We start from the raw sequence: 54,039 nt of genomic DNA, 5'->3' as shown, positions 1-54,039 counted from the left end.
CAGCCTCGTTCAATGACCTGCTCAAACTCTATGTTGTTACTTGTCCTAGCCATGCCTTCTTTTATTCACTAAGTTCCGAATTCCCACCAATAATCATCCCCCTGTGTGTCAAATTTACTTGCCATGGATGTTTCATATGTATATATTTTGTTTTTTATTGCCACTACTTGTCCCGATTTATCGGGATGGAACTCACCAAAATTAATCATGCTTCTGGGCGAGAAGCTATTCTCATGACTCGTTTCATATGGATAGAGTTTTTATTGAAGATATTTAACTAACAATGATCAACTTATATTGTTTTACACAAATGGCTTAACACTAATAACAAATAGCCCTTTATAGATTTGAATATATTCGAGCGAGAAATGATAAATAAAACCTGATAGCATATTTATATCGTTATCTACAAATTAAAGAACCTCAATATCTTTTCAATAAAAATACAGTCGCAAACAGCAACTCGTATAGTATGGGGTATTTGCTTTCAACCTAATAGAATGGGGGGTAATAATTAATTATGTAGCCTTGGCTCTTTGTAGTATGCCTAAAGGTCTACCCCCACCCATTCGTGTGAGAGAATTATATTCCCGTTTGAAGATTTACGATTGGATAAGACTTGATTTTTTACTGATGCAATTTTATAAACACGGTGACTAATTTCCAGCACACCTTCATTCATTTAAAAAGCGGTATCGACCTTACAGTCAGTACCGCTTTTTGAATATCATATCAACTAAGCCAGTTAACAGGTATGGAAATCACTTCAAATATTAAAGAACTCTATTTTTAAATAAAAAGCCTCTGCTTACTCCTTTACAAACTGTGCCATACCACTTTTGCAGTATAAAAAATACAGTCCGCCAGGTAAATCAGACACCAATAGCTCGCCTTTGAACTGGTCTATTTCACGCAGCAGATGTCCATTAACATCAAACAAACTAAGCTTTTCTCCCAGGCAGGCGTCCAAATAAATTTTATCTTTTGCTGGGTTGGGATACACCTGTAATTTTACTTTGGTGATATCGACAATAGAGGATGCGGCATTTTTTAAGCCGAACACCTCCAGCTCATAAATCGAATAGCCCCATTCTGTGGCACGTCTTGTTCCTGTTAAACGCACATAACGAGCCGTGATAACTGGCTCCTGTTGATGCACATCTTTACCACCATTACTGTTGCTTTCATTAGCAAAGGGCGTCCAGGTAGTTCCATCAACCGACATTTCAATTTTATAGGCCAAAGCATGGGCTGTTTCCCAATTAATAACAACAGTGCTTACATCGTAAAGCCCCTGTAAGTCAACGGTAAGTGTTTGCGGATCCATGAAAGCTGAAGACCAACGGGTATTTAAACTACCATCTACCGCTTTATCCCCCCCTAAGTCGGACGCTTCGCTGGATGATGCCACACATGGTTTTTTATAGGCCAGGTTAACATTTGATTCCCACTCAGCTTTATCCAGTACATTAAAAACATGGCTCTGGGTATTGTTCGACGCATCCAACTCTGCCACAGACTGATTGATACTTACACTCACGTTCATCTCCACATTGCCCGACTCATTGGCTTGCCAAGGAACGGCTAAAGGCACCAAGCTCATGCCACCAACCGGTATGGGACCTATATTTTGACTTGAGGAGTGGGTTTGTCCATCAATTGTATATTCAATTGTACTTGCTTCAGAAGGGTCAAACACTGCCGTTCCCGTATTTTGGATGAGGGCATAGAGATAAACCTGATCACCTTGCAAAGGATAACGGGGGTATTGATACATACGGCTCAAACTCAAATCGGGCTTTGAATTATTAGCATTAAGTTGTAAGGATGCCGAAAGTGGCAAGTTATCTGATGCTCCGCCAATATGTATGGTATAGGCACCATCGTATAACTCATAAGCCTGATTGGTGGTATTCCAATAATAAAAATCTTCGGCTGCCAGTTCAAATTTCAACTCACGACTCTCACCAGCACCAAGTGACACACGCTTAAACCCTTTTAGTTGTTTTACAGGCATCCAAATATCATCATTGTTGGCCGACACATATAACTGGGGCACCTCATCACCATCTCGTGTGCCAGTATTGCTTATGGTACATGTTACCTGTATAGGCTCGCCACTGGTTTGGTTGGCCGAGAGCTGAATATTTGAATAAGCAAAAGTGGTATAGCTTAAGCCGTGGCCAAAGGCAAACTCGGGTGTTAGCTGTTGTTCATCGTACCAGCGATAACCACATCCATAGTCATCGTTAAAATTATCATTCTGTGGCTGTATTTGTCCATCATTTTTAGGCATGGTTACCGGCAAGCGACCTGCAGGATTGTAATTACCAAACAGTACATCGGCCATGGCGGTGCCCCCCTCTTGCCCAGGGTAAAAGGCATAAACCAATCCTTTAATATTGTTGATGCTTTGGTTGATGGCACAAATACCTCCACTGTTAATCATCACCACCATATTGGCATTGGCTGCCGCCAAGTGATTAATCAGCTCTTGCTGCACACCAGGCAAATCAACCGATCCTGATTTACGGTCGCCACCGTAATCGTAGCCTTCCCCTTCTTGAGTATCATCCAGACCGCCAATAAAAATCACATAATCGGCTTGCGAGGCAGCTGTTACCGCATTTGCAAAACCACTCTTATCAGTACTGTTTATATCGCAGCCTTTGGCATAGATGACTTTTGATGCACCCACTTCGTTTTGGATACCTTGCAATGGAGAAACACTTTCAATAACATCCACCCATGAGCTGCCAAAACCATCTAACTGCATTTCATTGGCATTGGGTCCCACAACAGCTATTTTGGTGATATTGTTTTTATTAAGAGGCAGTATCTGATCTTTATTTTTTAGCAATATCAGACTCTCGCGCCCAGCCTGCAAGCATAAGGCACGGTGTTCATCACTATTGATTAATCCATCGGGAGTACGCGGATATTGATCCATCATGCCACTAAGCATTTTTGTTTTTAGCACCCTACGAACAGCATTATCGATATGCTCCTGGGTGATAAGGCCAGCATTTAAGAGTTTTGCCAGGTCGTTGACGTAATGATCAGAAGCCATGCAAACATCGGTACCTGCCTCAATGGCTCTTTCGGCATTATGCACAGCTCCCCAGTCTGACACCACGTAAAAAGGATATCCCCAACGTTCGCGCAATATGGTACTTAGCAACAGTTTGTTTTCCGAGCTGTGCAAACCATTAATTAGGTTGTAGGAGTTCATCACACTTAAAGCACCTCCCTCTTGTATGGTGCGCTTAAAGTTTTCGCCATAATGCTCGTGTAACCAACGATCATTGATGGTAACATTACTGCTATGGCGATAGTCTTGCTTATTAACCAGGTTAAGGTGCTTTACGGTGGCAATCACCGGGGTTTCTTGAATGCCCCGCACATAGGCTGCTCCCACCTTGCCCGAAAGGTAAGGATCTTCACCAGCTGTTTCGGCACTTCGTCCGTTACGCGGGTCGCGACATAAATCGATGCAGGGGCCCAATTGCTGGTGCTTGCCATAGGCCCAGAATTCTTCACCCATGGCCTTACCAACATCTTGTATTAAATGAGTATTAAAAGATGATGCCATGGCAATGCCCACTGGGAAAGAGCAAGCGCCTCCAAAGCGCACGCCATGCGGACCATCGGACATAATAAAGCCAGGGATACCATGTTTTTCATCATCACCAGTAGTGAAGAATGTGTTATGGGTTAATTGGTGTATTTTTTCATCCAAGGTCATGCTAGCAAGCAAGGTTGCAATGCGCTGATCAGCACTTTGAGAGTAAGGCTGCTGGATAGCTACAAACAACAGTAGTGATATTAATAGTTTTTTCATGGATATAGGCCTTAGGCATTCGGATATTAAAGGTCAATCTATTTTGCAAAAAAAAATAGGAGTTGCACCGAAGTCAACTCCCATCTTTTTTAGGGAATTAGTTTAAAAACATGAGGGTGCTTCCTGCAGAAAACTACCCTCATAGTTCAGACTAAAGGTTATTTTTTAATAATTTTTGAAGTAGCACCGTTAGCCGATACAAAGTATACACCTCGCGGTAAATCAGCTACATTAATAGTACCATTGGCTACTTGAACCTTCTTTGCAAGTGTACCTGTTGCACCATAAATTTCCACAACAGTCCCTTCATCCAATCCTTTAATGTTTAATATATCAGATACTGGGTTAGGGTAAATCGTTAAACCTTCAACTTTAGTATCACCAATAGCTGTTGCAGATTTTTGCACGAAATTATCTAATAAATAAGTATCTCCCTGAGTAAAATTATCATCAAAGCCACAAAAGATTGTAATGACTTGGTAAGGTCCTTGACCACCAACCGTTGCTTCCGCCATATCAAACTCCAGTGTTTCCCATTCATTTGCCTTAGTCGTTGTCTTATCTAACTCAAGAGCGTTTTCATTATCAGAAATATTCTCTAATTTAAGTTTGATTGTATTACCTGCCGCTGGTGAGAATATATCTATAGTAAAAATAGAACTAACAGAAAGATCAATTACTTTATCTAAAGCGATCCATGTTCCCGACCAATTAACATCTCCCTTAACGAATTGTGCTACTTTTCCATCGCCTTGCGGATTATCTATAACTGTCGTCGATGAGCTTCCAAAATCATTAAACATATATGACATTGGTCCAGTGAAACTTATTGGAAAGAATAAATCAACGGTAGTGGACGTTGTTAATTCCTGTGGATTATTTGCAGCTGTATTCCCTGCTTCATCTTTAGCTATTACAGAAAATGTATATGAAGTACTTGGTGCTAAATCACTAATCATATATGTAGTAACCTCTCCAGAAACTCCAGATTTACTAACGGTTTGACCATCATATGTTATGTCATAAGTCACAAAACCTGAATTGTCACTTCCACTTAGTAATAATTCAACTTTTGTTCCTGTTTTCTTACCCTCAGCGATGGTAAAGTCAGTTGGCCCATCTGTATCATTTTCAATAACTTTAACAAACTCAAAGCGCCACCAATTGGAACCATTTGCACCATAATTAAGGTCTAAGGTCATATTTGAGGCTGTTAATCTATTAACGGTATAAGTTATATCATCTGGAGCATCTAGAGGATCACTCAATTCAGCTAAATTATATGGTTTAGGAATCCCCATGTAAGCACCTTTGCCAGTTATAGTTATTGTATTAGCATTAGCATCATAGGCCCAAGTCGCAGAATTCGAAGCATCATGAGGTGCAACAGGTGTACCACAACTACCATCCTGACTTCCTCCTTGCCACTCTTCTATCCATGTTGAACCATCTTGTACATTCTGAAATGATGCATCAGCATTAAAAACATAGGTATCATCAAAAAGGCAAGCTCTGCTCGTCACATCACTTTCACTATTACTCCACCAAGTTAAATTATCCAAACTAGGTCCTACTTTAAGCGCACCTGCTTGTGGTGCCAATTTCCATGTTCCTTCAGGTGTTTGCGCGAAAATTAATGTACTCATCACAAATACCATTGTTAATAGTGTAAAGATTTTTTTCATGTTTTCGTTTTTAGTTAGTAATTATTAAAAAGGCAGAGTATTTATTAAACTACCTGTATTATGTGCTCACTCGGTTATTATTTTAACAACTCTTATCAATATTAGACACCCTTTATTACTAAAACTAAAAAGCTAACTTTATTAAAACTGTACAGTTGATTAAACACACTCTTAATTCACTAGACAAAGCAACTCTAAGCGCTCTACATCAAGCAGATACAAACATGCAAAACATAAGGCAAGCAGGTCGTTTCTAGCCGTTAAAATCAACTAATTATCAAAGAATTAAGGCTCTAATTTCAAAGCCAATAGCTAAGCACTAAAATTATTGGAAAAAGGAGTCATCATTTTAAGGTAAGAGTTCTCAAGGCAAGACTCCTGTTTATGCTTTCAGACAGATTATGAGAGACTTACTATTAATTCAGCACGTTATTAATAGAAATAAAACCTGATTGTATCATTACAGGCATCGGAAAAGCATTAATAAATGCTACTTAAGCAGTCCTTCTATTGATTTTTGCTTGCAATGGCATGCCGGTTTTATATTCAAAGTTGGCGAAAGAAACGCCCATTACCTGAGATGAAACAACTATTTATCAAGGTCATAATATTACAGAAATGTAACTAATATTATACTTCACAATAAAAAAGCGCTTCATACTTTTACTCTGCACAAAAAAAATCCCCATGGCTATAACCCTGGGGACTTATAAATTAAAGCACAATGTTAATTAAATCATCGATATTGATTATACCTATTTGTCATTATCTAAAAGCGTTGGTCCAACTGCCATTTTCAGTTGCGTTAATCATAACAACCTCGCTACCTACCTGAACCTTAAACTCTCCTTGCTCAAGCACCCAATCACCTTTTAAATTCACAAAAGCAAGATCGGAAGCTTTAACTTTTAATTGTACTGTTTTAGTTTCATTGGCTTGTAGTTCTATTTTATCAAAGCCTTTTAAACGACGGTTGTCAGGGCTAATAGAGGCATACAAATCCGATGAAAAGAGCAATACTGTTTCTTTACCAGTTCTTTCTCCTGTATTGGTTACATCCACTGAAAAAGTAAGCACATCGGCAGCTGTAAAATTGGCCTTATCAACTTTTAAATTGCTGTACGTAAAAGTTGTATAGCTCAACCCATGTCCAAAACCATATTGCAAATCCTGCACAGCACCGTAATTATAAGCGCCTTCCATCTCTGTTCTGTTCTCCGCTGGCTTATAATCGTAAGTCATTAATGAGTTGGGGTGTTTAGGATAAGTATAAGGTAACTTACCCGATGGGTTTGTCTTACCAAATAATATGTCAGCAGTTACTTCGCCTCCAAACGTTCCAGGCAAATAAGTTTGTACAATTGCCTGAGCAAGTGGCTCAATATGAGGGATCGTACGCGGACGACCTTCGTTCAACACCAACACCACTGGTTTACCTGTTTTGGCCAATGCTTTTACCAGGTCTTGTTGATTTTGCGAAAGAGAAAGGTCGTTCAAATCACCTGGTTTTTCTGTATAGGTGTTCTCACCAACACAAGCCACAATTACATCTACATTTTGCGCTGCTTTTACTGCCTCAGCGATATTAATATCCTTTTCTTCCCAATATGGGCCATCCATTTTATACGATACACCTGGCACATACACCACGTTTTTAGCATGTTGCTTTATGGATGTGAGGAATGTATTTTTGTTTTCGATAAATTGCTCAACTTTCTCACCTTGCCACGACAAGGTCCATCCACCCTGTAACGTACGCATTGAGTGCGCATTAGGTCCTGTAACCAATACTTTTTGATTGGCCGAAAGAGGCAGAATGTTGTTGTTATTTTTTAATAAGGTAATGGACTCTTCAGCTGTTAAGCGTGCATCGGCTTTGTGCTCAGATCCAGCAAATTTATCGTAGGCTTTATAGTCAAATACAGGGTTTTCAAACAACCCTAAACGGTATTTCAATCGTAATATACGACGTACGGCATCATCCAACCTCGACATTGGTATCTCACCCTCATTTACTAGCTCAATAAAATAGTCGGTATAATCAATGTCATAAGGTACCATGGCCATATCAATACCAGCATTGATGGCAATTTTTATCGCCTCTTTATCGCTTTTAGCAATCCTATCGCGTGCATAAAGGTTATTTATATCTTGCCAGTCGGTCACTATTACGCCATCGAAATTTAAGTCCTGCTTTAGCATTTTTGTAAGCAGCTTATAACTGGCGTGCACCGATTCTCCATTGACAATACCCGAGTTAGCCATAACGGTTAATGCACCTGCTTCTACAGCTCTCACAAAAGGTTCGTAATGCTTTTCAATTAGTTCTTGCAAAGGAATATTAGCAGGTGTTCTGTCTTTTCCATTCACCGGAGTACCGTAGCCCATATAGTGCTTTAAACAAGCAGCCACATGCTGTTTATCAAGCTCATCTTTATTAGTCCCCTGGTAACCTCGTATCACTTCCTCGCCCAACTCAGATATTAAATACACATCTTCGCCAAAGGTTTCCCAAATACGTGGCCATGCCGCATTGCGTCCTAAATCAAGTACAGGAGAGAAGTTCCATGGAAGATTGGATGCCCTTGTTTCATAGGCTGTATTTTCAGCACCTTTGCGCACCAATTCACGGTTAAAGGTAGCAGCCTGTCCAATCTGCTGAGGCAAAAATGTTGCCTTTTGAGTATAGGTTGTTCCGTGTATGGCATCAATACCGTAAATCACGGGTATTCCGGTAGCTTCAATCGCCACCTCTTGTATACGGCTAACTACAGCATGCCACTCTTCCAACGAAAGAGGTGTATTGGTGGCTGTATTAAGTATCGATCCTGTTTTGCGATTAACCAAAACATCATTCAACATCACTTCGTCTAACTTAAAAGGGAAATGACTTGAATAGACATTTTCTCCTTCGCCCACCACATCGAGTGTGAATTGTGCAGTTTGACCTACTTTTTCTTCAATTGTCATTTTCGCCAATAACGTCTCTATTTGCTCCTCATAAGGAGATGTTGCTTCCTCCTGTTGGCAAGAGAAAAAAGAGGTAGTTAAGGATATGACAGCAACAATGATTAGTGCTTTTTTCATTTCGTAATATTCTTAATGCACTTGACTGAAATAAAGTAGGACAAGCTACCTTTTACTATCATATCAACCCAAGTGGCTTTGTTTGACTTTTATCCAGGTGTATTTTTACAATGTTAGATGAACTTGGTTCATCGCTATTATATGTATAGTTTAAACTTATTTTCTAATTAATCGAGATGGTAATGACAGAGCTACGCGATGTTTGTCCTCTGCTATCTTGGGCTTCGGCATACCAACTGAGGCTGCCTGCCGTAATGTTACTGGTATGCGATGTTCCATCTATGCCGCCTTCAAGCAAAGTGAACTCTGTTGCAGCTCCATGCTTAACATATAGGTCATAAGTGATGGTACCAACTCCATTTATTGACGCATTCCATGTAAATGTAATATCTCCTGCTCCTACATCATTTTTAGGTGCTATAATCAACGGTTTAGATGGAAGAACGCCACTTTCGCCCTCTCCTTTTGTTCCAAATGAAACAATTTCACTTTTTGTACTTTCTGAACCATCATGCGCCTCTACTTGCCAAAAGTATTTAGTGCTTGTAAGCAAGTTCTCCGCAGGTGTAAACCGTGTATTCTGAAGCCCATCGCTTACCACTAGTAAATTATTCTCATCGGTTCCCATCCACACGGTATAGCTCAGCTCATCCTCTTCAGGATCGCTTGCTTCCCATGTTAATGCTGGCCTTAACGATTCACATGTTTCCCCATCGGCTGGTGTTAAAATAACAGGTTGATTGGGTGCCAGATTGGTATCTTCTGATTTACTACAAGCAAAAAGTACCAGTATTAAACTAAAAAGTATAAGTTGTGTTCGCATTAGAATTTTGTTTTAAAGAGTTTTATGGCACTATAAAGCTGATCGATTCTGCAAAGTCCTTACCTGCTACTTTCAAGAAGTACATACCACTTCTTAAATGACTCACATTCATCGTTATTTGACTATTGATGGTTGTTTGGTTGTGGCCTGATAATCGTTGCCCATTTATGGAATAAATCTCTAAAGAATACATTTGCTCTTCTACTGAAATCGGGCATTTAATGTGCAACACACCTCCATTTACCGGATTAGGATAAAGCTCCACCGCACCAATTGTGAATGACAATTGCGCATCTTCAGAACACTGATTGCTATCCATAATTGTAGCAGAATAATTACCCTTTGACAAATTCTTTAACGTTAAAGTAGAAGTTTGACTTGTATGACTTTGTCCGTTTACATTGATTGTGTAGGGAGCTTCGCCCCCCTCAATAACAAAAGACACCTGACTACCCTCCACCAGAGCTTTACTATACAATGCTTCCGCTTCGTTTAATATCACTTGGTGATAACTGTCGTAGTTATTAATTGAAGTAGCCAACAAATCGTATTCCCCAGCTGCCAGGTCAGATATCTTGTATTCTATATTTTGACTGATAGGGTGAGCACTCCCGTTATTGAGAAAAACATTAATTGGAGCACGTTTACTAATAATCGTGATGCTCCCATCAGCTAATTGATAGCATGATGGAGAAACATACGATATTATAAAGTTTTCTGCTGAATAGATTTCATCCGGATCGTCGGAGATAGATTCACCGACCTGCTTAAACTCAAACCAGTTTAGGTTATGTTCTTGTTGTTCTACTTTAAAGCGCAGTTGGTATTCGCCCTTATTTAATAACAAAGAAGCAGCATTTTGTGTTTGCCAGGTACTCCAGCCGCCTGTACTACTTAATGTAATATTAGCAACTGACTCAAATGTTTCACCACCATCTTTGCTTAACCACATCGAAATTTTAGGTGCATTATTCTCCGAAGCAACACGCATTGTTAAATCGTAATACGCAGTATTTTGCACCGAAATAAGGTAATCGAGGTAATATCCTTCGCGGGCGTATGATGAATTTTTACCACCTCCCACATCTGAGGTATTCTCAAATGCAAAGCCATTGTTAACATGAAAATCTTCTGCTTCAATTTTACCTGCAACAGCATGCCTCTGAGGTAGGTTATTGCTTATTGGCAAATTTGAAAAATGAGCCAATGCCTCGCTGCCTGACTTTACACTGCTACCGCTATAGCTTAGTAGTAATTCATCGAAATAGGTGAATGTTTTACTTGTAGTTAGCTCAATAACTTTAGCATTTTCAGAGCTGACATTCAAACTATTAAGCTCCACCGGCGCACCGGTTTGATCGCTTAAACCAAACTCACTTAACAACATACCAGTTACAGAGCTAACCTCCTTATTAAGGGTTAAATACACCTGATTACCAAGTTTATTTGACTCTGCTGAAAAAGCTTTAAACTCAACCGAGCTAATAGGTTGCGGATCTATAAATTCGAAATAATTAAGGTTTGCTCCACCTTGTTCGAAATAAAACACCACTTTTACTTGGCCTGCCGGTAATATAATCCCCTCATAACTTGTATTTGTCCACGTTTCATAATTTGCTGTCGATGGCAATTCCAAGCTTGATGTTACATCTATGCCATTGGCCATCAGCCTTATTTTAGCGGCTCCACCTGCATGGCGTATATTCAATGTGTATGATTGTTCCGTGGTATTGTTAATGGTGTATTGCAACCATTCATTATCAGCGGTCCACCCCACATTATAAGGCGCTTCAACAAAAGAACCATCTTGTAATTTATCGCTACAGTGCTGTATGTCTACACCATCACTACGATAAGCCCAACCGGTATTCCAATCGGTATAATCAGTAACCTGACTAAGGTTAGCTGTATCAGTATCCCAGTAAGCATAACCATTGCGACCCAAATCATAATTGGCAAACCATGTTTTGTCGCCTACATCATGCTTTTTATATGGCTTTGTTTCATAGGTTTGTGGTTGACGTATCATAGCATCAATTACATCGTGCATCACCACTACATTTTCGATTTTATGATTATTGGCCCATTCGGTAACCGCGTCAATAGCAGCCTGCCCAGTTAAATCGTCTGATGTTCCACTGGTTCTCCAACCATCAATCAGTTTTTTGTAGGCTTGTGGCTCTTCCAAATACATGATGTTGTTAATGCCATTCTTTTTAACAGGCCACCACGACCAGCCAATGTCTTTACATTCGCAAAGTTCAATCAGGTGAGTATACCAAACATTAGAGTTTTCGCCACTTTCGCCCAACCATAATGGCACATTGTATTTGTCACTTTTTTCAATTATCCAATCCAATGAGTTATCATCCACATTGTTCCAATACTTATGAAAGCTTATTACCAAGTTATCATCCCATAAAGGATCTGGCAATCCATCATAGTTATTAGCCCAATCGTTTCCTTCTAAAAAGACGATGTGCTTATCGCCGGTTGCACGAATAGCATCTGTGCATTCCTCAAGCAAACTCCACAACATTTGGTTAGAGTCATCTTTCAACTCACTCCAATTGGTTTCATTTATTAAGTCGTATCCACCTATCCATGCTTCATCTTTATACCGTTCGGCTAACTTCCTCCAAAGGGCAACCGTTTTATGCCTGTTGTTAACATCTTCCCATAAGGACGGTTTACTATCGTCGTAATCACAAATATCTGCATTACGCCCTTGACCACCAGGTGCTGCATGTAAATCTAATATCAGATACATATTATTGGCTTCACACCAACTCAACACATCATCAACACGATCGAAACCACTCTGGTGCCAAGTGTAATTTTTAGAGCTTAAATCCTCAGCACTTTCTTCCTCAATGGGCAGTGTAAATTGATTATAGTGCATTGCTAAACGTAAGCTATTAAAACCCCATTTAGCCATTGAATCCACATCTGCTTTTGTCATGTGGTTGTTCCACCATAGTTCAAAAAACTCGTCTGTAGCTGTTTCGCCAATTGCCTCAGTTAGCTTATCGCGAAACTCGTGCTGAGTACCTGCAACACCAGCTGTTTTCATCATGTAACCTTCCATAAGCACCCAGTTACCTGTGCCAATGCCACGCAAGATAACCTTCTGCCCCTGATCATCTTTAATCAGCTTCCCATCGGTAGTAAGCGTTTGTGCATTTGTAACACTAATACTTAATACTATTACAATTAAAGAGAGTATATACTTCATCTTATTTTGCTGGTTTTAGTTCTATAGCGGAAACAGAAAGGTGAAATCCATAACACCTTTCTGTTTATAACTATACAAATAACTATTGTTTTTTAATACCTGGATATGCTTTCTTTAATACGATATCATCCACATATATTACACCACTAGTACCTTTACCATGGCTAAACATAACCCATAGATAACTGATGTTATCAGGATCTATTTTTCCATGCGAGAAGTCCTTATCTGAAAAATCAAATGATATATCAATCCATGAATCTGTTCCTGTTATGGTGTGCTCTACCTCAACACGACCATCATAGTCGTTAAGCGTTGAAAGACCAATTTTTAGCAAACGCTCATTTTCTGGCATATTAAAATTGTAGTCTGTTCCTCCAATATTAACAGTATTGCCCTCTAAGTATACACGCAGGCCTACTTCAGTGTATTCGCTTGAGAAATTTAGGGTTCCTTCCGTAATACCATAATTCCCCTCGGTCCACCAACCACCTGTTTTACCCATCAACAGTACATTACTTCCATCAAATTGATAAGGATTTGTATCTGGATTGTATTCATTTAATAACTTGGTATCACCATTGGCTGGTCCCCATGCTCCAGTATATGCAGGCGCATCATCAAAGTTATTAAAAACAACACTTTCCTTCTTTATATCACCACTTTGGATTGTAACAATTGCTTCTGCACTTAGTAAAGCATCTTGTACTGAGGCTTCAAACTTCACTTTAAACTCACCTGCATCTAAATAACGTACAGTTGTGTCAGTTGTAGCTGTGCTAATCCAGTTTCCGTCACCAAAATCCCAACGAGCACTACTAAAAACAGTTGATGCGTCGGCATTTATTTGCAGTTGTATAAGATTCTCCTCACCTGCAACTCCAGGCTTGGATACATCCGTAGCAATAATCAATTCATCGGCAGAAACGTTTATTTCGGTAAAGGTTTCTACATTTACCCTATTGCCATATACAGCTGTTACTTTTGGCGTATATGTCCCATCCACCGTGTAAATAAATACACCAGACTCCTGACGCACCGTGGTTCCGTTACCAAAATCCCATTCAATATAGCTTAAGTCAGGTGTATTATTCTTAAACTCGTAACTATTGGCAATTCCTATTTGATCGGAAACATCTGTAAAAGTAACATCTAGATCTATAAGATTCTCACTCCAATCTTTCGGATTACTTTCATCCTCGCAAGCAATTGTTAATGTTAACAAAGCAATTGCGATAGTATATAATATTTTTTTCATATGATTATAATATATTTTCAAAGTCCATATGGAACTCCCAAATAAATTTTATCATCCTTCTGTGTGAAAATTTGGATGCTAAATCTACATGGTCGTTTCATGTGTTTATATTTTGCTGTTTATTGCCACATGGAACTCGCCAAAATCAATCATACTCCTATGTGAGAAACTGTTCTCATGGCTCGTTTCATGTTTAAATTTTAAGTATGCATTGCTTATTCCAGACAGCCAGGAACTTTTTGTACTAATTCAATGTCATCAACCATTATAACACCAGTGCCATCGCGACCTGCACCTCTGTCGTTGTCCCATGCATGTGTAAACATTACCCAAATACTTTCAACTTTTGTTGGGTCAATGTCATTAAATGCATTATCAGTAAAATCAAACTCCACATCAATCCACTGATCTAGTTCGCTAAGCTTTATCTTGCGTTCAATTTCTTGACGACCAGAACCATCGTTCAAACCGATTTTAAGGTTTAAATAACTCTCCGGAATATTAAAATCAAAATTTCCTTCGGGCACTTCGAAAGTACTTGGAATATAAAAACGCATAGCTACTTTTCGCCACATACCTGCATATGAGAAGTCAAAAACTTCGGTATCGAAATCATAAGCGACTTCAGTCCACCAGCCTCCTGCTTTACCTATCAGTAATACATTGTTATCCTCTGGGAATTGATATGGCGCATCGCCATCAACATGATAATCCTTAAAAAGAACAACATCATTCGGATGTTTCTGCACCCATGAGCCAGCATATTCTGCATCATCATCAAAATTATCGAACATAACACGCTTACCAATCGCACACTCAAGAAGTTCATCGGCAGTTACTGTTTCTGCTTCTTTAGATAGCTCGCCATCGTATGTATAGGCGTTAAATACAATGGTGTATTCGCCCGGATTGATAAAGTACACTGTATCCTTATCTTGCTTGCTCGTTTCGCCGTTACCAAAATCCCAAGTTATAAATTGAATTGCATTGTCAGCTTCACCACCAGCTCCACGAACATATTCCACTTCGTAAATTTGAGCCGCAATTTCGGTCACATTAATCTCAATCTGTTCGGCTAACTTATTCAAGCTTTCCGGATTCTGTTTCTTATAGTCGTCTACTACCCCAACTTCGGTTGGTTCACATTTCCATAAAGCAATAGCTAACAAGAACATTAGTAGTTGTGATGTATATTTCATAGTATTATTTTTTTAGTTGCTTAATAACCTTGATTTTGTTTTAATGGCTTTGAACTAGAGCTCGACAGTTGAATTTGCACATCGGCAATTGGCCAAACACCACGTGTTGCTCTATCAAATGTTACATCAAACGGACTTTCGTAATTGTTTGTTATTGCCGCATCTGCAACATCAATGCCACGTCTTAACAAATCCCAGTAACGCAAACCTTCACCAAAAAATTCTTTTCGACGCTCTTCAAATACTCTATCGAAGCTAACTGGGGCATGAGAAGTAAATCCGGCACGCACGCGCACTTCTTCGTAATAACTCTGTGCTTCTCTGGTAAGTGCTCCACCTTGTAACGAAAGCTCAGCAGCCATCAACAATACATCGGCATAACGCACCACTGTTCTACCATCAGGATGTCCACTAAAAGCAGGATCGTCGACATATTTACTCAAGGGAGTATACTTTTTAAAATAGTATCCAGTACCCTGATAGCTGTTGGTATAGTCATTTTCGCCTACTTCTGTATTAGCATCTAATATGGTTGCATTTCGTCTTTCATCTTCAGGTGCAAAAATATTATAAACATCAGGATGAATGGTTCCAAAACCCCAGCCTGCAGCATAAGTTGCAGTGTTTGAAATATCCCTCAAACCATAAAACTGCACATCTGAACGACTAGCTCCTTTGCCATTATATGAGTAAGGAATTTGATAAATATGCTCTTTACTGTAATATGTTTTGTCAGAACCAGACACCAACCACAGATCGGCAAAGTTATCGACTAAACCATGTCCACTTTCTTCAATAATATTATCTACTAATGTGCTAATACTATTAAGAGTGACACCACCAGGCATTTCTGTTTGAGCATAAAAACCTGTGTAAAATAGGTACATGCGAGCTAATAGTGCCTGTGCTGCATATTTAGTTACACGCCCCTCTTCACCTTCTACTGTTGCCGGTAAATCTTCAATCGCTGCCAAAAAATCGCTTGCTATCTGTTCGTATACCTCATCAGGGTGTGCTTGCCCTACATCAGCATCGGCCAAAGTTATTGGTCGAGTAATTAAAGGAATATTTTCGTACATACGTACCAGGTTAGAGTACAAGTAAGCACGGATAAATTTAAACTCCGCAATAATTCGTGCTTTTTCATCCTCATCGGCAAAGGCTATTTGTGGTATTTTTTCAAGCCCAACGTTCACACGGTAAATTCCTACATAGGCTCTCCACCAAAATTGATCGTGCTGCCAGTCGGTTGCCAACATTTTATGCTTTTCAAAACGTCTGATATCTGTTCCATCAGATGAACTACCTCCACCTGTAAACATATCATCAGAACACATATTCAAGAAAAATTCGAACTCATTCGTTCCTCCTTTATCTTCAGTTGTTACATTGTATGCTGCATAAAGAGCAGCATAAGCATCCTCTTCAGTTTGATAGAAGTTATCTTCGGTTGTAGCCGTGTGATTATCCACTTCCAGATAATCGTCACAAGCAGTAGCTCCTAAGACCAACAGAGCCATTGTTATGTATAAAAAATATCTTTTCATCTTGTATAGACTATTTGTAACTATTAAAAAAAATGATTCACGCATCAAATACGATTAAAATCTCAAGTTCATACCTACAGTAAATGTTCGTGCTTGAGGGTATGTACCTGTGTCAACACCAGAATTGATAGTTCCTGAACCAAATTCAACATCAACACCCGGATAATCTGTAAATGTGTATAGATTTTGTGCAGCCACATACAGCTTTAAATGCTCGATTTTTAAGCGCGAAAGTGTCTTTTTATTAAAGGTATAACCTAACTGAACATTTTTAATGCGTAAATAATCTCCATCTACAACATATCTATCTGAGAATCGGCTATAGTTTTTATTTGGATCTTCAATGGATGCACGTGGCTCACTGTTTGTAGAGTTTTCACCGGTCCATCTATTAAGCATGGTTGCAGGCAAGTTGGTAAGACCTGCATCCAAACGACGCGAAAGATTAGCAATTTGATGACCTCCTGCGCCTTGCATAAATACTGATACATCAAAACCTTTCCAGTCGGCAAATAACGATAAACCGTAGAAATATACAGGGTTTGAATTCCCCAGATTAATTTTATCATTATCATCTAAAATGCCATCACCATTCTGGTCTACAAATCGTACATCACCAGGTTGAGCATGAGGTAACATCTTAACAATATCGCCATTCTCATTAACTGAAACAGGTTGATTATCTACATCTGTTTGATTCTGAAATAAACCATCTGTTTCATATCCCCAAAAGTAACCCAGTGGCTCACCTTCTTCAGCTCTGGTTACCAACCCGTATGTTTGTACTGTAGCACCTGCTAATACCTTTTCATCATTACCAATATAAGTTACTTCATTCTCGTTAAACGAAATATTGGCATTGGCACCCCACGAGAACTCACCTGCATTGTCGTTATAGGCAAATTCAAATTCATACCCTCGGTTACGCACTTCAGCGGCATTGTCTATTGGCGAGTTACTACCATAATGACCTGGTATCTTAACGGCTAAAAGTAAATCTTTGGTCAACTTGTTGTAATAATCGAATGTAAAAGTGAATTTACTATCTAAAAAATGAGCATCTAATCCAATATCTGTTTGTTCAGACGTTTCCCAACGTATATCAGGTGTAGGAATGGTATTAGGCGCTAAGCCCTGATTAGAAATTCCGCTTGTAAGTGGATTACCAATTACATAGCTGCCGGCATCTGAAATATTCGATACATACACAAAATTACCAATGTGGTTGCTTCCATTTTGCCCCCAACTGGCTCTTAATTTAACAAAATTGGCAATAGTCTTAAGTGAAGAAGCAAAATCTTCATTTGTAAGCACCCATCCACCTGAGAATGATGGGAAGTAACCATACTTATTATCTGGTCCAAATCGTGATGAACCATCTGCTCTAAATGTGGCAGAAAAAAAGTATTTTTCGTTATAATCGTAATTCACGCGCGAAAAGAAAGATACCAGGCGATTTGGTACGCCCATGCCTCCACTAGAGTTACGTGTTTCTTTATCACTTAAAGTATTATCAATATAAGCATAGTCTGGACCTTTGGGTGTTTTAACAATATCAACACCACTTCCCCACAGGCTATGAGAGGTTTCTTCTAAAATAGTACTACCAGCTACAACATTAAAGCTGTGCCTATCAAGTTCTAGATCATAGGTAATAACATTCTCCCAGTTATGATTAAAATAACGGGTCATACTCTTTTGTACATCATCTACTAAATTGTAATCCGATGGACTTAATTTATATACTGGATTGTAATTTTCCCATGTTACATACGCTAAATCAATACCGTATGAACTTTTAAACTTCAGGTTATCAAGAATACTATATTCGGCAAACATATTACCCACAAACTTGTCTGTTCTGGTTTGCGAATGCAAATACTCCATTTTACCAACTGGGTTGGTAATACCTTGACTAACGTAATCTGACACACCAAATTCTCCATTTTCATCACGCACAGGTGTTAATGGATCTAAGTTATAGGCAGAAGCCAATGGACCTCCATAAATATTATTCACATCAATACCGCTGCTTTCAATGTTTGAGTAATAAAGTGATGTACCAGTTCGCAACTTATCGTTATGACTCTTTGTTTCGGCATTAACACGAGCTGTAATACGGCCATAATTCGAATTATCTGGCGCTATCAAACCCTCTTGTCCAAAATAAGATATACCAGTTGAGATCTTGGCTCTCTCTGTACCGCCATTGAGTGTCACACTGTGATTCATCATCGGCGCATTATTGTTGTAAATCTCATCTTGCCAGTCTGTATTAGCACGGCGATTAAAATCCATCGGTCTAACACCATCATTTAATTGTGCTTCGTTATAAAAAAGCACATATTGATCAGCATCAAGTAAAGAGAGTTTACGCTCTGGGTTTTGAATACTATGATAACCATCGTAGGTAACAGTAAATGCCTGTGCTTTACCTTTTTTAGTAGAAATCAACACAACACCATTTGCTCCACGAGCACCATAGATAGATGATGATGCAGCATCTTTTAATATTTCAATACTAGCAATATCGCCTGGATTTAAATAATCGATACCTCCTACGGGTAAACCATCAACAATATAAAGCGGATCAGAATTACCATTAGTACCAGCTCCACGAATACGAACCGACATTCCTGCACCTGGTTGAGCTGAACTACTTGTAACGGTAACACCAGCGGTACGACCTTGTAAGGCTTGTTCTACGCGTAAGTTTTGAGTTTTCTCAATATCTTCTGTTCCAACTGAAGATATGGCAGCAGTTAAGGAGCTTTTCTTTCGTGTTCCATAGCCCACTGCAACCACTTCGTCTAAACTAATATTACCTGATTCTAACACAACATTAAGAGCTTGCGCATTGCTCACATTAGCTAACTGAACCTCTTGAGTTGCCATACCAATGAATGAGTATACCAAAATATCATTTGCCAACACATCATTAATGGTATAATTTCCATCAACATCAGTTATAACCCCTTTTACGGTCCCTTTTACCGTAATATTAACACCAGGTATGGCACTACCTTGTTGGTCAGTTACCTTACCTGAAACAGATAATGTTTGACCGAATAAACTTGTTACACTGCATAACAGCAATGAAACGAAAAACAGTTTTAATCTTTTCATATTGTATTTAGTTTTTGAGGATTTTAATCTTCTTCATTAAAATTTCACATTTCTTATCATGTACCACTGACGAAAGTAGATTTTAGGGAACAATTCCCATCATAAAGGACATAGACTAACAGTAGACAAGTAAAACAAGTGGTATAGAAACCATAGACACACATGCATTAAAGCCTGAATTAAAGGCAAATACACAATCAAAATAAAACAATAAATCTTTATGTTATTGAAGAAAAACAAGCTCTAAAAATGCTTCCTAAGAGCATATGTAATGTCATATAATTGCTAAAAAGTGGACATCAAAGCAACTATTGGGTATACATAAATAGTAAAAACAAGGTTAAATGAGCTGCAAAACTTTAACACATTATTACTTTTCTATAATGCAATTAGTTCTTTAACCAGTAGAAACAAATCTGCTTAGCGTAGCAATATAAATAGGAATGAATCTTACTTAGGGCTAAATTAATTGTAGAAAAAACCTTATTGATACTCTCTAATAAACTTATTAAGGTTTTGAGAATGTTCTAAATTTAGTTTCTTACGCAATCGATAACGAGCAGTATCGACACTACTTGTTGAAATATTTAAAAATTGAGCAATTTCACTGGTGTTGGCATTAATTCGAATAAACGAGATTAAGCGTAAATCATGAGGCGTTAAGGTTTCAAATTGTGACGATATACGTTGAGTGAAATCCTGGTGATCCTCAGAAAACAACTTATGAAAAAGGAAGTCTTTTTTCTCTTGATTTATTTCATGATCGATCTTGTTTACCCATCGAGATGCAGCACTATTTTTCATCTGAGCTAGCGCCCCTCGCACTTCCACTAAAAATGCATTCTTGTGCCTGATAACTTCAGTAAACTGAAGCAGTTGCTCCTTTTTAGCCTGAACCTGTTCCTCTGCAGAACGTTTTTTATCATACTTATTCTTTAGTCTAAGCTTCTGATTCTTTCCATACTGCACAACTATCAAACTAATAGCAATAAGTATAAAAAACAATATACCAATACGTAGGTAATAGTATTCAATTCCTTCGATTATTATTGGAACAGTCGTTTTTCTTTCGATGGTTCCATTATATCGACATTCAAGTTCAAAGGTATAATCACGAGGTTTTAAATCCCCGTAGGCTATCTGCTTCTGAGAAAAAGACCAATCAGACCACTCTTCGTTGTATGGCAAAAGGCGATAACGGTACTCTATTTCCTTTTTCTTTTTATCGGCAAAGGATAAGGTTATTGTTTTAAATTGACGACTGGCTAATTTGAGGGCTTTATTGGTATAAGGGTAATATAACGTTTGAGGAGTATGTGAGTTATTATAGGTGATTTCAATTTGCGAGATTATAGGATCTTTTAGGGCCTGGTGATTATATCTTCGATTTAAAGGTAAAACCTTCACCCCCCTCTCAGTAGCCACATATAATAGCTTATCATGTATTTTAATACATTCAAACTGCTCGAGTATATCATTATTTAATTCGCTTAACAACTTACCATGAACTACAGTAGAGCCATCAGCTAACTCTTCAATCATCTTCAACTCATCATTCTGTATATATATGGCAATATTATTTTCCGACGATACTTCTAATGCAGTAATTCCTGCTCCTTGAATACCTTGCACCAGGGTCAAACGGCTCTTTTTGAAATCACCATCAATAAATTCAAAGAAGACATTTCCGTCATAAAAAAACAATCCTTGCGTCGTAGCAAATACATCTCTCATAGATATTTCACTAACAATACATTCCTCATCATCCAACAAAATACGATGAATAATTGTATCAGCACTACCTCCACGTGCCCACACACTGTTACTGATTTCATCATAGTCAATTTTTGGATTCCCCCACAGACCAAGGTTGCGCTTTTCTATAAACGATTGCCCAATTTTCTCTACCCATATAGTACCAGTGTAGGCCGAAAAAATATATTGATTTGAGGCACCGACCTGATCGACATCCATAACACCAACTTTGTCATACACTATTTGTGAAGTCGCATTATTTATCAGAATTAGACCTTTATTGTGACAAGCGAATAAGCCGGCATCCGTTTCTTTAAGCCCCCAAACTTGCCCTTCTGTTCCTTCAACTAATAAAAAATCTGCCGAATTAAAATTCGCATAAAGTCCTTTATTTGTAGCTATATAAGTAGTGCCATTATGTATTATAATATCATAAGCTGCTCCCCTGTTTATGATCGATTTAAGAAGACTTTCCTTATTAACTTTTGCAATACCATAATCTAATCCTGCCCACAAATTACCATCTCTATCAACAGCTAAAGAAAGAACAGTATTATCTAACAACCCTTGCTCTTGTTGTATTTTCCTTTGAATATAAACCTGGTCCCCTTCTCGTTTAACAGGAATAATTCCTTTTAAAACAGATCCAATATAGAAGTTACTATCATCATAATTTATCGCAGAGAAACACGTTAACTGTTCCGGTATGCGAATCATATTAAAATCATGTCCATCAAAAGCTAACACTTCACCATTAAACAGCACAATATACAATTGGTCATTGTGTTCAAACAATACTCTCACTTCCTGATCCTGACCTTTGGGGAATGGCTTGACTAAATTAAAACCATCAAAATCTAAGGTTCCTAAGCCTCTATCATTACTGATTGTCCAAACTTTATTCTGCCATTTGCCCAAACCCGACAATCCATTCGGGAATGTGAATTGTGCAAGACTTTTAGTTCTAATATTATAAACGGTGATTATATTGCTAGACTGAAAAAATACATTATCGCCATTAGTTTCAATATTCCATACATAACCATAAACATCAGCAAGATACTCGTATGTTAAATTCCCTTTATCATCAACATTAAAGAAGCCAATTTCATCACCTCCACACCATATCGTATTCCTATAAAATGAAATCGCTCGTAATGATTTTCCAGACGGAAGTTCATTGAGGGTCCATTGACCATAAATATATCGGAGAAGCCCATTGGTGTTAGCAATGTATATAACATTATCATCATCAACATCAATGTCCCAATTCTGACGTCCTGCACCATAGTCTTCTTTATCAAATGTGCTAATATCAGATAAGTATGTATAATCAATTGCGTGTATTGCAATTGTTACACAAAGAAAAATGCTTATAAAAACGCTTCTTAAGATTCCCATAATATTGAAAATGCGATTGTTATTTAATCGTATTTTGCCCCCTAAATTTTAATGAGTAGTCAGTTGAGCCTCCAAAACAAATGTAAATAATATATTCTTATAAATCGATAAGACATCGACTATCAAATAAAACGTGAATGAAAATACAAATATTCGAAAATTCGAGAAGCAAACATTATGAAGTTTTGCAAGATATCTAACTTAGCTAAATTCTTGACTTATATAAAATAAGAAAGCCGCCTTAAAGCATTCTTTAAGACGACTTTCAACTTTTAACCAAACCTAACCCTAAACTATGAGAAAACTTACTCAATATTTTTATTGACACTTAAGGTGTCTTGTAATCATTGTTACGCAAGAAATAAAAAAAGGTTTCATTTTTTTATTGATCGAAAACAAACTTTTTCGTTTTTCTTACAGTGCAAATTTAAAGCGTTTTATCACTAACGCATAATAACTAAAGTTAAAAGAAGTTAAATTGAAAGTTATGTAATTATTACGCATTGATTAACAGTAGGTTTTAAAAGTTGTAACTAAAAGTTATCATGAAATTTTCGCGAAATTGAATTTTGGATGATTCATTGGTAAAATACCTTGCATGCGCTAAAATACGTGTTGATAAATACCTGTTAATACGCATATCAAGAATAACCTCCCAGTCTATTTGAACCTGCCTATCTTTTCCTTCTTTTACCTTTCCTAAAAACTGGTAGAAAGCATCAAAACGAGATGAAATTTTAAATTCTTGCGACAATTGATAGGCAAAATTATTAACGACCGAGATACCATTTACGATATCGATGCTTTTATCTGGATCTATACCAAACTTGGTTTGATCATATTTACTGGTATCTGCCACTAAAGTAACACGCGATGTTATAGGAGAAAGAAGTAACGTAAATTTGTCCTTATGCTTAAAATCCATACCCAGAGCAAATGACATATAGGCTGGTGCAAGAAAGCCAGATAAAAGTATTTCATCTTTATCATACGCATTAAAAAACTGCGTTTTAAAATTATACAGAAAACTATAGTACCATTTGTCGGATGCCTTTAAACCGTATTTGGTATTTATTTCAATTAAATCTGTATTAACCCTACTAGGGTCATTCTCCGTTGAGATGATACCAACTTTATGAATGATATAGCTATCCCATTCGTTTTTATCTTTTTTATAATTAGCAATTAACCTTAAGTCACTTCCTAAACTAATACTACTCTCTCCTCCTTTAACCCAATTATTAACATACCCTTGCGCCACCAGAATGTTTTCAGTACCCTTTAAAGTCCAAGGCCCAGATGTGAACTTTATTTTTTCAAGACTGGGGTGCGTATCAAAATCATTATCGCGTAGTAACATATTTATACCATCACGAGCTGATCGCCTTGACAAAAAGCCACCCAAACCAATTTGAGGTGCATCTGGGATTGAGTCCCAGGATAGCTTTATTTGATTGGGATGACTAAAAATGTATGTATCCCTTGCTTCCGTTAGAAAATAACGATTGGTAAATTCATCTGCTAATTGATTTGAAAAAGAGGTAGAGTTCATCAACTCCTGATACTCATCTAACTCCCGTTGCGTATAAAACTGAGGGTAATACCAAATTAATGGAAAAATTGGCACCCTAAACTTAGCTTCAAACTTATAAGTTTCCACTTTATAATCGTGCAAGGGAGCGAATAAAAAGGTTTCAAATCGCTTTTGTTCTTCAACATCTTGTAATATATAATTAACAATGTACGATTGCCTTAAGAATTGTTTTTCACCACTTTCTTTATACTTATACAGGGTGTTTTGCCATTGCTTTTGCTCAAAGGAGTTGTTTGTCCAATAACGCCAATCCAAACCAAAAGCCTGCATCTGCCCATTCATATTTCCAATGCTAGCAAATATCATAATAGCCCAAAGGATTATAATGTTCAAATATGCCTTAGAAATACATTTCATAGTTATTAAAGCCGATAAAAGGTGCGTGCAGTGAATTTAAGAACAAAAATAACATGAAATTTAATATAGCCTAGTACTGCTATAAATTATCACATCAAACATTTACCACCACATAAGCATGCGAAAAATCATAAGCACCCATAAAAACCTACACAAAAGCCAATTAACACACCATCACATACAACAAACAGCTGCTAACTTACGATTTTTAACATTCCATATTTTTGTGAGTACGTATTGTTTTTTACATTTGCAAACAGAATTAACGATGATGGTAACATTCCACATACAATCTGCATTATGCGACCGTGTCTTCTTAAACATTAAGAACAGAGACGAGTTCGCCTATTAGTCACTAACTCCAAGTTAGTTCTTTCCAATATTATTTTCTCGAAACAAATTAATAATCACGCTCATGGTAGCATTGCTGCTTTGTATTGTTGATTGAACAATTGATATATCATAAAAACTTTACATAATGGAATTACCTTTTTCAGAATCTTTTAAGATTAAGATGGTTGAACCCATCCGCAAAAGTACTAAGGAAGAAAGAGAAGCATGGATTAAAAATGCCAACTACAATCTTTTTAACCTACGTAGCGATCAGGTATTTATTGATTTATTAACCGATAGTGGTACTGGTGCCATGAGTGATCGTCAGTGGGCAGCCATGATGTTAGGCGATGAAAGTTATGCAGGTGCATCATCGTATTACAATTTAAAAAATGCGATTAAAAACATCCTTGGCTTTGACTACTTTTTACCAACTCACCAAGGAAGAGCTGCTGAAAATGTGCTATTCTCTGCTTTGGTAAAAGAAGGCGATGTAGTTCCAGGAAACTCACACTTTGATACGACCAAAGGTCACATCGAGTTTAGAAAAGCTTCTGCTATTGATTGTACCATTGATGAAGCTTTTAATACAACAGTGGATCACCCATTCAAAGGAAACCTTGATTTAAATAAGCTTGAGCACGTTTTACAGGCTCACCCGAAAGAAAACATCCCGATGATTATTGTTACTGTAACATGTAACTCATCAGGAGGTCAGCCTGTATCGATGCAAAACATGCGCGAGGTATATGCATTGGCTAAAGAATATGGTATTCGTGTGCTATTTGATTCTGCACGCTTTGCCGAAAATGCCTATTTCATCAAGCTTCGTGAAGAAGGCTATGCTGATAAGAGCATTAAAGAGATCGTTAAAGAAATGTATTCGTATGCCGATGGCATGACAATGAGTAGTAAGAAAGATGCCATTGTTAACATGGGTGGTTTTATAGCCTTGCGCGAAGAGGATTTATACAAAAAAGCAAGTCAGTTTAATATCATTTACGAAGGGTTCGTTACTTACGGTGGTATGTCTGGTCGCGATATGAATGCCTTAGCACAAGGCCTTGATGAAGGTACCGAATTTGATTACTTAGAAACCCGCATTAAGCAAGTGGCATATCTAGGTAATAAACTAAAAGAATTTGGCGTTCCTGTTCAGGAGCCGTTTGGTGGACATGCCATTTTTGTTGATGCAAAGCGCTTTTTACCTCACATTCCAAAAGAAGAGTACGTAGCACAAACATTAGGCATTGAGCTATACAAAGAGGCTGGTATCCGTGGTGTTGAAATAGGTACACTATTAGCCGACAGAGACCCTGAAACACGCGAGAATCGCTACCCAGATTTAGAGCTATTAAGATTAGCCATTCCTCGTCGAGTATATACCAACAACCACATGGATGTAATTGCTGTGGCTCTTAAAAATGTATATGACCGTAGAGATGAAATAAAAAGTGGATACACCATTTTAGATGAAGCGCCATTAATGCGTCACTTTACTGTTGAGTTAGCGCCGGCAGTAAAAGAAACGGTATAAATAAAACCACATCACACACTTAAAGGTTGATTCTATAATAGAATCAACCTTTTTTTATTGCCATCGCTTTGTAACAGACTATTTTTTGGCTTGTTTTGTACTGCTTTTTAAAGAATTTAGTAAACCAAAAAGACTTTCCGTTGGTTTTACTTGTCACGCATTAAAAACAAGTCAATGAAAGACCTCACCATAGGCAATGAAGCTAAGTTAATTTTCAGATTTGCATTACCTATGGTTCTTGGTAATCTCTTGCAGCAATTATACCATGTGGTGGATAGTATTATTATTGGTAATTACCTGGGGAAAGAAGCGCTTGCTGCCATCGGCGCGTCCTCTCCCATATTTTATGCTCTTATTGCTTTTGTGATAGGCATTGGAAGTGGGGCTACCATTATTATCAGTCAGTATTTCGGAGCCAAAAACCTCGACAAGGTAAAAAGAGCCATTGATACCACTTATATATTTTTATTCTTTGCCTCGATACTTATTACGTGTGTCGGTATATTCTACAGCGAAGATATATTCAGAATGCTTCATGTTGAAGAAGCCATTATACCGCTAGCAACTGACTACTTTAATGTATTTATGATGGGCATGGTTGCTTTTTTTGGATTTAGTGGTACGTCGTCCATACTACGTGGCCTTGGCGATTCAATGACTCCACTTTATTTTATGATTATAGCAACCATTGTTAACATCGTACTCGATATTGTGTTTATTGTTGTATTTAATTGGGGAATTAGTGGCGTTGCTTATGCTACCCTCATCGCTCAAGGCGGCGCTTTTTTATCGGGAGCCATCTACCTGAATAAGAAACATCAAATTATTTCATTCAACATCTTCAGCTTTAAATTTGACAAAGAGTTATTTCTACAAAGCGTTAAGATAGGACTTCCTACAGGCTTTCAACAAACCTTTGTGGCCCTTGGCATTATGGCCCTCATCCGCATTGTTAACAATTTTGATACCGATGTATTAGCAGCATTTGCTGTGGCCAGTAAAATAGATGCTTTGGCAGCCATGCCAGCACTCAACCTTGCCAGTGCACTATCTGCATTTGTTGGACAGAATCTTGGTGCTCAAAAAATCGACCGCATAAAAAAAGGACTAAGAGCCACCTTATTTATGGCATGGGGAATATCACTAATGGTAATGCTTACCGTTATATTCTTTGGCGAATTAATGATGGGCGTATTTACAAAAGATGCGGCAGTTATCGATCATGGCACCAACTACCTGGTAATCGTCAGCTCATTTTACATGATTTTCTCTACCATGTTTGTTATGCATGGCGTTTTACGTGGTGCAGGCGATACTTTAATACCCATGTTCATTACCCTTTTTTCCTTATGGATAATACGCATCCCATTTGCGGTGGTTTTATCTAAAGAGTTTGGGGTTAATGGAATTTGGTGGGCCATACCCATAGGCTGGAGCATGGGACTTGTGGGCTCACTCATTTATTATTTTACAGGAAGGTGGAAAACCAAAGGAGTAGTGAGAAGAAAAATTTAGTAACCCGAGTTCGATTAAAATTTAAGAGCTCAGATTTCATTAAGTGATTGATATACAATCTAAATTTTTGAGGCATAATAAACTATGGCGATTAAATTTAGAGCAGTAGATCGGTTATTTAATGAAAAGATTAATGTATCCACTTATAAACATCGATTTTCTGCGTCATATTCGTTCGACATTACTTGTTCCGCGTTAAGCGGAAGCCCGCTCCCGAAAAATCGGGACTAGTTATGCCTTCACAAATAGTCCTTGAAACTCAATATTTATAAGCGATCTGAGCAATAAATTTCATGTCGAACTCGGGTTAGTACATCCAGTTAATGTAGATGCTAAAAACTACTTGCATTAACAAAAACACTACAACATTAAGCCTAATAGAATATTAACACAATTTTTAACCATCAAAAAGAGCTCAACTGCTTTTTGAATTCCTGCGATGATGTAACTATTTTAAAGTGTTTTGGAATAGCAGGCTGAACCTCTTTAATTTGTAATCCCATGACAAAAACGGGTATCCCTGAAATAGATTTGGCAATTTCATCCATTAAAGTCTCTAACTCTTCTTTTTTTCTGGCAGCTACAAAGGATGTAAACAAAGCATCAGCATGCCTAACATCTACCACTTCTTTTAAATCCTCAATGGGCACAGCTGCACCTAAATAAACCACATTAAATCCCTCTTTTCGGGCAATTAAGCTGTAAAAAAGCAGGCCAATTTCGTGCAACTCATTCTCAGGTAAGAAAAAGACAATATTCTTATCTGCCTTGGGAATAAAGTTTTGCATTTCGTTATCAATTGCCACAATCAGCTTTTGCCGTATCAGGTTAGATATAAAGTGCTCCTGAGCAGGGTTAATCGTGCCTGCCTGCCACAATATCCCTATTCTATCCAAAAACGGAAACAAGATGGTTTCTACCGTTGATTCAAAACCCAGCTTGATAATTGAATTGGTAAGAACATGGGTAAATTTCCCCTCATCCATTTCAAGCATTGCAACCAACAAGCTTTCGATTTGAACATCTGTATTGCGGGTATCCAGACAAAGGTCTATTACTCTTTCGCGCAATTGCGCTTCACTCATTTGAGCAATCTTGGAAATTTTATAACCATTTTGATTGAGAATAGATACATTCAGGATACGCTTCAGGTCATCGTCGTTATAAAAACGTATGTTAGTTGATGTACGCTGAGGTTCGATAAGGTTATAGCGACGCTCCCATATACGAATAGTGTGCGCTTTAATTCCCGAAATCTTTTCTAAATCTTTTATAGAGTAAAATGCCATATCTGGTTATAATTTCCTTTTTCTATTGCTGAACCTTTAACGCTTATTCGGCAAATAATGTTCACTTTAATTTTTATAGAGCCAAACAGAAATTCATTGTCATGATAAAATCGCTAAGTTCAGGATTATAAGAATATGTAAAGACCAATTAATCTTGTCACATGAGTAAATCCATCTTTTCAAAATTGAAGTAAGAAAAAAGGGGACCGTAAAAGTCCCCAATCAGCTCTACGTTTGAACCGACATTATTAAGGAACAATCACCTTGTCAATTACGTGAACTATTCCATTTTTACCTTGAATATCTGCCAAAACAACATTAATTGATCCATCGATTGTTACGCCGTTATCAATATTGACCATTAGTTTCTTATCTGTATTTAAAGTAGGTACATCGCCATTAGAAAGACTTGTTGAAGCCACATTACCATCAACCACATGCGCTAATAATATTGGTATTAAATCCTCCTTTGTTAAGGCATCAATACCTGAAATATTTAAGGCCTCGAACAAGGCTTCAAAAGCATCATTAGTTGGAGCAAAAACTGTAAAAGCACCCTCCCCTGATAAAACACCTGCCAAATCAGCTTTAACAACTGCTTCCACTAATATTGAAAAGCTTGAATTATCAATTGCGATATCTACTACTGTTGGTGGCATAATAACCTTATTAATAGCATGGATAATACCATTAGTGGCAACAACATCAGTAGCAATAACTTCACTGTCCGAATTTAGCATAACACCGCCATCGGTATCTACCTTAACACTTATTGCGCGATCGTAAGCGGTACTTAATGTTGGAAAATACCCTGACTCAACCATGGCAGCTGGTACAACATCGCCCAATGCATGATAAAGAATAACTGATGATAGCGTTTCTTTGGACAAATCATCTAAGCTTACACCGAGTTCGCTAAAGAACATATCAAAAGCGTCGTTAGTAGGTGCAAATACAGTAAACATTGACATATCATCATCTAAGGCTCCTGCCAAATCGGCTTTACTTACCCCTGCCACAAGTGAAGAAAATGCAGGATTAGCTATGGCATGATCAGTAATACTCATTGGCAAAATAACCTTATCAATTACGTGTATAATACCATTGTCAGTTTCAATATCGGTAGCCGTAATTTTTGCACGATTATTTATTTTAGCCATTTCCATATCAATGTATAAGGACAATCCGTATCCATCCTTAGGTCCAGCACTTAGGCTTGAGTAGTAACCCGTTTCAATCATAGAGGCTTTCTTTGAGCCCGATACAACATGGTACAGGAGTACACTTGTTAGTACTTCGTTTGAGATATCATCTAACCCGCTTGCACCTAACTCGCTTAGCAAATCTGCAAATGCTGCATTAGTTGGAGCAAAAACAGTATAACTAGCTTTCTCATCGGCTAAATCGTCAGCTAATCCAACTTTTTGAAGGGCAGCCACTAAAATACTGAAATCAGCATTACCAACCGCTACATCCGTTATCGTCATAGATTCTTCAGGCATAGGTTCCTCTTCTCCCGAATCATCATCGTCATCATCACAAGATACACTTACTAGTGAAACACTTAATAAAAGCATCATTACCCAAAGGTTTTTTCCTAAAAAATCTGTAAATCGTTTCATGTCCTTAATATTTAATTGTTTGTAAATGGTGATTTGAAAGGTAAACCTGATGGTTGATTTTTTGTTCATTCTTTTTTTATTTTTATTAAACACTATTAGCGAGTCAAAATAATAAACCTTAATAAACAGATGGTTATGATTATTATTTAGAATCATATTTCATCATGGAATTAGCTAATTATAATCCATCGCCATGTCTTAGAAAAAGATTAACTTTGCGACTTATCAGAAATTAAGGAGACGTATGATTCAATCAATGACCGGTTATGGTAAAGCTGTATGTGAGCTTCCAAATAAAAAAATAAGCATTGAAATTAAGTCACTAAACAGCAAGCAACTAGACTTAAATACTCGCTTTCCAAACCTCTATCGGGAAAAAGAAATTGCCGTAAGAAGTCTGGTTGGTAAAAAGCTATCTCGCGGCAAAATAGACCTGAGTTTTTATGTTGAATCAGCAACATCTGATAAAATTACCAAAATCAACAAGCAGGTTATTTCCAACTACTACAATCAACTACGCGAAATAGCTGATAATTTAAACGTTGGTGAAACTGACTTTTTAAAAACAATTATGCCACTGCCCGATACTGTTAAAATAGAATTAGCAGAGTTAGACGAATCTGAGTGGAAATCAATTGAAGTAACCTTAAAGGAAGCGATTGCTGATATCATTGATTTTAGAACTCGCGAAGGACAGGCATTAGAAGTAGATATCATACAACGAATTAAACTCATAGGCGAACTTTTAAAAGAGGTGCCGAATTACGAGTCTCAGCGTATTGAAAAAATAAAAACTCGCATAAGAGAAAACCTGGAAGAGTTAGGCCAAAGTAATAAAGTCGATGAAAATCGCTTCGAACAGGAAATCATCTTTTACCTTGAAAAGCTGGATGTTACTGAAGAGAAAGTTCGTTTAAGCAACCATCTGGAGTACTTTATGGAAACCATTGAAAACAACGATGTTGTTGGAAAAAAACTTGGTTTTATCACCCAGGAAATAGGTCGAGAAATAAATACCTTAGGATCAAAGGCCAATGATGCTGAATTACAAAAGGTTGTTATTCGCATGAAAGATGAATTAGAGAAAATAAAAGAACAAATACTTAATGTCCTTTAAGCTTATAAAAGCGCATAGTTAATAAAATGAAAGATTTCTGTTACCACACCACTGTTCATAAAAAAATGACGAAGAAAGGCAAACTGATTATCTTTTCAGCTCCATCAGGTTCTGGAAAAACAACCATTGTTCAGGCATTATTAAAAGAGGGTTTTGACCTTGGATTCTCTATTTCAGCAACAAGCAGACAACCACGAGGAAATGAAAAAGATGGTGTCGATTATCACTTTTTATCTCCCGATGAATTTAAGGCTAAAATTGAACAAGATGCTTTTTTAGAGTGGGAAGAAGTGTATACTGACACCTACTACGGCACACTAAAGAGCGAAGTAGAACGTATTTGTAGCACTGGTTGTAATATTGTGTTTGATGTTGATGTAGTAGGCGGTGTTAATATCAAAAAAATGTACGGTAACAAAGCCTTAAGCTTATTTATTCAGCCTCCATCGGTTGATGAGCTTCGAAAACGCCTTCAAAAACGGGGTACCGATAGCGAAGAAAAGATTAACATGCGCATAGCTAAAGCTGAGCGGGAACTCAAATATTCATCTGAATTCGATCAAGTGATTATCAATGATAATATTGATCAGGCATTAGAACATACAGCCAAAGCCATTCGAGAGTTTTTAAACCAATAAACCAATTGTGATAGAAGTAGGATTGTTTTTTGGATCATTCAACCCCATTCATATAGGGCATTTAGCATTGGCAAATTATATGCGAGAGTTTGAAAACCTGGATGAAGTATGGTTTGTCGTCAGTCCACAAAACCCTTTTAAACAATCCTCTGAACTTTTGGATGCCGAACTACGGCTGAAGATGGTTGACCTGGCAACGCAAGATCAGGAAAACTATAAAGCCATAGACATTGAGTTGCAGCTTCCCACTCCATCCTACACCATTAAAACACTTGATGCACTCAAAAGCCAATATGCCAATTACCAGTTTAGCATTATTATGGGTGCCGACAATGCGCAACGATTACACCATTGGAAATGTTACGATGAAATAATTAGTGAACATCAAATATTGATCTATCCAAGAACTGGTTATATAATTGATGAAGAAATACTACACCACAACGCCAGACTCACTAAGGCTCCTTTGGTAGAAATGGCTTCATCAAACATTAGAGAATGGATTCGAGATGGGAAAGAGACACCCTATCTCATCCCAGAGAGGGTTTACAATTTCATCAAACAGAAGAATTTATACAGATAAAAAGAATGGCTGATAACACACTTGTTAAACAGCCATTTCTCATTAACTAAAGGTATAAACTAATTCTTTTTGATTATTGCATAAACTGGGAAATGATCGCTATAGCCGCCATCATACCTATTTCCCACAAAAGTTCTAAAAGGATATCCTGCGTAATTTCCCTCTTTTACTTTCAACATAGCATGGTTATAAATATGGGCACTTTGTAGCTGCAAACTCGTACCATCTGAAAGCATATTCTGAGTAAAATGAATTTGATCAAACATATTCCAGAACCCTCTATAACAAAGCGTACCAACACCATCTTCGTGCATGTCGGCATACGGATTATACAAATCACTTGCTTGCATTTCACTGATTCCTACAGCCCTTAATACATCGTTAATACTCACATTCTGTGGATCGTCATTAAAGTCTCCCATCAACATCACGGGAGCTTTAGCATCAAGTTGCTGCAACGAGTCAACAATTGCTCTACTCAAATAGGCTGCATCTTTCCTTAAAGGTCTACTACGCTCTTCTCCACCATAACGCGATGGCCAATGATTAACTACAAAATGAATCTTCTCCCCCATGAGTTGTCCACTTACCAACAACTGATCGCGGGTAAAAATTCGATCTCCATCCTCGGCATCATAAATCATTAATGGAAGAGCTTTAAAATCATGTAGCACAAAGGCATCTGCTCTATATAGAAGAGCCACATCAATACCCCTTTTATCAGGCGAATCCTGATGCACAATCTGATAATTAAACTCTTTCAACAAAGGGTGAGCAACTAAATCGTTAATAACCCCAATATTTTCAAGCTCACAAAGTCCCATAACACTTGGAACTGAGTAGCCAGTTGAATCCCCAATACCGATAATTACCTGAGCGATCTTTTCCAACTTATCCTGATAGCGATTCGCATTCCATTCCTTAGCACCCTCGGGTGTAAATTCACCATCACGAACATCTACCGAATTGATTGTATCGAATAAATTCTCCACATTATAAAAACCAATAACAGCTGTTTGACTCTTATCTATCGGCTTGTTTTGGATGGAACATGCTGAAAAAAGCCATATTAGCAAGCTGACGAACAATAAAGGATATATTCTTAACATATTCATAGTAATTTCACGCACTAAAATAGTAAAATATCAACACACAAACACCGCTCAAGCATTAATTTTCAATTAGATATAAAATCCAACTAAAAAGCATCTCAAGACACACTAGACCCATTAGTCTAGGATTCAACTTCTTATTTAGTCTTAACATTAAAATGATTGAGATTTTTAATCCAAATAAATAAGTAGTGCTATTGCCCCTTTTTATTTTTTTTGTCAATTTGCATTAATAAACCACACAAACATCAATCTCACATAATTTGAATTTTCAAAATACAAAACGTTTTCATTCAACTTAAATATCATGGGTAGAGTATTAATTATTGGAGCGGGTGGCGTTGGCACTGTAGTCGCTCACAAAATGGCTTCATTGCCAAATGTTTTCACCAACATTCTACTAGCAAGTCGTACAAAAAGTAAATGCGATGCTATTGCTGAAAAAATTGGCAATAATAGAATTCAAACTGCGCAAGTAGATGCAGACAATGTGCCTGAACTTGTGGAACTAATTAATAGTTTCGAACCTGACATTGTGGTTAATGTAGCTTTACCATATCAGGATTTGACCATTATGGATGCCTGTTTAGAAACAAAAACAGCCTATTTGGATACGGCTAATTATGAGCCCTTAGACGAAGCTAAGTATGAATACAAGTGGCAGTGGGCCTACCAAGAGCGATTTAAAGAAGCCGGCATCACAGCTATTCTAGGTTGTGGTTTTGATCCTGGGGTAACTAGTATTTTTACAGCTCATGCCGCCAAACATCATTTTGACGAGATACATTACTTAGACATCGTAGACTGTAATGGTGGAGACCATGGAAAAGCATTTGCCACCAATTTTAACCCTGAAATTAACATTAGAGAAATAACTCAAAAGGGTAAATACTGGGAAAATGGTCAATGGATAGAAACGGAACCTCATGAAATTTGCAAATCACTTAGTTATCCAAATATTGGGGAACGTGATTCCTATCTAATATACCACGAAGAACTTGAGTCGTTATGTAAAAATTATCCAACTCTTAAGCGGGCTCGTTTTTGGATGACATTCGGACAAGAATATTTGACACACTTGCGAGTTATTCAAAACATTGGAATGGCTGGTATCAAACCAATCATGTACGAAGGTAAAGAAATTGTTCCCATCCAGTTTCTGAAAGCCGTTTTACCTGATCCTGGTGATTTAGGCGAGAACTACACTGGAGAAACCTCAATCGGTTGTCGTATTAAAGGCATAAAAGATGGTCAGGAAAAAACCTATTACGTCTATAACAACTGTAAACACCAGGATGCTTATGATGAAACAGGAGCTCAAGGCGTAAGCTATACAACCGGTGTTCCTGCAACCATAGGCGCCATGATGTATCTTCAGAATGCTTGGAAAAAGCCAGGTGTTTTTAATGTTGAAGAATTTAATCCTGATCCATTTATGGAGCAACTTAACAAATTAGGCTTACCATGGCACGAACAAGTTAACATTGATCTTGAACTATAATTCAAATCACCAATAAATAAAAAAATACTGCTTATGGCAGTATTTTTTTTGCCCTTTTATCAATTAAAAAATAACGTCTATTCACTACTTGCCCCCTCTCAGAGCGTACTCCCTCACCTCATTACCGTTAAATCAAGCCGAACACCCACATATAATAATATTTCAGACCACTCCTTATCACCATTAATTTGTAACAATATTGCTCTTTTTGCACCTCTTTACTTATTTTTTGTAAGTTTTTATTGCTTTTTAATAATGATTCATTACTTTTGAATCAAATATCATTACAATTACTCCATTACTAATTAAAAATAAGATTGTCATGTGTGGATTTGCAGTTTATACAGGAAGCGACAAAATGGACAAACTAAGATTTGCCCGCGAGTTTAAGAAGATTCAATATCGGGGACCAGACAACTCACTAACCCGAGATTTTGAAGATGATGGTTGGATGGGATTCCACCGTTTAAGCATTATGGATGTTTCGGAAAATGGTAATCAGCCATTGGTTTACAAGCACATTAATTTGGTATGTAATGGAGAAGTATATAATTATAATGCGCTAAAAACTGAGTACGAAGCATCGTTCGAATTCAAATCAAGTAGTGATTGTGAAGTTATCATTCCGCTTTTCTTAGAAAAAGGGATTGAAGAAACGGCCAAGTCTCTAGATGCAGAGTTCGTATTTGTCATCTACGACTCTGTAGCTAAAAAGTACTTTGCAGCCCGCGATCCAATTGGTATTCGTCCACTGTTTTATGGATATTCAAAAGCAGGGGATATACTTTTTGCCAGTGAAATGAAAACACTTCATGAATTATGCGAAGAAGTGAAACCATTTCCTCCAGGACATTTCTATGATGGCGAATCAATAAAGCAATACCGCGATATTTCAAAAGTAGAACAATTTGTTGATCATGAGCAGGATGAGATCTTTAAAAACATCAACCATTACCTGACAAAAGGAATTGAAAAGCGATTGACAGCTGACGTGCCAGTTGGTTTTCTATTGAGTGGTGGTTTGGATTCAAGTTTGGTTTGTGCCGTTGGAGCACGCATGCTCGATCAACCAATTAGAACTTTTGCGGTTGGTATTGAAGACGATCCAATTGATACCAAATATGCACGTGTGGTAGCCGATTATTTAGGCGCCGAACATACCGAGGTTCTTTTTAAGCGCAAAGACATCTTTGACTCATTAAGCCATCTGATCTATTGTATAGAATCATTCGACATTACAACCATCCGTGCTTCAATGGGCATGTACATGGTTTGTAAGTATGTAGCAGAAAATACTGACATTAAAGTACTAATGACTGGGGAAATAAGTGATGAAATATTTGGTTACAAATACACCGATTTTGCACCTACACCTGATGCTTTTCAAAAAGAAGCAGAAAAACGTCTGAAAGAAATTTATATGTACGATGTTCTTCGTGCCGATAGAAGCATCTCGTGCAACGGCCTGGAAGCTCGTGTACCTTTTGGCGATCTTGATTTTGTTGAGTATGTGATGAGTATTCAACCTGAACGAAAAATGAACTTTACAGGAATAGGAAAATATTTGTTGCGTAAAGCCTTTGAAGGCGATTACCTACCACAAGACATCCTTTATCGAGAAAAAGCAGCTTTCTCTGATGCGGTTGGTCATAGTGTGGTTGATTACCTTAAAGCATACGCTGAAGAGATGTATAGCGATGTAGAATTCGAAGCTAAAAAAGCACAATTCAAACACGCGCAACCAATCTCGAAAGAATCATTAATGTATCGAGAGTTATTTGAAGAACATTTCCCTGGCCGAAGTGAAACAATCAAAGATTTTTGGATGCCAAATAAGGAATGGGAAAACTGCGATGTGAACGATCCGAGCGCAAGAGTCCTTCCCAACTATGGTAAGAGCGGAGAATAAATAACAAAATAGCCATAAACAACGTCTGCAAAAGGCCGTACTCCTATCAAAAAAAGGAATTCGGCCTTTTGCATTTTCAAGTTCAGTTTCGTTACTTTTGTTTATAAAAGCGACTTCTTATGCCTATTGACTATAATAACGCACCATCCCCTTGCTATATTTTGGATGAACAACTATTCAGAAAGAATCTGCAATTAATTAAAGACGTAAAAGAGCAGGCTGGTATTGAAATCATCATGGCCTTTAAAGCATTTTCTATGTGGAGTGCTTTTCCAATTGTAAAAGAATACATTGGCAAAGCCACAGCAAGTTCCATACACGAAGCCAGATTGGCGTTTGAAGAAATGGGCAATAAAGCACACACCTACTCTCCAGCCTATAAAGAGGAAGAATTTAAAGAGATCCTATCCATGAGTAGTCACATCACTTTTAATTCTTTGTCGCAATTCAATAGTTTTAAAACAGACATCAACAGTACATCCGATAAGGTTTCAGTAGGTTTGCGCATCAACCCACAATTTAGCGACGTATCAACCGATTTATACAACCCATGTGCTCCAGGCTCGCGTCTTGGCATTATCGCTAGTCAATTACCCAAAGTACTCCCTTCAGAAATTGAAGGGCTACACTTCCACACTTTGTGCGAGTCAAGCTCTTATGATCTGGAAAACACATTAAACGCCGTAGAAGAGCGATTTGCCAGTTATTTGAAACAAGTTAAATGGATAAATATGGGGGGTGGCCACCTCATGACCAGAAAAGACTACGACACTCAGCACTTAATAAAGCTACTGAAGCAGTTTAAGGAAAAGTGGGATCTACAAATTATTCTGGAACCAGGCAGTGCATTCGCCTGGGAAACGGGCGATTTGATGTCTTCAGTGGTTGATATCGTAGAAAACGAGGGGATTAAAACCGCTATTTTAGATGTATCCTTTACAGCCCACATGCCCGATTGCCTCGAAATGCCTTATCAACCTGAAGTTGAAAATAGTATTAAGGGCGATATTGAGGGAAAGCACACCTATCGATTGGGAGGCAATAGCTGTCTGGCAGGCGATTTTATGGAGCATTGGTCTTTTGATCACGAATTACAAATAGGAGAACACATCATTTTTAAAGACATGATACATTACACAATGGTTAAAACAACCATGTTTAATGGCGTTCCTCACCCTGCAATCGCCATTTGGAATGAAACTGAAGTTTTAAAAGTCGTTAAGGAATTTACTTACGATGATTACAAAAGCCGTTTAAGTTGATTACTAACTGATTGTACCTTGCTGTTTCTTCACGATAAAATAAATATAAACACTCAGCAAGGCAGCGAACAAGCACCAAGTGGAAATCATGTATTTCAGATAAAACACTTTGGATACAACAAAGAGAAGCAACATTAGTATTCCCATATAATTAATGTGATTATTGCTTGAAAACACAAAGGGGAAAGCTGCTGGTAGCAAATAAAGTATTCCACTCCACCAATTTGTACTCTGAAAATGACCTACAGTATAGAAAATATGGTGCTGATCAATTTGAGCACTCACTTCATAAAACACCATTCGATAGGCTAATACAGCAAATAAAACAACACCTGTAGCCAATGAAAAACCAAGTAAGCGTTTTCGAATAGTATTTTTCTCTAATACATAAATGGATAAGGGCACCCAGACTGGCCAAATTAGTTGAGCAAAAATAAGAAAGCCATAGGTAGATACTCCTGCCAAATGCCCTAGCTTTTCATTTTCTAGCGCCAACCACAACCAACCTTCGCAAAATTGCTGTATACCAAAAAGCAATGGTATCATAGCAAACAAAAGCTGTTCTTTACTTTTACTCTTTTTTATTGCCAAGGCACCAACTGTTGTTATTACAGCACTGGCACCAAAACTAACTTCGGCCGAAAAACACATAGTTCATAGTTTAGGAGCTTAAATATAGAATTTTAGTCTTCAAAGAAAAAGAGCTCAAAAAAATATTTGGAGCTCTTTTTACTTGCTAGTTCATTTATTTAGTGGGGTACTTCCAAAAAAGCTCCCTCAATATCTCATCAGTTGCCCTAGTCTTTTTCTTTGCATTCGATGGCTGAACGATTCCTTCGGCACGACCTTCCCAAACCAATTGCTTATTACGTACATCAATCAAACTCACAATTAAAGTACCTTCGCTGTATTGATTCACATCAGTTGTTGAATACCAACCGCCCCAACCATAATAATAAGGTCCATATCCACCATAGTGCGTATTGGTTACAACCGTTTTTTCAACTGACGTTACATAACCATTAACCAATAAATCAGGCTGATCGGATAGTACATACCCAATCTTTTCTAATTCATTACTTATGGAATTTTTAATGCGCCGCTTATCAAAATCTCCAACCTTTATCTCATCAAAACTCTGACTAAAATTAAAAGTTTTATAGCCTCGGAAGTCAGCAGAAGGATCCCAGTCTGTTGTTACTTTAACAGAGGAACATGCACTTAGGAATAAGGCTATAAGTGCTAAAAAAGTTAACTTCTTCATATATCTCATATTAAATAAAAACTAAAAATATAACATCTAACTAAAGCAGCTTAGCGCCTTCTAAAACCTCCTGTTGGCCGTGTTGTTGGTCGTGTAGCCGGACGCGTTGCAGGAGTCGATGGCCTACTCCAGTTTTGTCTCATGTGCTCATTTGACCTGTAGTTATTATAATTAACAGGCGGAGCTTGTTTATTAGACGGACGTGTTGATGGAGTGGTAGATGGTCTTGTTGCAGGTTGCGTAGATGGTCTACTTTTCGGACGCGTTGAAGGACGTGTGGACGGCCCTTGAACTGGACGATCAGTACCTACAGCAGGTCTTTGACTTGGCCATTGTTTCGGCAATATATTACCACGGTTATTATCAATTTTCGCCAGATTGCTTCTATCAATTCGTGAGTTATTGTTGATATTAACATTAACGGTACGATTAAAGTTATAATATGAATGATGATGGCGATGAGCATGACGGTAATAATGGTACGACAAATGCGGATAACGATTAGGATAATAGTGATGATGCCAACCCACATACCAATACGATGGCATACCAATAAACACAACACCTCCACCAGGTCCATAGTAAAAACCTGTATGGTAATACCAAGGGTAAGGACGCCAATAAGGTGCACTGTACCAATAAGGATATCCATACCAGTACGAATAATGGTTGATATGAACCACCTCCACCTGTTCTGTTACAGGCTCTGAAATGTTTTTATTGGCTGATTCTTCGGCAGCAAACTGCTCGGCTGCCGCCAACATCTCCTCATAAGCCTCTGGATCCTCTTTGAGTTTTTGTTGATAATCGGCCAGCTCCTTTTCTTTCTGCGCTTTAATTTGATTATGCCACTCTTCCAACTTCAAATCCATTTCCTTAGGATACTGCTGATACACACTACCCGCCAAACGAGTAAACTCCAAATTATCGGCCATGGTCGACAAAACCTCAGGCGTACCAATTAAACGTTTAATACTCGATTGAAAATCGGAGTTATACTTTGAAATTAAATCATCAAAGTCCTTTTGCGTTTTATGATTCAAGTGCGCAATGGCATCTAAAGCCTTATAACGTTTTCGACCATACTCCATAGCCGATTCATGGATATCCTCAGGATAAGATAGGATCACATTTTGAATTTCCTTTTTCCTAAGTTTTCCCTCAATGGTTAATTCATCAATTAAATCGGGATAACGACTTAACTCATAAATACCAAACTGAGTATCGCGGTCATAGTCTTCAATTATGCCTTGAAAAGCATTTTGTGAACCTTGCTGTGTTTCTTTTAATGTAGATAAAACCTCAGGATGCTGGGCAACAATAAGGATATCGCGGCGCACACTAGCGTCATATGCAGCCAAATCTACAACCAGCGTACTATCCTTTTTAATTATTTCTTTGAACTTAGCCAGATCAGTCTGGGCCTCAGCTTGCCATGCAAAAAGGCACATCAGCAAAGCCACTAACATTACTGGTAATTGTTTTTTTAATCCCCTCATAGTCTATTGTTTTAAGCAGTATCGGTTATTTTGAATTTAGGCAGCACACCATTTGTTGAATCAAAAAATATGCCAGCATGAAGATATCTAAAATCGGCTTATTCTGAAGAATAATTCTAAAAAAACACACCTACACAAAACGTTACTTTCTACAATACAAAAAAACCGCTAAAACAAGATATAGACTCTCTTGCTTCAGCGGTTTTTCAATACCTTCTAATAGCTCTATTTTCTTTCCAAAAGCACTACGTTTTCAACATGGTGCGTATGCGGAAACATATCTACTGGCTGAACTTTTGTGACTTTGTATCGCACATCCATCAGATTTAAATCACGCGCCTGAGTAGCTGCATTACAACTAACGTACACAATACGATCAGGAGCCGTATTTAAAATCGTATTCACAACATCGGCATGCATGCCAGCTCGTGGTGGATCAACAATCATCACATCCGGATGCCCTAGCTCTTGAATAAAATCAAAATTGAGCACATCCTTCATGTCACCAGCAAAAAACACTGTGTTTTCAATGCCGTTTAATATAGAGTTCTTCTTCGCATCTTCAATGGCTTCAGGCACATACTCTACCCCTACCACCTTTTTGGCCTGACGTGCAACAAAGTTGGCAATTGTACCTGTTCCCGTGTATAAATCATACACTACCTCATTCTCTTTAATATTGGCAAAATCGCGGGTTACCTTATACAATTCGTAGGCCTGCTCTGAGTTGGTTTGATAAAAGGACTTAGGTCCGATCTTGAACTTCAAACCCTCCATCTCTTCAAAAATATGATCTCGACCACTAAACAGGATAATATCCTGATCAGTAATGGTATCATTCTTTTTTTCATTTATCACATACATTAATGATGTAATTTCAGGAAACTGCTCCTTTACATGATTCAACAGCGCCACTCTATTAGGCTCATCCTCATGAAATAAAGTTAGAATAACCATTAATTCTCCTGTCGAACTCGTACGAATAATCAAAGTTCTTAAAAAGCCCTCTTGCTGTTTTAAATCAAAAAATGTTAAGTCATTATCTAAAGCATATTCTTTAATTGCTAGACGAATGGCATTAGACGGATCGCGTTGTAAATAGCATTTTTTCACATCCTCAACCTTATCAAACATACCTGGAATATGAAATCCAACACCATTACGATGGGTAAATGACTCCTCACTACTTAGCTCTTCTTGCGACAACCAACGATTATTAGAAAAGGTAAATTCTAATTTATTACGGTAGAATTCGGTCTTCTCCGAACCCAGGATAGGCGAGCATTCAGGTAAATCTACTTTACCGATTCGTGCTAAGTTATTAAGCACTTCACGCTCTTTATACTTTAGTTGGTGCTCGTATGGTAAAGCTTGCCACTTACATCCTCCACAAACACCAAAATGCTCACAAAGCGGCTCTTGACGAATGGAGCTGTACTCATGAAAAAACACAGGAAAACCTTCGTAATAATTACGTCTCTTTTTCGTAACCTGCACATCCACTACATCGCCAGGCACAGCACGTTGTACAAATACCACCCGGTCGTCTAAACGAAACATGGCTTTTCCTTCTGCTGCTACATCTGTGATGGTTACCTTTTTTAATAAAGGTTTACTTTTTCGCGATCGTCCCACTGTATAAATATATTTTTCGGGCGCAAAATTAGGCAAAAAACTCAACAATAACGATTAATGTCTTTGAATAGAATGAGGAGTTAAGATTAAATACCATCTTATCTTTTATTTAAGAGCTGAGATTGGCGATAATTAACTATTTTTGTGGACCACAAAAGCAAAACATTAACCGAAATTACTATTTACATGGAACAAAAAGTATTGACTTACAAAAACATTGACACTACCATCTTAAAATCACTGCCTAATCCAAGCGGAGAAGCCTATGAGATTAAGATTAAGATACCTGAATTCACTTTTTTAGGCGTTAAAAATCAACCTGATTTTGCCGATGTTTTTATCACCTTTTATCCTAAGAAAAAAATTATTGAGTTAAAATCACTAAAGGAATACGTTCAGCACTTACGTAACATTACCGTATCATACGAGCGTTTGATTAATGTATTTTACGATCACATGGTTGAAGCTTATGATCCGGAACGCATTCGTGTAACCATGATTTGTAACCCACGAGGCGGCATTAGCTCTAAGCTAACCGTTGACTCGGACTGGAAAGTACGTGGTGGCAATGAGAAATTCAGCGACTGGAAAAATAACCTGGAAGATACATGGCAAGTGACCATGTAGAAAACATATTTAACACATAACAAAGGCGACCAATGGTCGCCTTTGTTGTTTATTTTATATTCGTTTCGTCGAAGGGATTTGCTTCGAAAGTATCAGTTTGTTGTTGGATAGTTGTTGGACCTGGCATTTCACCTGGTTTTTCTTCAGTGGAAGACATCAAAACCAGGCTAACATCCTGATCCACAACATACTTCTCTATACTTGGCCTTATATATCTCCTACGTATTTTCATCATCTCCAATTACTTGAACAAAGTAAATTAATAAAACTATCTAAGCAAAACTTTCTCTGTAATTAACATAGACCCTATCGTTACACGAACAATAAATAAACCTTTCTCTCTCAGATTTATTGTATTTAGTCCATTATTCATAAGATACCCTTGCTTAACTCTCTTACCATCGATAGTATAAACCTCATAAAGCTGCTTAATTAAATTGTCTCCATTTATATATATGGAGCTATCATGCGCATAAATGTTAATTAATTTGTTTTCGTTCCCATCAATACCAGTTACAACACCAACAGAAGAAAAGTGTAACGCAAAGCGATCGACGATTTTACCAATTTTATCAGATTCGAAATTATATTCAGACTGCTCTCTCAGGTTAATAAACTGGCCATCAAGATACTTATCTTCTAAATACACCTCATAATCATCTAAAATATTATCAATACTTTGCCTTCTAATGGAATAAGCACCTGTATTAGAAACCTTATAACCAATTGGAACAATTAATCCGTCATAAATTGATTTTTTGCAATCGATAGCAAAAGAATTAGATTCTTCATAAAAGAATAACTCTAGATAATTTTTATAATTTGTGAATCTTTTTTCAGCATCATACATATCGATGTAATCTTCAGCATCTTCAGTAAATGAAAGAATTGTTTCATCGATATAATCACCATTAACGCCAGCTAACTTTACCCTGGTAAATTCAACAGGTGCAGATTTTAGTATGCTTTTATTATTTGGAGACAATGCCGACTTTGGCATTGTTAATGAACCTATTGTTTCTCCTAGATTTACCTTTACGTAATACGCCTGATGTGTTGGAATTAGATTATCTAGACCATTCGTTCCACCACCTCCACTACTATATGTTGCATACAATCCATAATTAGAAGGATCATTTAAAAACACCCAATAAGCATTATTGATATTTACTTTATGCCCTAAAGCAATTTGATTCCAATCTATAGCTGCCGTATATGGATTCCCGACAAGATTCCATCCATATCCCTCTCCGTCAGTTCGGGTTAAAGGAACAGAATAACTGGAGCTCTGGTTAAGTGCACCTTTAAATTCAATATCAACACTTGTATATAAACCATAACCTCGCCCTATAGAAAGCACATCGTTGTCACCTAATTTAGGCCAGCTATCAGTTGGGTTATCAAAAACATAGATAGCATTATCAACACCCATGTTAGATTTCGTAGCACCAACAACTGGTGAAGAAAGATGATATCCACGCGTACTAGACATAATCGCCTGTTGTATGGACACCTTGGAAGGATCAACATTTATTGAAGTTGACCCATTATCTATAATCGAAGCATTACCTGCTCCTGTCGTTGAAGATCCCATTGTTAAGGTCTCGTTGATAATCAAGCTACCAGTATTTTCAATCTCTAAGGATGCACCCGATTCAATACTTATATGCCCAACAGTAATATCTGTTGATATTATTGGCATATTCGTAATCGGCACTCCTCCATCAGCATAGGGAATATGAACACTACTACCAGGGTTAAAATTACCATCCCAATTTTGATTGACTGTCCATACCGACGACTGATTTCCATTCCAGACCACAACATTGGTGGTATTAAATGAAGCTTTTGACGAACTCAATTGCTCATTGTCAAAATAATCTTCAACAGCTAAGATGGTAATATCGTAACCTGAGTTTTCGTTCAGTGGCACATTTGGCGTAATAGTAATAACTTGTTTTTCATCATCAATACTTGCCGTAAAGTCAACTGGATTAGCTGGATTTAAATTAAATAAAATTAGGCTTGCGACATTTGTATCATCTATAATTGTACCATTAGTCATGCGAACGGGTTCATCAAAAGTAATGACAACCTTAGCTAATATCGAAACGTCGTTGGCTCCATCAATAGGATCAAAAGAGGTAATAGGAGCAATTCTTTCGAGAGTTGTAAAAGATGTTATTCCAATTTCAGAATCCAGCGAATTTACATCATCAGTTGTTACAGCGTATACATAATAAGTAGTCTCGGCATCGTATAATTCATGATCTGATACATCTATCGCATCATTAAATTCGGCACTAGCTGTTTCAATAGCAACACTTCCGCTTGCATAACTTGCTGGGCTGCCTGTTGCATCTTGACCAGCTTTTATTTGAGCAATTGTTGGCTCGGTATTATTATCAGTTACAACATAATAACATGTGCCTATTTTATCAACTTGCCCAACAAATTCAACTGATATTGGAGACACATTACGCGTTAATGGATATCCATTTGCCCAAACAGGATTGGCGACCGTTGTAAAACGCCATCCTGTAGAGGATGTGATGCCAGTAAAAGTTTCTTCACTAACAAATGATTTAACCAGGCCACTAGGAATAATAACATGATATTCTGTACCAACAGCTAAGGTTGAATATGGTGTTATATTTAAACGGTCACTCACCATTAAATTGCCATCAAAAACTAAATTACCATCCTTAAAACCAGGCGAAACAATAAATTCATCAATGGTGGCACCTCCTTGTCTTAATAATATTTTATACTCAGCCAATGGATCAATAAATTCTACATCTTGATTGAACGTCAATTGCAACAAGGGATTTATAGTAACATTTGAATCATCTTGTAGTGGATTATATAATGTCACTGATAAAGGAGATGCAGTTATAAAAGACAGTTCACCACCACCACCTATATAATTACCAAAAGGAGGAGTAGCAATAGCTTCATATAAATAAGCCGTAAAAAAGTATTCTGTATTACTGAATAGTTCAGCATCTGTTATCAAAGGGAAATCAGCTGTTGTTACACCACTAATATTGTTACTTTTAATGTAATTCTGCAAAAGATCACCAGCGGGACCATAATAGTACTCCACATAATAGCTTTTACCTACATCCAAACCTGATGCTGTGGCATTTAAGGTAGCTCCATTAATCGTGATGTTTGTTGCTGCATTCGTACTAATGCCTGTTAAAACAACTTCTGTAGTAAAAGACATTTCAGAACCACTACCTATATAATTGTAAAAAGGAGGGGTATCAGTATCTTCGAATAAATAAGCCGTAAAAAAGTATTCTGTATTACTGGATAGTTCAACATCAGTTAACAAAGGGAAATTTGCAGTTGTTACACCACTAACATCGTCACTTTTTATATTATTCTGTAAAAGATCGCCAGCTGGTCCGTAATAATACTCTACATAATAAGTTTTCCCAACATCCAAACCTGATGCCGTCGCATTTAATGTAGCACCATTAGCAGTGATGTTTGTCGCTGCGTTAGTTATAATACTTTGCCCCCACCCTACATTACTAAAACTCAACAATACCAATAAACCTACTAAAGCGTATATATTTTTCATAATCTCTTATTTTTCAAGAACTACAAATGAATCCGAAAGATACTAAAATGCCTTAAGCTACAATCGAATTGTTTTGTTAAACAAGCCTTATCTTCTCAATCTTTGACGAACAACTCCATTATCTTTATAATCGTACAAATTTACTTGATAAGTGTTAGTCTTGTCAAGTAGTCGTAATGATCACCATCGGCCAGATTTTCAAAAGCAAAACCATTCTCTTTGGCCTTCAATGCTAACAAGGCTGGATCGATAAATAACCACTCAAATGCACTCGTTTTATGATCTTTATATGACATTGTATACATAACTTCTCCGTAATAAGTTTCATCGGGCAAATCACAATAGCTATCTTCATCAATATACAAGTATCGTAAATCGGAACTATCGAGTATTACCTGTCCCTTAGGGGCTAGGTATTCTTTGAGTTTATTAAAGAATGTGGGCAGATGATCTACAGCCGCTGCCAAACCAATTCCGTTCATCATCAGCAAAATGGTATCATACTTCACTTCGGGCTCATAAGCGTAAAAATCTTCATTGATCACCTCTTTCACACCCCGCTGCCTGGCTACCTGACAACAGCCGTAGGACACATCCAAGAGGGTCACATCCATTCCTTTTCTCTGCAGTTCCAAAGAATGCGAACCTACACCTCCACCAAGATCAAGCACTTTTCCCTGACAATGATTCAGTCCCTTTTGCTCAAGAGTGGGCATATTAGCAAAATCACGAAATAAGTAATCCACTGGTATCACATCATCCTCCACAATATTCGACTGTACCTGTATTTCCAATTGGCGCTTACCCTTTAAATGATCAAGAGCTGCCTGCCCTAGCGGATCATTCAGTATTTCTTCTCCCATATATTAATTTATGTGGCACAAAAATACTATTTAGAAAAATGATTACCAAGTTGTTCGGCAACACATCCTAACACCATCTTAATGTATTCGGCTCCTATTGTCTCCCGCTTCGTAACGAACTACTACTTGCTGCACAGCAGCTTCGGCATTTGCTCGGCAACTCATCGGCATCTGTTCGGCATTTGTTCGGCTATACGCGCGTTGTCGATGAAATGCCGAACAAGTATCGATGAAGTGTCATTGAAATGCCGATTTTGCTAGCTTGATGGTATCTAGCAAGTACAAGTGAAGCTGCAATAGAATCAAAACACTATTCCACTCCCCTAATCACAAATTACAAATAAGGCCATTTAAAGCCATCAACATAGGCTCGTAAGGCAAAGCATCCAGAATCTATTTTGATTTAAAATCCTGCCGATAATTGCCAAACGAATTTTTGATGTTATGAGCCTAGTTAAGCCACTAATAATTCGGACACAAAAAAGACAGGTAATATTTACCTGCCTCGCTCATTTATTTTATGTAATATCTAGCAATAGCGCCCTAAACGTTTTTATTAATTTCTCGAGACGTCTTGTTGCGAACCGGCCTCAGCCAGTGAGCCAAAAAACAGGGTTGAAATGACGGTTAAAAATTGTTTTTCTGTTTAAGCACTTTGAGGAACGAAAAAGTGTGAGTTTGAAACAATTTCAGTCATTAATCCTAGTTTTTTGAGTGAAATGGGTGCAGCCGGCGGACTTTTTGCTTACTTTTTTGACTGTAGAAAAAAGTAAGAGCCTTCACGGCTTGAGTGAAAAATAATTAGGACAACATTGATTATCTAGGTCTAAAAACTCAGTTCTTTTAGTCCCTTAATAGTTGCTTCCGGGTCTGCTGATTTAAACACATAACTACCAGCCACTAATACATCGGCTCCTTTTTCTACCAATTGAGCAGCATTTGAGTTATCCACACCTCCATCAACCTGAATGAGTGCACGGCTATTTTTCCTTAATACAAGCTCTTTAAGTTTCTCAACTTTCTCGTAGGTATTTTGAATAAATTTCTGCCCTCCAAAACCAGGGTTTACCGACATCAGTAAAACCAAGTCTAATTCACTCACGATATCTTCTAAAACCGAAATTGGCGTGTGTGGATTTAAAGTAACACCTGCTTTCATACCACTGGCATGAACAGTTTGCACTGTACGGTGCAAATGCGTACTGGCCTCGTAGTGCACGTTAAAAATATCTGCACCCGCCTTTTGAAAGGTTTCAATATAACGCTCTGGCTGTGTAATCATTAAATGAACATCAAACGGTTTTTGCGCCAATGGTTTGATCGCTTCCAAAACAGGAATGCCAAATGAAATATTAGGCACAAAAACACCATCCATAATATCCAGGTGAAACCAATCAGCTTCACTTCGGTTTATCATTTCAATGTCTTTCTGTAAATTACTAAAGTCGGCGGCCAATAATGACGGTGCAATTAAGTGCTTCATTTTAATAACGGTTCGTTAATCCATAAAAAAAGTGTGCTGCAAAAATACAACACACACATTTAATTCGATATGATATTTAACATCTATTTTTTACTGACCTAAAAAAGAACGCAATATCTTACTGCGATACGTATTCTTCAAACGTTTGATAGCCTTCTCTTTAATTTGTCTCACACGCTCACGCGTTAGGTTAAAGAGCTTTCCAATTTCTTCAAGTGAATAAGGAGGTTCTCCTCCTAATCCATAATACAACTTAATAATATCCGATTCGCGGGTTGATAAGGTGGCTAATGAACGATCAATCTCCTGACGCAAGGAATCATCCAGCAAATGAGTATCTGGGCTTAATGAATCGTTAGAAAGAAGCACATCATACAAAGTATTGTCTTCATCCTTTTTTAAAGGGGCGTCCATTGACACATGACGCGACGAAACCTTTAGGGCCTCTTTTACCTCTTTAGGAGCTATTTCTAGAATTTTTGCGATCTCATCTGCAGTCGGTTCACGTTGAAAATCCTGCTCTAAACGTGAGAATGCATTATTAACTTTATTTATTGATCCTATTTTATTCAAAGGTAGGCGCACAATACGTGCCTGCTCAGCTAAAGCCTGTAATATCGACTGTCGAATCCACCAAACAGCATAACTAATAAACTTAAAACCACGGGTTTCATCAAAGCGTTGAGCAGCTTTTATCAAGCCCAAATTCCCCTCGTTAATTAAATCGGGCAAGCTTAATCCTTGATTTTGATATTGCTTAGAAACAGAAACAACGAAGCGCAAATTGGCATTTATCAGTCGCTCTAGGGCTTTATTATCTCCTTGTTTGATCTTTTTTGCCAATACAACTTCTTCATCGGCATTGAGCAGTTTAACCTTTCCTATTTCATGTAAATATTTGTCTAGCGACGGCGTCTCACGGTTAGTTACTTGCTTCGTAATTTTAAGTTGTCTCATATCGAATCAGTTATGTTTGGTCCCGGCAATTAATTAAACACTCATTTTAAGTATTTTGTTTAAAGCACTTTTAAAATTGCATTTTTTTTAAGGACTTACAAAGTGATTGACAATTAAAATAATACAGTTAATTCATTAATTTGACTAAAATGTTTTGTGAGTAGATAAACTTTCCATAAATTTGCATGAATCATAATTGAGGCCTGTCAGGTTCTCAATCCTATATTTTACTTTCAAGTAGTATAAATTCAGAATACAATTATCCAAAAGATTTCTCTTTAAAATACTGTCGTTATAGTTATGTATGATATACTAGAACTTAATAAAAAGCTATTGACAGAACTACGTCAAATAGCAAAAGAGCTTAATGTTAAGCGCGTTGAATCCTTTAAAAAACAGGATTTAGTTTACAAAATACTTGATGAACAAGCCATTCAGGTATCGGGTGATAAAAAACCTAAAAAAGACAAACCTACAGAGCGTAAGCCTCGCTCCAAGCGACCACGTACTCAACGTCCTGATTCTCCTGTCGCTTCATCTGTACAGTCAAAAGTAGCCGAAGCAGCTGCTGCTGTAAAAAATGACGAAGTCAAGAAAGAGGAAGTTGAAAAGCCAGCCAAGAAAGAACCCGTTAAAAAGGAGCCTTTAAAGAAAGAGTCGCCTAAAGCGGATAAAGAACCACAGGAAACCAAAGAGGCAGCACCTGTAAAGGAAGCTCAAGTAGCTCCTGAAGAAAAGACTGAAACAATTGAAGAAAAAATTGCTAAGTCAAAACCTCAAGAGGAAAAGGCTCCTGCTCAAAAAGATTTTAAACGTCGTGACGATCGCGAAAACCGTGATAATCGCAACCGTCAGCAGGATAATCGTCAGCAAGACGATAAACGTCGTCCTCAAAACGATAGAGGACGCGACAACAGACGTCAAGACCGAAACGATAAGCAGTACGAATTCGAAGGCATCATTTCAGCCTCTGGCGTACTAGAGATAATGCCTGACGGATATGGTTTCTTGCGTTCATCTGATTATAATTATTTAAACTCACCAGATGATATTTACGTATCGCAGTCGCAAATAAAATTATTTGGACTAAAAACTGGTGATAGTGTATTGGGTACTATCCGTCCTCCAAAAGAGGGTGAAAAGTACTTTCCTTTAATTAAGGTAGAGCAGATTAACGGAAGACTTCCGGCAATTGTTCGCGACCGTGTACCATTTGATCACTTGACTCCAATTTTCCCGGATGAAAAATTTGATTTGACTACCGGTCCTAAAGCCAACATGTCATCACGTGTAGTTGACATGTTCTCCCCTATTGGAAAAGGACAGCGCGGATTGATTGTGGCACAACCTAAAACTGGTAAAACGGTGTTACTAAAAGATGTGGCCAATGCTATTGCAGCTAACCATCCTGAGGTATACATGATTATCTTGTTAATTGACGAACGTCCTGAAGAAGTAACCGATATGGCTCGTAGCGTAAATGCCGAAGTTGTATCATCTACTTTTGATGAACCGGCAGAACGTCATGTAAAAGTTGCCAACATTGTGCTTGAGAAAGCCAAGAGAATGGTTGAATGTGGTCACGATGTGGTGGTTCTTCTTGATTCAATCACACGTTTAGCACGTGCTTACAATACTGTTTCACCAGCATCAGGTAAAGTATTATCGGGTGGCGTTGACGCCAATGCTTTGCACCGTCCTAAGCGTTTCTTTGGTGCTGCTCGTAACATCGAAAACGGTGGTTCTTTAACAATTATTGCAACAGCCTTAACTGAGACTGGATCTAAGATGGATGAAGTGATATTTGAAGAATTTAAAGGAACAGGTAACATGGAGCTTCAATTGGATCGTAAACTATCTAATAAGCGTATATTCCCTGCTGTTGATGTCAACCTATCAAGTACGCGTCGTGAAGATCTGCTGATTGATCCTGAAATGATGAATCGCATATGGATATTACGCAACTACTTATCTGACATGACGCCTGTTGAGGCTATGGGATTCTTACAGGATAGGATGAGAAAAACGAAATCTAACGAGGAATTCTTAATATCGATGAACGATAATTAGGAATCTTTGATACTCAATAATACAAAAGCGGAATGAATAACATTCCGCTTTTTTTATGCCTACAATTTGGCGCACTCACGAACACTTCTCCCCAATTACCCAATCTTAATGCAAATAGACTGACTTTATATAATAAAAGCATTACTTCCTTTCCTCATCTTCTTTGCGTATTTTTATTGACTGAAAAATCAGTGCATGCTTATGGTTTGTATTTATTAAATCATTCTCAATAAAACCGAATTGTACTGAAATTTAAACTTAAGCAAAGCATAAAGAACTTTGTAAACATATAAAATGAAACGAGCCATGAGAATAGCTTCTCACGCAGTAGCATGATTGAATTTGGCAAGTTCCATCCCGATAAAACGGGACAAGTAGTGGCAATAAAAACAAAATTTATACACATGAAACGACCATGTAAATTTGATTATCCAAATTTTCACACAGGGGGATGATAAAATTTACTTGAGAGTTCCATATGGCAAATGAAAGCAAATTATAATCATATGAAACGAGCCATGAGAATAAGTTCTCACACAAGAGTATGATTGATTTTGGCGAGTTCCATGTGGCAATAAAAACAAAATTTAAACACATGAAACACCCATGGCAAGTAAATTTGGCACACAGGGGGATGATTATTGGAGGTAATTCGGAACTTAGTGAATAAAAGAAGGCATGGCTACGACAAATAACAACATAGAGTTTGAGCAAGTCATTGAA

Annotated in this window: 33 protein-coding genes; 10 read left to right on the top strand and 23 right to left on the bottom strand. The window is 37.7% G+C overall.

Annotated elements, in window-relative coordinates; translation table 11 throughout:
* Window positions 1-808: 808 nt before the first annotated feature.
* From FNN09_RS17435 to FNN09_RS17385, 11 genes are all read right to left on the bottom strand, one after another.
* Window positions 809-3,841, bottom strand: coding sequence for a glycoside hydrolase family 3 C-terminal domain-containing protein (locus tag FNN09_RS17435; protein ID WP_143303764.1), 3,033 nt, complete (start codon window positions 3,839-3,841; stop codon window positions 809-811).
* Between the two features lie 158 nt (window positions 3,842-3,999).
* Window positions 4,000-5,526: a T9SS type A sorting domain-containing protein gene (locus tag FNN09_RS17430; RefSeq protein WP_143303763.1), complete on the bottom strand. Its 1,527-nt coding sequence runs from the start codon at window positions 5,524-5,526 to the stop codon at window positions 4,000-4,002.
* 765 nt (window positions 5,527-6,291) lie between these two features.
* Complete coding sequence (locus tag FNN09_RS17425; RefSeq protein ID WP_143303762.1) at window positions 6,292-8,613, bottom strand: glycoside hydrolase family 3 N-terminal domain-containing protein; 2,322 nt, start codon at window positions 8,611-8,613, stop codon at window positions 6,292-6,294.
* A gap of 163 nt (window positions 8,614-8,776) precedes the next feature.
* Window positions 8,777-9,436 carry a hypothetical protein gene (locus FNN09_RS17420; RefSeq protein WP_143303761.1) on the bottom strand — a complete coding sequence of 220 codons (660 nt, stop codon included), beginning with the start codon at window positions 9,434-9,436 and terminating at the stop codon, window positions 8,777-8,779.
* Window positions 9,437-9,458: 22 nt separating this feature from the next.
* On the bottom strand, window positions 9,459-12,671 hold the full coding sequence (locus FNN09_RS17415) for a cellulase family glycosylhydrolase (RefSeq protein WP_143303760.1): 3,213 nt from the start codon (window positions 12,669-12,671) through the stop codon (window positions 9,459-9,461).
* Window positions 12,672-12,753: 82 nt separating this feature from the next.
* Window positions 12,754-13,929 (bottom strand): PKD domain-containing protein, encoded by a 1,176-nt coding sequence (locus FNN09_RS17410; protein WP_143303759.1) that lies wholly within the window; start codon window positions 13,927-13,929, stop codon window positions 12,754-12,756.
* 215 nt (window positions 13,930-14,144) lie between these two features.
* A complete protein-coding gene (locus FNN09_RS17405) occupies window positions 14,145-15,128 on the bottom strand; it encodes a hypothetical protein (RefSeq protein ID WP_143303758.1) in 984 nt (327 codons plus the stop codon).
* Window positions 15,129-15,148: 20 nt separating this feature from the next.
* Window positions 15,149-16,675, bottom strand: a complete 1,527-nt coding sequence (locus tag FNN09_RS17400) for a RagB/SusD family nutrient uptake outer membrane protein (protein ID WP_185969055.1) — start codon at window positions 16,673-16,675, stop codon at window positions 15,149-15,151.
* Between the two features lie 54 nt (window positions 16,676-16,729).
* Entirely contained in the window at window positions 16,730-19,801 is a 3,072-nt protein-coding gene (locus FNN09_RS17395) for a TonB-dependent receptor (protein ID WP_143303756.1), read from the bottom strand.
* 483 nt (window positions 19,802-20,284) lie between these two features.
* The gene (locus FNN09_RS17390) at window positions 20,285-22,957 is read right to left on the bottom strand and encodes a hypothetical protein (RefSeq protein ID WP_143303755.1); all 2,673 of its coding nucleotides are present in this window, start codon (window positions 22,955-22,957) and stop codon (window positions 20,285-20,287) included.
* Between the two features lie 520 nt (window positions 22,958-23,477).
* Complete coding sequence (locus FNN09_RS17385) at window positions 23,478-24,857, bottom strand: DUF3078 domain-containing protein (protein WP_185969054.1); 1,380 nt, start codon at window positions 24,855-24,857, stop codon at window positions 23,478-23,480.
* Between the two features lie 529 nt (window positions 24,858-25,386).
* Between FNN09_RS17385 and FNN09_RS17380 the strand changes: the two genes are divergently transcribed.
* Together FNN09_RS17380 and FNN09_RS17375 are read left to right on the top strand one after the other, a co-directional pair.
* Complete coding sequence (locus tag FNN09_RS17380) at window positions 25,387-26,778, top strand: tryptophanase (RefSeq protein ID WP_143303753.1); 1,392 nt, start codon at window positions 25,387-25,389, stop codon at window positions 26,776-26,778.
* Window positions 26,779-26,952: 174 nt separating this feature from the next.
* Window positions 26,953-28,293, top strand: a complete 1,341-nt coding sequence (locus FNN09_RS17375) for an MATE family efflux transporter (RefSeq protein ID WP_143303752.1) — start codon at window positions 26,953-26,955, stop codon at window positions 28,291-28,293.
* Window positions 28,294-28,697: 404 nt separating this feature from the next.
* Here FNN09_RS17375 and FNN09_RS17370 read toward each other — a convergent pair whose 3' ends face one another.
* Both FNN09_RS17370 and FNN09_RS17365 read right to left on the bottom strand, forming a co-directional pair.
* Complete coding sequence (locus tag FNN09_RS17370) at window positions 28,698-29,582, bottom strand: MerR family transcriptional regulator (RefSeq protein WP_143303751.1); 885 nt, start codon at window positions 29,580-29,582, stop codon at window positions 28,698-28,700.
* A gap of 248 nt (window positions 29,583-29,830) precedes the next feature.
* Window positions 29,831-31,204 (bottom strand): fasciclin domain-containing protein, encoded by a 1,374-nt coding sequence (locus FNN09_RS17365; RefSeq protein ID WP_143303750.1) that lies wholly within the window; start codon window positions 31,202-31,204, stop codon window positions 29,831-29,833.
* A 244-nt stretch (window positions 31,205-31,448) separates the two neighbouring features.
* On the opposite strand from FNN09_RS17365, the gene FNN09_RS17360 reads away from it, so the two are divergent.
* Genes FNN09_RS17360 through nadD form a run of 3 tightly spaced genes read left to right on the top strand, consistent with a single transcriptional unit; the run spans window position 31,449 to window position 33,542 of the window.
* The gene (locus FNN09_RS17360) at window positions 31,449-32,321 is read left to right on the top strand and encodes a YicC/YloC family endoribonuclease (RefSeq protein ID WP_143303749.1); all 873 of its coding nucleotides are present in this window, start codon (window positions 31,449-31,451) and stop codon (window positions 32,319-32,321) included.
* Between the two features lie 26 nt (window positions 32,322-32,347).
* Window positions 32,348-32,959 carry a guanylate kinase gene (gmk, locus tag FNN09_RS17355; RefSeq protein WP_255434158.1) on the top strand — a complete coding sequence of 204 codons (612 nt, stop codon included), beginning with the start codon at window positions 32,348-32,350 and terminating at the stop codon, window positions 32,957-32,959.
* Window positions 32,960-32,966: 7 nt separating this feature from the next.
* Complete coding sequence (gene nadD, locus FNN09_RS17350) at window positions 32,967-33,542, top strand: nicotinate (nicotinamide) nucleotide adenylyltransferase (RefSeq protein ID WP_143303748.1); 576 nt, start codon at window positions 32,967-32,969, stop codon at window positions 33,540-33,542.
* Between the two features lie 59 nt (window positions 33,543-33,601).
* Here nadD and FNN09_RS17345 read toward each other — a convergent pair whose 3' ends face one another.
* Window positions 33,602-34,651 (bottom strand): endonuclease/exonuclease/phosphatase family protein, encoded by a 1,050-nt coding sequence (locus FNN09_RS17345; RefSeq protein WP_143303747.1) that lies wholly within the window; start codon window positions 34,649-34,651, stop codon window positions 33,602-33,604.
* Between the two features lie 310 nt (window positions 34,652-34,961).
* Between FNN09_RS17345 and FNN09_RS17340 the strand changes: the two genes are divergently transcribed.
* The 3 genes from FNN09_RS17340 (at window position 34,962) to nspC (ending at window position 39,326) form a co-directional block, all read left to right on the top strand.
* Window positions 34,962-36,155, top strand: a complete 1,194-nt coding sequence (locus FNN09_RS17340) for a saccharopine dehydrogenase family protein (protein ID WP_143303746.1) — start codon at window positions 34,962-34,964, stop codon at window positions 36,153-36,155.
* Between the two features lie 322 nt (window positions 36,156-36,477).
* Complete coding sequence (asnB, locus tag FNN09_RS17335; RefSeq protein ID WP_143303745.1) at window positions 36,478-38,064, top strand: asparagine synthase B; 1,587 nt, start codon at window positions 36,478-36,480, stop codon at window positions 38,062-38,064.
* Between the two features lie 119 nt (window positions 38,065-38,183).
* Window positions 38,184-39,326 carry a carboxynorspermidine decarboxylase gene (nspC, locus tag FNN09_RS17330; protein WP_143303744.1) on the top strand — a complete coding sequence of 381 codons (1,143 nt, stop codon included), beginning with the start codon at window positions 38,184-38,186 and terminating at the stop codon, window positions 39,324-39,326.
* A gap of 3 nt (window positions 39,327-39,329) precedes the next feature.
* Here the strand turns inward: nspC and FNN09_RS17325 are convergent, their stop codons facing one another.
* The 4 genes from FNN09_RS17325 to rlmD all read right to left on the bottom strand — a co-directional run bounded on the left by FNN09_RS17325 (window position 39,330) and on the right by rlmD (window position 43,724).
* Window positions 39,330-39,977: a DUF6629 family protein gene (locus FNN09_RS17325; protein ID WP_143303743.1), complete on the bottom strand. Its 648-nt coding sequence runs from the start codon at window positions 39,975-39,977 to the stop codon at window positions 39,330-39,332.
* A 94-nt stretch (window positions 39,978-40,071) separates the two neighbouring features.
* A complete protein-coding gene (locus tag FNN09_RS17320; protein ID WP_185969053.1) occupies window positions 40,072-40,590 on the bottom strand; it encodes a DUF4136 domain-containing protein in 519 nt (172 codons plus the stop codon).
* Between the two features lie 50 nt (window positions 40,591-40,640).
* Complete coding sequence (locus FNN09_RS17315; protein WP_143303741.1) at window positions 40,641-42,089, bottom strand: DUF3300 domain-containing protein; 1,449 nt, start codon at window positions 42,087-42,089, stop codon at window positions 40,641-40,643.
* A 225-nt stretch (window positions 42,090-42,314) separates the two neighbouring features.
* Entirely contained in the window at window positions 42,315-43,724 is a 1,410-nt protein-coding gene (gene rlmD, locus FNN09_RS17310) for a 23S rRNA (uracil(1939)-C(5))-methyltransferase RlmD (protein WP_143303740.1), read from the bottom strand.
* 186 nt (window positions 43,725-43,910) lie between these two features.
* On the opposite strand from rlmD, the gene queF reads away from it, so the two are divergent.
* Window positions 43,911-44,351, top strand: a complete 441-nt coding sequence (gene queF, locus FNN09_RS17305; RefSeq protein WP_143303739.1) for a preQ(1) synthase — start codon at window positions 43,911-43,913, stop codon at window positions 44,349-44,351.
* Between the two features lie 49 nt (window positions 44,352-44,400).
* Here the strand turns inward: queF and FNN09_RS17300 are convergent, their stop codons facing one another.
* From FNN09_RS17300 to FNN09_RS17280, 5 genes are all read right to left on the bottom strand, one after another.
* Window positions 44,401-44,586 carry a hypothetical protein gene (locus FNN09_RS17300; protein ID WP_143303738.1) on the bottom strand — a complete coding sequence of 62 codons (186 nt, stop codon included), beginning with the start codon at window positions 44,584-44,586 and terminating at the stop codon, window positions 44,401-44,403.
* 33 nt (window positions 44,587-44,619) lie between these two features.
* A complete protein-coding gene (locus FNN09_RS17295; protein ID WP_143303737.1) occupies window positions 44,620-47,943 on the bottom strand; it encodes an Ig-like domain-containing protein in 3,324 nt (1,107 codons plus the stop codon).
* A gap of 140 nt (window positions 47,944-48,083) precedes the next feature.
* Entirely contained in the window at window positions 48,084-48,806 is a 723-nt protein-coding gene (locus tag FNN09_RS17290; RefSeq protein WP_143303736.1) for a bifunctional 2-polyprenyl-6-hydroxyphenol methylase/3-demethylubiquinol 3-O-methyltransferase UbiG, read from the bottom strand.
* A gap of 826 nt (window positions 48,807-49,632) precedes the next feature.
* The gene (rpe, locus tag FNN09_RS17285; RefSeq protein ID WP_143303735.1) at window positions 49,633-50,289 is read right to left on the bottom strand and encodes a ribulose-phosphate 3-epimerase; all 657 of its coding nucleotides are present in this window, start codon (window positions 50,287-50,289) and stop codon (window positions 49,633-49,635) included.
* Between the two features lie 90 nt (window positions 50,290-50,379).
* Window positions 50,380-51,246: an RNA polymerase sigma factor RpoD/SigA gene (locus FNN09_RS17280; protein ID WP_143303734.1), complete on the bottom strand. Its 867-nt coding sequence runs from the start codon at window positions 51,244-51,246 to the stop codon at window positions 50,380-50,382.
* 300 nt (window positions 51,247-51,546) lie between these two features.
* Between FNN09_RS17280 and rho the strand changes: the two genes are divergently transcribed.
* A complete protein-coding gene (gene rho / locus FNN09_RS17275) occupies window positions 51,547-53,316 on the top strand; it encodes a transcription termination factor Rho (RefSeq protein WP_143303733.1) in 1,770 nt (589 codons plus the stop codon).
* The last annotated feature ends 723 nt before the right edge of the window (window positions 53,317-54,039 follow it).

Source organism: Carboxylicivirga sp. M1479 (assembly GCF_007097485.1).
GTDB lineage: Bacteria > Bacteroidota > Bacteroidia > Bacteroidales > Marinilabiliaceae > Carboxylicivirga.
This window is presented reverse-complemented; position numbering and strand designations above follow the sequence as displayed.

Excerpts from the sequence above, each read along its gene's own strand:
- FNN09_RS17435 (WP_143303764.1), bottom strand. The coding sequence starts at position 3,841 with ATGAAAAAACTATTAATATCACTACTGTTGTTTGTAGCTATCCAGCAG.
- FNN09_RS17430 (WP_143303763.1), bottom strand. The coding sequence starts at position 5,526 with ATGAAAAAAATCTTTACACTATTAACAATGGTATTTGTGATGAGTACA.
- FNN09_RS17425 (WP_143303762.1), bottom strand. The coding sequence starts at position 8,613 with ATGAAAAAAGCACTAATCATTGTTGCTGTCATATCCTTAACTACCTCT.
- FNN09_RS17420 (WP_143303761.1), bottom strand. The coding sequence starts at position 9,436 with ATGCGAACACAACTTATACTTTTTAGTTTAATACTGGTACTTTTTGCT.
- FNN09_RS17415 (WP_143303760.1), bottom strand. The coding sequence starts at position 12,671 with ATGAAGTATATACTCTCTTTAATTGTAATAGTATTAAGTATTAGTGTT.
- FNN09_RS17410 (WP_143303759.1), bottom strand. The coding sequence starts at position 13,929 with ATGAAAAAAATATTATATACTATCGCAATTGCTTTGTTAACATTAACA.
- FNN09_RS17405 (WP_143303758.1), bottom strand. The coding sequence starts at position 15,128 with ATGAAATATACATCACAACTACTAATGTTCTTGTTAGCTATTGCTTTA.
- FNN09_RS17400 (WP_185969055.1), bottom strand. The coding sequence starts at position 16,675 with ATGAAAAGATATTTTTTATACATAACAATGGCTCTGTTGGTCTTAGGA.
- FNN09_RS17395 (WP_143303756.1), bottom strand. The coding sequence starts at position 19,801 with ATGAAAAGATTAAAACTGTTTTTCGTTTCATTGCTGTTATGCAGTGTA.
- FNN09_RS17390 (WP_143303755.1), bottom strand. The coding sequence starts at position 22,957 with ATGGGAATCTTAAGAAGCGTTTTTATAAGCATTTTTCTTTGTGTAACA.
- FNN09_RS17385 (WP_185969054.1), bottom strand. The coding sequence starts at position 24,857 with ATGATATTTGCTAGCATTGGAAATATGAATGGGCAGATGCAGGCTTTT.
- FNN09_RS17380 (WP_143303753.1), top strand. The coding sequence starts at position 25,387 with ATGGAATTACCTTTTTCAGAATCTTTTAAGATTAAGATGGTTGAACCC.
- FNN09_RS17375 (WP_143303752.1), top strand. The coding sequence starts at position 26,953 with ATGAAAGACCTCACCATAGGCAATGAAGCTAAGTTAATTTTCAGATTT.
- FNN09_RS17370 (WP_143303751.1), bottom strand. The coding sequence starts at position 29,582 with ATGGCATTTTACTCTATAAAAGATTTAGAAAAGATTTCGGGAATTAAA.
- FNN09_RS17365 (WP_143303750.1), bottom strand. The coding sequence starts at position 31,204 with ATGAAACGATTTACAGATTTTTTAGGAAAAAACCTTTGGGTAATGATG.
- FNN09_RS17360 (WP_143303749.1), top strand. The coding sequence starts at position 31,449 with ATGATTCAATCAATGACCGGTTATGGTAAAGCTGTATGTGAGCTTCCA.
- gmk (WP_255434158.1), top strand. The coding sequence starts at position 32,348 with ATGAAAGATTTCTGTTACCACACCACTGTTCATAAAAAAATGACGAAG.
- FNN09_RS17345 (WP_143303747.1), bottom strand. The coding sequence starts at position 34,651 with ATGTTAAGAATATATCCTTTATTGTTCGTCAGCTTGCTAATATGGCTT.
- FNN09_RS17340 (WP_143303746.1), top strand. The coding sequence starts at position 34,962 with ATGGGTAGAGTATTAATTATTGGAGCGGGTGGCGTTGGCACTGTAGTC.
- asnB (WP_143303745.1), top strand. The coding sequence starts at position 36,478 with ATGTGTGGATTTGCAGTTTATACAGGAAGCGACAAAATGGACAAACTA.
- nspC (WP_143303744.1), top strand. The coding sequence starts at position 38,184 with ATGCCTATTGACTATAATAACGCACCATCCCCTTGCTATATTTTGGAT.
- FNN09_RS17325 (WP_143303743.1), bottom strand. The coding sequence starts at position 39,977 with ATGTGTTTTTCGGCCGAAGTTAGTTTTGGTGCCAGTGCTGTAATAACA.
- FNN09_RS17320 (WP_185969053.1), bottom strand. The coding sequence starts at position 40,590 with ATGAAGAAGTTAACTTTTTTAGCACTTATAGCCTTATTCCTAAGTGCA.
- FNN09_RS17315 (WP_143303741.1), bottom strand. The coding sequence starts at position 42,089 with ATGAGGGGATTAAAAAAACAATTACCAGTAATGTTAGTGGCTTTGCTG.
- queF (WP_143303739.1), top strand. The coding sequence starts at position 43,911 with ATGGAACAAAAAGTATTGACTTACAAAAACATTGACACTACCATCTTA.
- FNN09_RS17300 (WP_143303738.1), bottom strand. The coding sequence starts at position 44,586 with ATGATGAAAATACGTAGGAGATATATAAGGCCAAGTATAGAGAAGTAT.
- FNN09_RS17295 (WP_143303737.1), bottom strand. The coding sequence starts at position 47,943 with ATGAAAAATATATACGCTTTAGTAGGTTTATTGGTATTGTTGAGTTTT.
- FNN09_RS17290 (WP_143303736.1), bottom strand. The coding sequence starts at position 48,806 with ATGGGAGAAGAAATACTGAATGATCCGCTAGGGCAGGCAGCTCTTGAT.
- rpe (WP_143303735.1), bottom strand. The coding sequence starts at position 50,289 with ATGAAGCACTTAATTGCACCGTCATTATTGGCCGCCGACTTTAGTAAT.
- FNN09_RS17280 (WP_143303734.1), bottom strand. The coding sequence starts at position 51,246 with ATGAGACAACTTAAAATTACGAAGCAAGTAACTAACCGTGAGACGCCG.
- rho (WP_143303733.1), top strand. The coding sequence starts at position 51,547 with ATGTATGATATACTAGAACTTAATAAAAAGCTATTGACAGAACTACGT.